At 41.8% G+C, this 57,671-nt stretch carries 63 protein-coding genes (2 of these 63 cut by a window edge); 9 read left to right on the top strand and 54 right to left on the bottom strand.

Going from position 1 to position 57,671, the window contains the following annotated elements:
• A protein-coding gene (locus tag CFS04_RS05195) for an ABC transporter substrate-binding protein (protein ID WP_088809566.1) crosses the window boundary here: on the top strand, window positions 1-1,478 show its 3' portion. 241 nt of this gene lie to the left of the window's left edge; only the last 1,478 of its 1,719 coding nucleotides appear in the window; the start codon falls outside the window, past its left edge; its stop codon occupies window positions 1,476-1,478.
• Here CFS04_RS05195 and CFS04_RS05190 read toward each other — a convergent pair.
• From CFS04_RS05190 to CFS04_RS05175, 4 genes are all read right to left on the bottom strand, one after another.
• Window positions 1,467-1,856: a DUF3397 domain-containing protein gene (locus CFS04_RS05190; protein WP_088809565.1), complete on the bottom strand. Its 390-nt coding sequence runs from the start codon at window positions 1,854-1,856 to the stop codon at window positions 1,467-1,469. The two genes, CFS04_RS05195 and CFS04_RS05190, sit on opposite strands and share 12 nt — an antisense overlap.
• Entirely contained in the window at window positions 1,849-2,730 is an 882-nt protein-coding gene (locus CFS04_RS05185; protein WP_088809564.1) for a 2-dehydropantoate 2-reductase, read from the bottom strand. The genes CFS04_RS05190 and CFS04_RS05185 overlap by 8 nt, the downstream gene beginning before the upstream one ends.
• Before the next feature lie 144 nt (window positions 2,731-2,874).
• Window positions 2,875-3,048, bottom strand: coding sequence for a 50S ribosomal protein L32 (gene rpmF / locus CFS04_RS05180; RefSeq protein ID WP_088809563.1), 174 nt, complete (start codon window positions 3,046-3,048; stop codon window positions 2,875-2,877).
• A 71-nt stretch (window positions 3,049-3,119) separates the two neighbouring features.
• Window positions 3,120-3,653 (bottom strand): DUF177 domain-containing protein, encoded by a 534-nt coding sequence (locus tag CFS04_RS05175; RefSeq protein WP_088809562.1) that lies wholly within the window; start codon window positions 3,651-3,653, stop codon window positions 3,120-3,122.
• A gap of 137 nt (window positions 3,654-3,790) precedes the next feature.
• Here CFS04_RS05175 and CFS04_RS05170 point away from each other — a divergent pair, with 137 nt between their 5' ends.
• On the top strand, window positions 3,791-4,951 hold the full coding sequence (locus CFS04_RS05170) for a nucleotidyltransferase (RefSeq protein WP_088809561.1): 1,161 nt from the start codon (window positions 3,791-3,793) through the stop codon (window positions 4,949-4,951).
• Here CFS04_RS05170 and CFS04_RS05165 read toward each other — a convergent pair.
• The gene (locus tag CFS04_RS05165) at window positions 4,925-6,328 is read right to left on the bottom strand and encodes a glycosyl hydrolase family 28-related protein (RefSeq protein ID WP_088809560.1); all 1,404 of its coding nucleotides are present in this window, start codon (window positions 6,326-6,328) and stop codon (window positions 4,925-4,927) included. The genes CFS04_RS05170 and CFS04_RS05165 overlap by 27 nt on opposite strands.
• Window positions 6,329-6,596: 268 nt before the next feature.
• On the opposite strand from CFS04_RS05165, the gene CFS04_RS05160 reads away from it, so the two are divergent.
• Complete coding sequence (locus tag CFS04_RS05160) at window positions 6,597-7,994, top strand: immunoglobulin-like domain-containing protein (RefSeq protein ID WP_088809559.1); 1,398 nt, start codon at window positions 6,597-6,599, stop codon at window positions 7,992-7,994.
• A gap of 101 nt (window positions 7,995-8,095) precedes the next feature.
• On the opposite strand, the gene CFS04_RS05155 is transcribed toward CFS04_RS05160, so the two are convergent.
• The 8 genes from CFS04_RS05155 to cyoE all read right to left on the bottom strand — a co-directional run bounded on the left by CFS04_RS05155 (window position 8,096) and on the right by cyoE (window position 14,739).
• The gene (locus tag CFS04_RS05155) at window positions 8,096-9,136 is read right to left on the bottom strand and encodes a SepM family pheromone-processing serine protease (RefSeq protein ID WP_088809558.1); all 1,041 of its coding nucleotides are present in this window, start codon (window positions 9,134-9,136) and stop codon (window positions 8,096-8,098) included.
• A gap of 15 nt (window positions 9,137-9,151) precedes the next feature.
• Window positions 9,152-9,637 (bottom strand): pantetheine-phosphate adenylyltransferase, encoded by a 486-nt coding sequence (coaD, locus tag CFS04_RS05150; RefSeq protein WP_088809557.1) that lies wholly within the window; start codon window positions 9,635-9,637, stop codon window positions 9,152-9,154.
• A gap of 5 nt (window positions 9,638-9,642) precedes the next feature.
• Window positions 9,643-10,263 (bottom strand): 16S rRNA (guanine(966)-N(2))-methyltransferase RsmD, encoded by a 621-nt coding sequence (gene rsmD / locus CFS04_RS05145; RefSeq protein WP_369821462.1) that lies wholly within the window; start codon window positions 10,261-10,263, stop codon window positions 9,643-9,645.
• Window positions 10,264-10,545, bottom strand: coding sequence for a YlbG family protein (locus CFS04_RS05140; RefSeq protein WP_088809555.1), 282 nt, complete (start codon window positions 10,543-10,545; stop codon window positions 10,264-10,266).
• Window positions 10,546-10,573: 28 nt separating this feature from the next.
• Complete coding sequence (locus CFS04_RS05135; RefSeq protein WP_088809554.1) at window positions 10,574-11,017, bottom strand: YlbF family regulator; 444 nt, start codon at window positions 11,015-11,017, stop codon at window positions 10,574-10,576.
• 61 nt (window positions 11,018-11,078) lie between these two features.
• Window positions 11,079-12,134 carry a CAP domain-containing protein gene (locus CFS04_RS05130; protein ID WP_088809553.1) on the bottom strand — a complete coding sequence of 352 codons (1,056 nt, stop codon included), beginning with the start codon at window positions 12,132-12,134 and terminating at the stop codon, window positions 11,079-11,081.
• 62 nt (window positions 12,135-12,196) lie between these two features.
• Window positions 12,197-13,639: a lipopolysaccharide assembly protein LapB gene (locus CFS04_RS05125; protein WP_088809552.1), complete on the bottom strand. Its 1,443-nt coding sequence runs from the start codon at window positions 13,637-13,639 to the stop codon at window positions 12,197-12,199.
• 185 nt (window positions 13,640-13,824) lie between these two features.
• Window positions 13,825-14,739 (bottom strand): heme o synthase, encoded by a 915-nt coding sequence (cyoE, locus tag CFS04_RS05120; RefSeq protein ID WP_088809551.1) that lies wholly within the window; start codon window positions 14,737-14,739, stop codon window positions 13,825-13,827.
• A gap of 272 nt (window positions 14,740-15,011) precedes the next feature.
• Here cyoE and CFS04_RS05115 point away from each other — a divergent pair, with 272 nt between their 5' ends.
• The 4 genes from CFS04_RS05115 (at window position 15,012) to CFS04_RS05100 (ending at window position 18,377) form a co-directional block, all read left to right on the top strand.
• Window positions 15,012-15,929, top strand: coding sequence for a heme A synthase (locus tag CFS04_RS05115; protein ID WP_088809550.1), 918 nt, complete (start codon window positions 15,012-15,014; stop codon window positions 15,927-15,929).
• Window positions 15,930-16,011: 82 nt separating this feature from the next.
• The gene (locus tag CFS04_RS05110; protein WP_088809549.1) at window positions 16,012-16,854 is read left to right on the top strand and encodes a Cof-type HAD-IIB family hydrolase; all 843 of its coding nucleotides are present in this window, start codon (window positions 16,012-16,014) and stop codon (window positions 16,852-16,854) included.
• A gap of 17 nt (window positions 16,855-16,871) precedes the next feature.
• Entirely contained in the window at window positions 16,872-17,582 is a 711-nt protein-coding gene (locus tag CFS04_RS05105) for a potassium channel family protein (RefSeq protein WP_088809548.1), read from the top strand.
• A gap of 63 nt (window positions 17,583-17,645) precedes the next feature.
• Window positions 17,646-18,377: a glucosamine-6-phosphate deaminase gene (locus CFS04_RS05100; RefSeq protein ID WP_088809547.1), complete on the top strand. Its 732-nt coding sequence runs from the start codon at window positions 17,646-17,648 to the stop codon at window positions 18,375-18,377.
• Between the two features lie 285 nt (window positions 18,378-18,662).
• Here the strand turns inward: CFS04_RS05100 and CFS04_RS05095 are convergent, their stop codons facing one another.
• From CFS04_RS05095 to CFS04_RS05075, 5 genes are all read right to left on the bottom strand, one after another.
• A complete protein-coding gene (locus tag CFS04_RS05095) occupies window positions 18,663-19,310 on the bottom strand; it encodes an MOSC domain-containing protein (protein WP_088809546.1) in 648 nt (215 codons plus the stop codon).
• A 22-nt stretch (window positions 19,311-19,332) separates the two neighbouring features.
• Window positions 19,333-19,932, bottom strand: a complete 600-nt coding sequence (locus tag CFS04_RS05090; RefSeq protein WP_088809545.1) for a YcnI family protein — start codon at window positions 19,930-19,932, stop codon at window positions 19,333-19,335.
• 3 nt (window positions 19,933-19,935) lie between these two features.
• Complete coding sequence (locus tag CFS04_RS05085; RefSeq protein ID WP_088809544.1) at window positions 19,936-21,537, bottom strand: copper resistance CopC/CopD family protein; 1,602 nt, start codon at window positions 21,535-21,537, stop codon at window positions 19,936-19,938.
• A gap of 121 nt (window positions 21,538-21,658) precedes the next feature.
• Window positions 21,659-22,489 carry a YgcG family protein gene (locus CFS04_RS05080; protein WP_088809543.1) on the bottom strand — a complete coding sequence of 277 codons (831 nt, stop codon included), beginning with the start codon at window positions 22,487-22,489 and terminating at the stop codon, window positions 21,659-21,661.
• A gap of 27 nt (window positions 22,490-22,516) precedes the next feature.
• Window positions 22,517-23,083 (bottom strand): LemA family protein, encoded by a 567-nt coding sequence (locus CFS04_RS05075; protein WP_088809542.1) that lies wholly within the window; start codon window positions 23,081-23,083, stop codon window positions 22,517-22,519.
• Between the two features lie 129 nt (window positions 23,084-23,212).
• Between CFS04_RS05075 and CFS04_RS12955 the strand changes: the two genes are divergently transcribed.
• Window positions 23,213-23,371: a hypothetical protein gene (locus CFS04_RS12955; protein ID WP_159457901.1), complete on the top strand. Its 159-nt coding sequence runs from the start codon at window positions 23,213-23,215 to the stop codon at window positions 23,369-23,371.
• A 39-nt stretch (window positions 23,372-23,410) separates the two neighbouring features.
• Here CFS04_RS12955 and CFS04_RS05070 read toward each other — a convergent pair whose 3' ends face one another.
• The 31 genes from CFS04_RS05070 to CFS04_RS04925 all read right to left on the bottom strand — a co-directional run bounded on the left by CFS04_RS05070 (window position 23,411) and on the right by CFS04_RS04925 (window position 54,269).
• On the bottom strand, window positions 23,411-23,806 hold the full coding sequence (locus CFS04_RS05070; RefSeq protein ID WP_088809541.1) for a hypothetical protein: 396 nt from the start codon (window positions 23,804-23,806) through the stop codon (window positions 23,411-23,413).
• A 110-nt stretch (window positions 23,807-23,916) separates the two neighbouring features.
• On the bottom strand, window positions 23,917-24,324 hold the full coding sequence (locus CFS04_RS05065) for an arsenate reductase ArsC (protein WP_088809540.1): 408 nt from the start codon (window positions 24,322-24,324) through the stop codon (window positions 23,917-23,919).
• A 126-nt stretch (window positions 24,325-24,450) separates the two neighbouring features.
• Window positions 24,451-25,029 (bottom strand): LysM peptidoglycan-binding domain-containing protein, encoded by a 579-nt coding sequence (locus tag CFS04_RS05060; protein WP_088809539.1) that lies wholly within the window; start codon window positions 25,027-25,029, stop codon window positions 24,451-24,453.
• A 279-nt stretch (window positions 25,030-25,308) separates the two neighbouring features.
• Window positions 25,309-25,434, bottom strand: coding sequence for a hypothetical protein (locus CFS04_RS13095; RefSeq protein WP_255377772.1), 126 nt, complete (start codon window positions 25,432-25,434; stop codon window positions 25,309-25,311).
• Window positions 25,435-25,640: 206 nt separating this feature from the next.
• Window positions 25,641-25,985 carry a 50S ribosomal protein L19 gene (rplS, locus tag CFS04_RS05055; protein ID WP_088809538.1) on the bottom strand — a complete coding sequence of 115 codons (345 nt, stop codon included), beginning with the start codon at window positions 25,983-25,985 and terminating at the stop codon, window positions 25,641-25,643.
• Between the two features lie 142 nt (window positions 25,986-26,127).
• Complete coding sequence (locus tag CFS04_RS05050) at window positions 26,128-27,486, bottom strand: SIR2 family protein (protein ID WP_088809537.1); 1,359 nt, start codon at window positions 27,484-27,486, stop codon at window positions 26,128-26,130.
• 118 nt (window positions 27,487-27,604) lie between these two features.
• A complete protein-coding gene (locus CFS04_RS05045; protein ID WP_179946380.1) occupies window positions 27,605-27,994 on the bottom strand; it encodes a hypothetical protein in 390 nt (129 codons plus the stop codon).
• Complete coding sequence (gene trmD / locus CFS04_RS05040; RefSeq protein WP_088809535.1) at window positions 27,978-28,724, bottom strand: tRNA (guanosine(37)-N1)-methyltransferase TrmD; 747 nt, start codon at window positions 28,722-28,724, stop codon at window positions 27,978-27,980. The genes CFS04_RS05045 and trmD overlap by 17 nt, the downstream gene beginning before the upstream one ends.
• Window positions 28,725-29,243, bottom strand: coding sequence for a ribosome maturation factor RimM (gene rimM, locus CFS04_RS05035; RefSeq protein WP_088809534.1), 519 nt, complete (start codon window positions 29,241-29,243; stop codon window positions 28,725-28,727).
• Between the two features lie 9 nt (window positions 29,244-29,252).
• Window positions 29,253-29,639, bottom strand: a complete 387-nt coding sequence (locus CFS04_RS05030; protein WP_088809533.1) for a YlqD family protein — start codon at window positions 29,637-29,639, stop codon at window positions 29,253-29,255.
• A 78-nt stretch (window positions 29,640-29,717) separates the two neighbouring features.
• Complete coding sequence (locus tag CFS04_RS05025) at window positions 29,718-30,443, bottom strand: gamma-glutamyl-gamma-aminobutyrate hydrolase family protein (RefSeq protein ID WP_088809532.1); 726 nt, start codon at window positions 30,441-30,443, stop codon at window positions 29,718-29,720.
• A gap of 113 nt (window positions 30,444-30,556) precedes the next feature.
• Window positions 30,557-31,792 carry a prolyl oligopeptidase family serine peptidase gene (locus CFS04_RS05020; protein WP_088809531.1) on the bottom strand — a complete coding sequence of 412 codons (1,236 nt, stop codon included), beginning with the start codon at window positions 31,790-31,792 and terminating at the stop codon, window positions 30,557-30,559.
• Window positions 31,793-32,146: 354 nt separating this feature from the next.
• Complete coding sequence (locus CFS04_RS05015) at window positions 32,147-32,377, bottom strand: KH domain-containing protein (protein WP_088809530.1); 231 nt, start codon at window positions 32,375-32,377, stop codon at window positions 32,147-32,149.
• A 15-nt stretch (window positions 32,378-32,392) separates the two neighbouring features.
• Window positions 32,393-32,665 (bottom strand): 30S ribosomal protein S16, encoded by a 273-nt coding sequence (gene rpsP, locus CFS04_RS05010; protein ID WP_088809529.1) that lies wholly within the window; start codon window positions 32,663-32,665, stop codon window positions 32,393-32,395.
• A gap of 78 nt (window positions 32,666-32,743) precedes the next feature.
• Window positions 32,744-34,381, bottom strand: coding sequence for a poly(glycerol-phosphate) alpha-glucosyltransferase (locus tag CFS04_RS05005; RefSeq protein WP_088809528.1), 1,638 nt, complete (start codon window positions 34,379-34,381; stop codon window positions 32,744-32,746).
• 54 nt (window positions 34,382-34,435) lie between these two features.
• A complete protein-coding gene (locus CFS04_RS05000) occupies window positions 34,436-36,814 on the bottom strand; it encodes an Lmo1799 family Asp-Ala repeat surface protein (RefSeq protein WP_369821514.1) in 2,379 nt (792 codons plus the stop codon).
• A gap of 746 nt (window positions 36,815-37,560) precedes the next feature.
• Complete coding sequence (ffh, locus tag CFS04_RS04995) at window positions 37,561-38,919, bottom strand: signal recognition particle protein (protein WP_088809526.1); 1,359 nt, start codon at window positions 38,917-38,919, stop codon at window positions 37,561-37,563.
• A gap of 11 nt (window positions 38,920-38,930) precedes the next feature.
• A complete protein-coding gene (locus CFS04_RS04990; protein ID WP_088809525.1) occupies window positions 38,931-39,263 on the bottom strand; it encodes a putative DNA-binding protein in 333 nt (110 codons plus the stop codon).
• Between the two features lie 99 nt (window positions 39,264-39,362).
• A complete protein-coding gene (gene ftsY, locus CFS04_RS04985; protein ID WP_208611162.1) occupies window positions 39,363-40,349 on the bottom strand; it encodes a signal recognition particle-docking protein FtsY in 987 nt (328 codons plus the stop codon).
• A gap of 14 nt (window positions 40,350-40,363) precedes the next feature.
• Window positions 40,364-43,924 carry a chromosome segregation protein SMC gene (gene smc, locus CFS04_RS04980; RefSeq protein WP_088809523.1) on the bottom strand — a complete coding sequence of 1,187 codons (3,561 nt, stop codon included), beginning with the start codon at window positions 43,922-43,924 and terminating at the stop codon, window positions 40,364-40,366.
• Window positions 43,925-43,940: 16 nt separating this feature from the next.
• A complete protein-coding gene (gene rnc, locus CFS04_RS04975) occupies window positions 43,941-44,633 on the bottom strand; it encodes a ribonuclease III (protein WP_088809522.1) in 693 nt (230 codons plus the stop codon).
• 214 nt (window positions 44,634-44,847) lie between these two features.
• Complete coding sequence (locus CFS04_RS04970; RefSeq protein WP_007476458.1) at window positions 44,848-45,081, bottom strand: acyl carrier protein; 234 nt, start codon at window positions 45,079-45,081, stop codon at window positions 44,848-44,850.
• Window positions 45,082-45,173: 92 nt separating this feature from the next.
• Complete coding sequence (fabG, locus tag CFS04_RS04965) at window positions 45,174-45,917, bottom strand: 3-oxoacyl-[acyl-carrier-protein] reductase (RefSeq protein ID WP_088809521.1); 744 nt, start codon at window positions 45,915-45,917, stop codon at window positions 45,174-45,176.
• On the bottom strand, window positions 45,914-46,852 hold the full coding sequence (fabD, locus tag CFS04_RS04960; protein ID WP_088809520.1) for an ACP S-malonyltransferase: 939 nt from the start codon (window positions 46,850-46,852) through the stop codon (window positions 45,914-45,916). Before fabD ends, fabG begins: the two co-directional genes overlap by 4 nt.
• A complete protein-coding gene (gene plsX / locus CFS04_RS04955) occupies window positions 46,849-47,856 on the bottom strand; it encodes a phosphate acyltransferase PlsX (protein ID WP_088809519.1) in 1,008 nt (335 codons plus the stop codon). The genes fabD and plsX overlap by 4 nt, the downstream gene beginning before the upstream one ends.
• A gap of 5 nt (window positions 47,857-47,861) precedes the next feature.
• Window positions 47,862-48,443, bottom strand: coding sequence for a transcription factor FapR (fapR, locus tag CFS04_RS04950; RefSeq protein ID WP_088809518.1), 582 nt, complete (start codon window positions 48,441-48,443; stop codon window positions 47,862-47,864).
• Between the two features lie 154 nt (window positions 48,444-48,597).
• Entirely contained in the window at window positions 48,598-50,646 is a 2,049-nt protein-coding gene (gene recG, locus CFS04_RS04945; RefSeq protein ID WP_088809517.1) for an ATP-dependent DNA helicase RecG, read from the bottom strand.
• Window positions 50,639-51,529, bottom strand: coding sequence for an L-serine ammonia-lyase, iron-sulfur-dependent, subunit alpha (sdaAA, locus tag CFS04_RS04940; protein ID WP_088809516.1), 891 nt, complete (start codon window positions 51,527-51,529; stop codon window positions 50,639-50,641). Before sdaAA ends, recG begins: the two co-directional genes overlap by 8 nt.
• A gap of 24 nt (window positions 51,530-51,553) precedes the next feature.
• Window positions 51,554-52,216 (bottom strand): L-serine ammonia-lyase, iron-sulfur-dependent subunit beta, encoded by a 663-nt coding sequence (gene sdaAB, locus CFS04_RS04935; RefSeq protein WP_088809515.1) that lies wholly within the window; start codon window positions 52,214-52,216, stop codon window positions 51,554-51,556.
• Between the two features lie 16 nt (window positions 52,217-52,232).
• Window positions 52,233-53,888 (bottom strand): DAK2 domain-containing protein, encoded by a 1,656-nt coding sequence (locus CFS04_RS04930; protein WP_088809514.1) that lies wholly within the window; start codon window positions 53,886-53,888, stop codon window positions 52,233-52,235.
• Window positions 53,889-53,903: 15 nt separating this feature from the next.
• A complete protein-coding gene (locus CFS04_RS04925; RefSeq protein WP_088809513.1) occupies window positions 53,904-54,269 on the bottom strand; it encodes an Asp23/Gls24 family envelope stress response protein in 366 nt (121 codons plus the stop codon).
• A 286-nt stretch (window positions 54,270-54,555) separates the two neighbouring features.
• On the opposite strand from CFS04_RS04925, the gene rpmB reads away from it, so the two are divergent.
• The gene (gene rpmB, locus CFS04_RS04920; protein ID WP_036096174.1) at window positions 54,556-54,744 is read left to right on the top strand and encodes a 50S ribosomal protein L28; all 189 of its coding nucleotides are present in this window, start codon (window positions 54,556-54,558) and stop codon (window positions 54,742-54,744) included.
• A 176-nt stretch (window positions 54,745-54,920) separates the two neighbouring features.
• On the opposite strand, the gene CFS04_RS04915 is transcribed toward rpmB, so the two are convergent.
• The 5 genes in view from CFS04_RS04915 to pknB are tightly spaced (at most 58 nt apart) and all read right to left on the bottom strand, a layout consistent with a single transcriptional unit that may run on beyond the window.
• The gene (locus tag CFS04_RS04915; RefSeq protein WP_088809512.1) at window positions 54,921-55,280 is read right to left on the bottom strand and encodes a hypothetical protein; all 360 of its coding nucleotides are present in this window, start codon (window positions 55,278-55,280) and stop codon (window positions 54,921-54,923) included.
• A 2-nt stretch (window positions 55,281-55,282) separates the two neighbouring features.
• Window positions 55,283-55,930, bottom strand: a complete 648-nt coding sequence (locus tag CFS04_RS04910) for a thiamine diphosphokinase (protein ID WP_088809511.1) — start codon at window positions 55,928-55,930, stop codon at window positions 55,283-55,285.
• Between the two features lie 58 nt (window positions 55,931-55,988).
• A complete protein-coding gene (gene rpe, locus CFS04_RS04905) occupies window positions 55,989-56,645 on the bottom strand; it encodes a ribulose-phosphate 3-epimerase (RefSeq protein ID WP_088809510.1) in 657 nt (218 codons plus the stop codon).
• A complete protein-coding gene (gene rsgA, locus CFS04_RS04900) occupies window positions 56,645-57,520 on the bottom strand; it encodes a ribosome small subunit-dependent GTPase A (protein ID WP_088809509.1) in 876 nt (291 codons plus the stop codon). The genes rpe and rsgA overlap by 1 nt, the downstream gene beginning before the upstream one ends.
• 14 nt (window positions 57,521-57,534) lie before the next feature.
• Window positions 57,535-57,671: the 3' portion of a Stk1 family PASTA domain-containing Ser/Thr kinase gene (gene pknB, locus CFS04_RS04895; RefSeq protein ID WP_088809508.1), read on the bottom strand. Its footprint extends 1,846 nt past the window's final position; only the last 137 of its 1,983 coding nucleotides appear in the window; its start codon lies beyond the right edge, outside the window — the gene reads right to left on this strand; its stop codon occupies window positions 57,535-57,537.

Genomic DNA, 57,671 nt, shown 5'->3' with positions numbered 1-57,671 from the left:
AAGAAGAACGACTTTCTTGCATTGCAACTTTTCTAGAAAGTGATTTGCCGCCTCATATTCTTTCCTTTATAACAGAAGAGTTTCGCCAATTATTTAATACGCAACTTCACGAGGGGAATACGGACGTTCTCCGAATGATGATGCGACGCAAGATTAGTACATTAGAGCCTAAACGGGTGTCCACTTCCATTGAGTCTTTCCTGCTGAAACATTTAAGCGACACATTGGTCATCTTTAATCGAGAAACACAAAAAATCGAACCGTGGCTTGCGCACCATTTTTCTTCTAACGCGACTAAAACAAGCTGGACTTTTTATTTACGTAAAGGGGTGTCTTTTCATAATGGACGTTATTTAACTAGTGAAGATGTCACCTATTCGCTTTACCGCGCAAAGGAGGCGGATTCTGTAGTGGCACATTTTTTGAAGGATATCCGGCATATTGAGCTTGTTTCTACTTACATTTTGCGGATTCATTTGGTTAAGCCAGATCCTTTCTTTATTCGTTATTTAACGTCTATTAATGTTCCCATTTTGCCTAAAAATACGATTTTTGATGAAATGAAATGGATTTCGACAGGGCCTTTTCGCCTGAGCGAACGTTCTGGGAATAAAATTACGTTGGAAGCGTTTGATGGCTATTTCATGCCGCGGGCTTTGCTAGATAAAATTGAGTTTTGGTATATTGAAGGTGCTGAAAAATTAAATGATGTGCGCTTTTCCTATGGTTTGGAAAAATCGGATGAGCATTACGTTAAAACGGCTAGTCAGTCTTCTGGTGTTTCGGCGGTTTGTTTTAATTTCCAAAAACAAGATTCGCTTATTCAAAATAAAGCGTTTCGCGAAGCGATTTATCATTTGTTTGATGGACAATTAATTGGAGTTTCTAAAGAGCGGCAGGCGGCGAGTTATTTTAAATCGGGAAGGAATCCTGGTATTCGGAAAGACGCAAAACAAATTCCCTCTTTGCTAGAAAAGTCGGGTTATGACGGGCGCATCATTTATTTAGGGATTTTTGACCGCCCCATTATTAAACAAAACGCTGAAATTTTCAGGCAACAGGCTTTGGCGTTTGGCCTTCAAATGGAATGGGTGCCCATCAATTTGGCGACTGATTATTATGACACAAGTTTTCAAAAATTAGATTTTATTTGGCTGGAGGATGAACCAGGCGCTGATATGGAACTTGGCTACATGGAGTTCTTCACTAACCCTCATTTATTCCCAAAAAGGTTTTTAAGTGAAAAAATCTTAGCTACTGTAGCTCCTTTTTTGGAAGATATGAAGTTTGGTGAGACTTTTTTAGAGCGAGAAAAAAGCCGCATGTCGCTTGACACATGGCTTACGGAAAATTTTTTCTTATTTTATGTGGCTTACGGCGATAAAACACATAACATTGACAGCCATATTCGCGGCGTAGAGGACATGATTTATGGTTATTTCAGTCTTTCTAAAGTTTGGGTGCCTTTATCCGAGTAGGTAAACGACGCTCATTACAAGACCCGTAAGGAACAATGCGATATAAAGCAAGCTGAAAACAAAGAAGCAAATGCGCCAATAAATACGAATTGTTCGATAAACATGAATTTCTCCATCACGTTTAGCAAACAGCGCGATGATAACGATCCCAATGATGAATAAGAAAAGGAATATGTATAGTAGGAAAGAATGATTAAATAGCAGTTTCATGAATAAGTGAACAGCAATAATAAGGAAAAGAGTTGTAAAATCGGCTGCGAGTTTTAACGCGCGACGTGGTTGTTTAAGTAAAAAGCGAACTGTCCAAAATACGATTAAAAAAACGATTACGGGTAGCACGATTAAAACAAAAGTCGTGTCGGTTAGCCAATTAAACATATTGTTGCTCCTTTCCTTTTATTAGTTTATATAGGGTGTCTAGACGAGTTGCAGGGTAATTGCCCTCTTCTAACAACCGGATCACGGGAAGTAAAATGCTATCGATTTCTGTGCGGCGATTCAATTTTACGTCGGTTGCCATGGAAGATAGATTTTCTTTTGTCGCGATTAACACCTGCTCCACTTTCTGTATGGCATCATCAATTTGTAGCGCGCGGTTCACTTCTTCGACGATTTCGTGAAGTAACTCGCGCCAGTTTTCGTTTTGGATTAAATCGCCATTTTTGGCTCCTAAAACCGCGGTAAGCGGGTTCACTGCTGCATTAATTAGGAGTTTCTCGTACATCGCTTTTTTGATGTCATTTGAAAATTCGAAGGAAAAATCGGCCAATTGTTGTAAGAAATTCAATTTTTCTGTAGCGACACTCCCTTTTAGTACGCCGAAAATTGTTTTCCCTTTGCCTTTTTGTTCAACAGAAAAGTCATTCAGGCGCTTCGCTCCGTAGGTCGTCGTGGCCGCCCAAATATTTGTCGCCGTGAGGTCTAAAATGAATTTCAAGTGCGCAATACCATTTTGAATGAACAAAAGCGGAATTTCTGACGGAATTTTATTTAAATCTGTCCAAATATGTTCAAGTTCATAACTTTTCACGGCAATTAAAATAATGCCATGCTGTTTCATTTTTTCAAAAGAAATGCCCTTGGTCGCCTGAACAGGCAGAGTTTCTCCGTTAAAATGCAAACCGTTCTTATTCAAACTTTCCAGCTGTTCCTCGCGCCTTACATAAAGTGTTACGTGCGCATATTTAGCAAGATGAGCAGCATAAAGCAGCCCCATCGCACCTGCTCCAATTATTCCAATACTCGGCTTCATCTTCTCACCTACTTTTTTAATATAGAAAACGCACTACATCTCATATTTTACACTATTTTGTTATTTATGTATGCAAAAAAACGACAAGATCCATGGCATCTTGTCGTTTTTTTAGTGAACAAGTGTACGTCTCACTTGTTAGAATTAGCTATTTACCACGTCTTTACCATCGTAATGACCACATTCAGGGCATACACGGTGAGAAAGTTTCATTTCACCACAGTTTGAACATTCGTTCATACCAGGTACTTGTAATTTGAAATGCGTGCGACGTTTGCGTTTTTTTGTTTTAGAAGTTCTTCTAAAAGGTACTGCCATTTCCATACACCTCCTTAGAGATTAAAACTATTCTTAAGGTTTCCCTTAGATATATTCCAGCTTTACTGAAACTAATCTTCTTTTTCGTTAAAAAAGTCGGCTAGTCCAGCAAGACGAGGATCCACTTTCGGTTCGTTTTTTGCTTTTTCAGAAGCAAATTTTTCTTCTGTTTGAAGTTCCCAGTCACGACCTTTAGGAAGTGCGTCTACATCAGCCGCTTCTTCACTAAAAACTTGCATGGGAATTTCAACTAGCAGAAGTTCGCTCACAACAGGAACTAAATCTACCGTATCTTGTTCCATTACATGCCAAGATTCATCATGAACTTGGTCACGATTTTTAACAAAGGTTTCCACCGCTTTAATTTCATACGGATAAAAAACGTCTGTAAGCGTCCTTGCACACGGCAACGTCCACTCGCCAGCAATTGTCAAATGAGCAATTACTTCGTCGCGCTTCATTTCGAATGTTCCGGTAACGTGAACAGGCGAAGCCTCTCTGACGTCATGATTATTTTCTTTTAAAAACTCGGTTAAGTCGATCGTTTCATTAATTTCAAACTCGCCATCGCGATATTTTTTTAGTTGACTTAAAGACCATTTCATCATTAATCACCTCGGGCGCAACAAAAATCATTATAGCTTTTCTAGGCGGGTTTGTCAATCCTTTTTAGGAAAAGAAACGGCACCACATCACGCAAATTTGTGCTAAAATAAAAAGAAAAAAGGAATAGGTGATTTTCATGCGTGCTACGGGAATTGTGGTTGAATATAATCCATTTCATAACGGACATCTCTATCATGTGAATAAAGCTAGAAAACAAACTAAGGCGGACTGTATTATCGCAGTTATGAGTGGCTCTTTTGTTCAGCGGGGGGAACCTGCTATGCTTGATAAGTGGACTCGAACAAAAATGGCGATTCTTGGCGGGGCTGACCTCGTCTTTGAACTGCCTGTTAGGTTTGTCATGCAGCAAGCTGATATTTTCGCAACTGAAGCCGTGCGAATACTTGCAGATTTAAAGGCTGAAACCATTTTTTTTGGAAGTGAAAATGGGGATAGCGAAGCCTTTGTTGAGGCGGCAAAACTAGCCAATCAAGAATCATTTGATGCGCTTATAAAAGAAAAATTAAGCGATAAGACATTAAGTTACGGTGCGGCACTAACAGAAGCTCTCCATGAACAAATTGGGGACCGACTTGATGTGACACTGCCAAATAATATCCTTGGCTTCCATTATGCGCTAGCCAATGAAAAAATGAATCGCCCGCTAAACATTCAAACTTTAACGCGCACAACAAATTACGCGGAATTAGCGCCCGCAAGACCAGCTGTCACAAGCGCAACCGCTGTTCGCAATATGCTTTTACAAGGACACTTTAACGAGGTAAAAAAATACATTCCTCCGTTTGTTTACTGGGAAATCATTGGGAGTTCAGCAAATTTGATGACATTTGCCGAGCTGTATCCGCTTTTGCGTTACCGTCTTATAACGGACGATCCGGGGACACTTTCGAAAATTAATAGCGTTACAGAAGGCATCGAAAACCGCTTTGTGAAAGCGGCCAGACATGATGAGGCGGAAGCCTTCTTAAATGAAATCGTAACAAAACGCTATAGCCGCGCACGTGTTCAGCGTACGGCCATGCAAATTTTAATGCGCTTTGAAAAACAAGACGAGGTGTCGCCTTACTTGCGCCTCCTAGGCATGAACCAAACTGGGCAGGCCTATTTATCCCAAGTAAAAAAAGACCTTGAACTTCCGCTCGTTACGACGGTTTCAAAGGCAAAAGAAAAACTTATTGCCTACGATGTTCGCGCGACAAAGCTCTACAGTCTGATGGAAGGCAGCCTCGTTGCGCCGGATAATGATTTTTCAAGGCGACCGCTCATCTACTGGTGAAACACGAACTGACTGTGTATCTTGGCTAATTTTAATGCGCGGAGCTACTCCTGAATGCGCGATATGTTGAAGATCCACAGCACGTGCGCGGTACTGAACCGCGATAACGGGCGCTTTGGTTTCGCTTACCGTACAAACATAGTTCAACGCCACTCTTTGATACGCCGAAACAACTAGAGCCCGAGGACGGCTTTCCGCATAAAGCGGCGTCTTGCGTGGCTCTTCTGCTACTAAAAAGGTGGCGCGAATGCCAATTGCCGTCAAACTATTCGCGTCACCTTCTTTGTGGTGCCCAATATGCCTAAAATTGTATGCCCGGTTATCCCCGCGCGAATAATGCCCAATAATTTGCGTGTCATACGCCGCAGAGCTCGTTTCATGCGCCTTAATTTCCACGCCACCAAAACAATTTTCCGTACGATTATTGTGTAACACCACATGCCGCGAACCATCGTCCACTTCAATTCCATTCGAGTTCGAGGCGCCTTTTTTGTGCGCTCTACCGCTCGGATTGTGCAAATAAGAATGCGTAATGTACACATAATCACTATGATGCGTCGTCACACCATCATCACCAAACCCATAAACCTCCACGTCATCAATCCACACGTAGCGACTCCTAAAACGCGAAGTCGTCCCGTCACCCCCATAACTATAATAAGCAGATGTCACATCAATCCCGTGCAGCCCCGGATTTTGCACACAAACATCCCGCACGAGCCCAAACATCACATTGCAAAACGCAATCCCACTCGAACGAATTCCTCGAGCCGCACTTTTTTCTTTTTCAGGAAAACGCTCCGCGCGCCAATCGAGCGTGAAGCCTTCTAGCCGAATGCTCTTGTTCCCTGTGAAGCGATTCCGATTTCGAATCCCCTGACGCGATTTCGCAGCAAAATCATGCATCCGCAAAATTGTTTTCCCCGAGCCCGCCCCAATCAGCTCCGTATGAGAAGGCACCTTAAGGCCAGTTATGATAAACTCCCCTTCTGGAATCCGAACGCTTCGCCCGCCTTGTCCCATCGCGCGTACAAATGCCCCCGTACAATCCGTTTTTCCGTCCGCTACCGCACCAAAATCCAATACCGAAACTTGAACCGCTTCACCTCGAAGCTTGCCTAGTTCAGCAAAAAGAAGCGGCTGCCAGTCCACTTCAAGTAGCGGCCGTTTTTTAATCAGCGCCGGTCGCATAAACGTATTATCAAGCTTTCCCGTCGTATGCCATTTCCACGTACGCACCTTTTCGATTTCCCGTGTAAAAGGCAAAGCTAAAAAAGCCCGTTCCGTCTCCAAAATTCCCGCATCAAGTCCTTCCGCGTCCACGTATGCCGGAAAGAAGTGACCAATTTTATTTTTCGTATCATTCTTAAATTTCATCGTCCCCACCTATTTCTTGTTCTTACCTAGTAATTTCCCGAATTTCAAACAAAAAAACAAGAACTTCGAATATAAGAAAAATGTCACAAAATTTACAAAAAAATTGATAGAAATTTGATTTTAATAGCCTCTGAATTTTTTCCTGAAATGTTACCATGACAATGTATGATTGACAAGGAGGTGGATTTGATTTGGAGAATAAATAAAGATTTTTTTCTGATTTTTCGTTATGTAGTACAGATTATTACTTAAAAAAGGAGAGTTTAGCATGTACATAAAAAAAGAACAATTAAGAAAATCAGCAGTTAGTATTTTAACAGGAGGACTTATCATTTCAACCATGTTTTCCCCACTGTTAGGTAACGACAAAGTGAGTGCATCTAGTGTTGAAACAAAAAAAAGCAGTCTAAAAAATTCAACCACAAACCAATATATTCTCACGCCAATCAGCATTAATTCTCTGACATCCGAATCTATAACAGTTCAAGGAACAGCTGAACCAAATGCTGTTATTTCAATAAGTTTGAATGGAATAATACTTGCAACCGGGAAAGCAGACTCAAATGGAAGATACAGTTTTTCGATTCCTAGGCAAGCTGCTGGTACGCTTATAGTAGCAACAGCATCTTTAAATGGAAAAACAACAAGTGCCAGTACAGTTGTCGCACAAGGCAATATTGCCCCAACAACTATCAACCCGTTAACTACAGACTCTACGAAAGTTGAAGGAACTGCTGAGCCAAATGCCTCTTTACTAATTAAAACTGGCGCAACAAGAATTGGAGTGGGGCAAGTGAGTTCAAGTGGTCATTATAGTATCACAATCCCTCAACTAGAAGCTGGTACCATTGTAACAGCAACCGCGACAGCTAGCGGACAAACAACAAGTGCCAGCGCAGTTGTCGCACAAGGCAATATTGCCCCAACAACTATCAACCCATTAACTACAGACTCTACGAAAGTTGAAGGAACTGCTGAGCCAAATGCTTCTTTACTAATTAAAACTGGCGCAACAAGAATTGGAGTGGGGCAAGTGAGTTCAAGTGGTCATTATAGTATCACAATCCCTCAACTAGAAGCTGGTACCATTGTAACAGCGACAGCTAGCGGACAAACAACAAATGCCAGTACAGTTGTGGCACAAGGGGCTTTTATTCAGCATAAGAATGAACTGAATGTCACACCTTATACACTCTCAACTGACTCCTATGTAAGAGGCACTTTTGAGGGAGATGTAAAATATATTTCATTAGTAGTAAATGGAACTGAGTATAGTAGAGTACGCGTTTTAGATGCTTCGAATTGGCAATACTATGCAAAGGGGAAAATTAGCCTTTCAGATACTGTAAGCATAAAAGCTTATAATTCAGCAGGTATAGTTATAAATCAAGAACGTGTAACAGTCAATCAAAGTGCAATTTTGAATCCAGATGAGTTTGTCCTGAACCAGGATAGTTATGTGAAAGGGACTTACACAGGAAACATAAAATATGTAGCGTTAAAAGTGAATGGAACCATTTTAAGTAGAGTAGGTGTCATGAATACAACAGATTTCCGATACTATGCAAAGAGCCGCGTATCGACTGTAACTGATCAAGTGAGTCTTCTAAGCTACAGCCATGAGGGAAATGTTATAGCAGAAACTCCAGTCAAAATAGCAAAATAAATAACAATAAGCGCTAAAGGTCAACGTTCGACCTCCTAGCGCTTATTGTTTCTTAACATATTAGAGCCTGATCAAATTCGAGTGAGGTAAGCTTTTATTCCTTACTTTAAATCCATCAAATAATCCACCGCGTCCTGAAACGTCTTAACAGGCACAATTTTCATATCTGTATCAATGTCTTTCGCCGTTTCAACCGCTTCTGCATAATTGGATTTTAGCGAGGCATCCTTTTTCTTCATTTCAGCCGTAATCTCATCATTTGGAGCAAAGAAAATTTCTGCACCGCTTTTATCTGCCGCCACAACTTTTTGATTAATGCCACCAATACGCCCGACATTGCCAGCTGGATCGATTGTTCCAGTCCCAGCAATTTGATAGCCTTTTGTTAAATCAGCCTCTTGAAAACGACTGTAAATTTCTAAACTAAACATTAATCCCGCAGACGGACCACCAATTTGTTCCGAATTAATTTTCACCGCTGGATCCGTCGTCACTTTTTCATCATCAACGAGCGTAATCCCGATGCCAACTGTGCCCTTATCATCAATCGTTGTCAGCTCAATTTCCGCCGACTCCGCTTTTTTCTTATGCACATAATCAATTTTCACAACGTCCCCAGCTTTTTTGCTCTTCACATATTTAATAAACTCCGCGCTAGAATCAAAAGCATGGCCATCAATTTTTGTGATTAAATCACCTGCGTGTAGATACTTTGCGGCCGGTACATTTTCCAGTACGCTCAAAACATAAATCCCGTCGTATTCCACTGTCACCTTTTGATGCGCCGCTTTATAGGCTACTTGAATCGCGTTGTTTTTCGATTCATTCATCATGTACATTTGACGGACGTTATATTCTTCATCCGTTTCGTTTTCATAGCGAACATCGCTTTCCTTTTCGATTTCCTGATAAGGCAAAAGTTTAGCCAATCCGTATGTATAAATGTTCGCATTGGCCATCGCAATGGTCACAAGACTTAACGAACCTTTCAATTCACTTTCATGCCCTGCAATTTCAACAAGCGGCTCAAGTTTTTCCGTCGAACCGGGTTTTGTAATGTAATAGGGCATTGGAATGAAAAAGCCCGCAATTACAACCACTAAAATGACAATAGCAACTATTTTTTTCCATTGCGTTCGCATCTGATTACTACACCTCTATTTTTTATATTTAGCAAGTAGCGCCTCGTTCACATTAGGCGGCACTAAATTTCCAACATCACCATTATAACTCGCCACTTCGCGAATCATGCTAGAACTCAAGAACGAATATTTTGGATTGGTCATCACAAAAAAAGTTTCCAATTCCGCATCAAGCGTTCGGTTCATTGCCGCAATTTGCAGCTCGTATTCAAAATCCGTCACAGCTCGCAAACCGCGAATCACGACTGTTGCCCGTTTTTTGCGCGCATAATCAACAAGGAGGCCTTCTGAACTTTCCACGCGGACGTTAGGCAAATGGTTTGTTGCGTCCTCGATTAGCTGAATTCGTTCCTCCAAACTAAATAGCGGTTTTTTGTTCGCATTTTTTAAAACCGAAATAAAAATCACATCAAAAGTTTTCGCCGCGCGTTCAATAATATCTAAATGACCATTCGTAATCGGATCAAACGTTCCCGGACAAACTGCAATTTTTTCTTTCAATGCGCTCACTCCTCAAATTTAAAAATGGATAGCACCGTAATGCCATAATTCACCTCGCGTGTCTTCGTAAAACGACCAATCGCATCCGGCAAAGCATCATCTTTCTCATACTCACAAACAACAAGCGCGCCATCAGACACTAAATTTGCTTCGTCCAAAAAGGTCAAAATTTTCGCAAGCTGCTGCTTTTTATAGGGTGGATCTAAAAACACCAAATCAAACACTTCTTCATTTTTTTGGAAAATTTTAAGTGCGCGCATTGCATCGTTCCGATAAACGACCGCCTGATTTTCCAAACGGCACGCCGTCAAATTTTCCTTCACCGTCTTAACCGCGAGAGACGCCTGATCAATAAAGACGGCTTCGCCTGCGCCACGACTTAGCGCCTCAATGCCAAGACCGCCACTTCCCGCGAATAAATCCAATACTTTTTCCCCATCAAAAAAAGGACCAATAATCGAAAAAAGTGACTCTTTAATTTTATCTGTCGTCGGGCGCGTCGTTTTCCCTGGAACGGCTTTTAGCGCGTGCCCTTTCTTACTTCCCGCAATAACTCTCATGTTAAACATCCTTTTCGCTTCGATTTGACACTTGAGGCAGTGCCCGTTTTGAGCACTGCCTCGCATTTAAATACTGATTTGAACATCTTCATTTTTGCGTTCATACATCATTTCTTTCTTCGATTCATATTCCGTTTTCAAAAACGGCCGAAAAGAAGGCTCGACACGCTTCACATAATTAAAACGCGCTATTTTCGTGGAAATTTCTTCTAGTTCATTCATGTTGCAATATAATACCGCATATTTAAGTTTTCGTGAAACATAATGAACATTTCCAAAACGTTTGAGCGAACGCACTTGCTTCAAATGATTCATCCAAACAATAATCGCTTGTCTATCATTTTCCATCTCTATTGCCCCTTTAGCACGCAAAGTCCTAGGCTGAACAACTACAACTCCCGCCGCTACCACAACCTGAACTGCATGCAGATTTTTGTTCAAAAAACGGATTCCCAGTTGGAACCTTTATATGACTGGATACGGCATTTGCTAGCATCAGACTGATTTCATCGAGCAGTGACTGAAAATCCATCTCCGCTTGCCGAAAAGCCGCAATATGCGCATCCATGTCTAATTCACGTTTTAAAGCACGCGTTTTCCGTGTCACTTCTTTATAATCGGGATGATACCGACCAAAGCGTTCCACTTCTTCAAACTGCGTTTTAATTTTCGTAAAAGCTTTAATTTTATTTTGCGTTTCCGCATTTTCTAGCGCACTCTTTTTCTCAACATACGCTTGTCTTTCTTCTGACTCTAAAATCATGGCAGATAGTTCATCCGACAAGTCAAGAAGCGCTAAACTTTCCATTGTTGCAAACAAACTTATTCCCCCTTAGTTTCATCGATATTTCATTATAACACGTAGAGCTAAAATTCGTCTTTTATTTTGTAATGAAATTTTGCGTATAATATTTTTGGAAAGTGCCCTCTCCCATATACGTAAAACTTTTATCGAGCAGATTTTTGCGATGCCCTGGCGAATTTAACCAGCCTTCAACCGTTGCGCCCGCATCTAAATAGTTATATGCAATGTTTTCGCCCGCCTTCGTGTACTTCACCATGCCCTTTGCTAAGCGGTCAGAAAGTGTTCCGACAGTTGGTGAGTCGTGATCAAAATAATTATTGTTCGCCATGTCCACACTATGACCGTAAGCTACGCGCGCAACATCTGGATCGAGCGCCACAGGTTCCGCCCCGTAACGTTCACGAAGCACATTTGTAATTTCGAGCACTTGCATATCGCTCGCTTTATCAATTTCGCTCCATAAAGCCGCCGAAACATCTTCCTCGTAAATATCACCTTGATAGTTAAGCTCGTAAGGATGCATTTTTATGAAGGAAAGTTTGTTCAAATAGCGCACGCTCACGAGCTTCCCGTCTACCTTGTCGAAATTTAGTTGGGCATAAACACCACTGCCTAAATTGGCAACTGGGCGCATGTTTAAATCGTTCTCGGATAGCTCAAAACGATAAAAATTATTTTCATAATTAAACGCGATTTCAGATTGCAATTTCGCATTTGTAAATACTTTTTCAACAGACATACCAATTTTATATGGGGTTAAATTTAAGTCTTGACCTAGCGCGTAAATGGTCTGCACTTTATTATTTAAAACGCCAACCAACATGTAGCTTGTATTCGGTTGGTTGTAGACATAATATTCAAAGCCATATGGCGTCTTATCAACTCGAATGGGATCGCCAAATTTTTCTTTTAATTGACTGACGTCTTGATTGACAAAACTTGCCATACTGTCCGTATTCGCTATGTCCTCAGTCGATTCATTCGTTTTTTTATCTTCAGGAAGGATTGTTCCTTGCTTCACTTTTTCAGAAGCCTCATTTTTTTCCGTCGGTGCTTGAAAAAATAAATCTGTGTTATAGAAAATAAAGAGGCTGATAACAAGAAGCACAATCACTCTTAAAATAAATTTCACACTTTAGCCTCCCGAATAACCTTTTCTCTATTGTAGCCGTTTTTCGAGTTAAATACTAGCCTTCACTCATAAATTTCCGTATATTTACCGTCCGCCACGATATGCGGCATCATACCTTCCATTGCAAGCTTTTCTTTTTTATCGGTCGTCCAAGAATCACCATAGACATGGCTAATTTTTCCGTCTTCCATAAGCACAATGACATCAAATTGATTATTTTCCTGCGTCAAATAGGCTTTTTCCGCTCCGTCCAGTGCAAACATTTGGTAAAACTTAAAATTCATAAACGCATGATAATTTTTAGCATCTGCTATTTTCTGTTTAAATGTTGGTAAATACGAACGTGCGACATATTCCAGAAGCTCAACATCATTTTGTTTTCCGTTTTCAAGCAATTTCCGAAGAGCTAACACACGGTCATAATCCGCGCTAAAAGTGGCATTTTCAGACGTATTCGCAACGCGCATCTTTTTTTCCGCATGCGACTGCACCATCATTTGCCTTTTTGGCACAGCCACTTCCTGTTTCACCGCATCAAGCGCCAAATGTACAACTTGAATCCCCGCCGGAATAAACAGGATTATCAGTGCGATAATCGCAATTGGTAAGCGCACATACCGGTTTTGCTTCGCTTGCATCGTTTCCTTTTGCCGGGTGCCAGTTTGCACTAAAATCGCGACAATTAAAATCCCTAGCGGAATAATCCACATGACAACCGCAAGATAGCCTACTGAATTTAATGCCCACATGAAAAGAAGCACATAGGCTAACACAATGAGTATAGTAACACTAATTGGCACACGATGCGTATATAGACGTACTTTTTCATACGTGCCAAAAAACGGATTTTGCGCAAGCTCCACTTCCTCATAAAGCTCACGCGAATCTTCTCTGTCTGGCGCAAGACACAAAGCACGCTCCGAGTATTGAAGCGCCTTTTTAAAATCACCGCGCGCATAATTCATTTTAGCAAAGCGATTTAAATTGTCTATGTCATCTGGTTTTGTCGCAAAAGCTAAGTTTTCCAGCTCAAGCGCACGCAGATTTCGTGGATTTTGGTTGAAAATAGCCTCGCTTAAAATGCCCATATAGCTCGTATTGTTGGGCGCATAAAATAGGGCTTTCTCGTACAAAGCGATTTTTTCTACCAATCCTCCACTCCCATTTTCTGCCAAAGCTTCGTAAAATTTCGCTTGCGAGTGATCAAGCGTTAGACCGAAGCGAGCGAGCTCTGTGACGCGTTTTGGTTTATGTAACTGTTCGTAGATGGCAATGCCGACGACGTAATTTTCAACAATATTTTGGTTATATGATAAAGCTTGTTCAATATAATTTGTTGCTAAATCGAGATTTTGATTCGTTTCTGCATAAACATAAGCAAGGCAAAGGTAACCCGCGTAATGCGAAGGATTCTCGGTAATCATATTTTGGCTTTCTTTTTCAGCCTCTTGTTCTTTTCCACTGATAAGCAGTTGTGTCATTCGCTCAAAACTTGCTATTTTCATAACAATCAACTCCGATTTCTTCGTTCTCCCCTTGACTATATCACCTGAAATGGAAAAAACGATAAGGAAAATTCAAAGATTTTTTAAAGAAAAAAGCCCGATTAAAATCGGACTTCAGCTTGTAGAAAACCTCTAAACTTAAGCCAAACAAAACGTACCACGCACAATCAGACTGATGACATCCCCTATAAGAAAATTGAAATTACAATCATGGAGACAAATAGAATGGTCATGTAGTTTAGTGAGTAGACGAACATTAGGCGGGACCATTTTAGGCTGTCTTTCATTTTGAAGCCGTAAAAGCTTAAAACGAGCCAGCCAATATTAAGTGCGGTTGCTAAAATAACATATACGATGCCGAGTTCGGTCATAAAAAATGGTAAGACACTTAAAAGTAGCACCCAAAAGACCATGCTTTTTCTCGTCCGCTCGATGCCTTTTACAACAGGCAACATAGGGATCCCAGCAGCGCGGTATTCTTCTTTTCGCTTAATCGCAATCGCATAAAAATGCGGTGGTTGCCAGCAAAACATCACAAGAAACAACATCACTGGGATTAAACTAAACGTCGGGTCAACTGCAAACCACCCAATTAGTGGCGGGACAGCGCCTGAAAAGCTACCGATAACCGTGTTGCTAACTAAATTTCGTTTTGCGTACATGGAATACACCACAACGTATAAAAACACGCCTAGTATGCCAAGCACACCAGCCTGCCAAGTTGTCATAAAGAGCATCGCTACACCAATGATTAGCAGCACAGAAGCTAAAACGAGTGCTTTTTTCCCCGAAATTTTCCCTGTCATCGTTGGTCGGCTTTTCGTTCGCTCCATTTTACCGTCGATATCACGGTCAATAACGTTATTAAAAGCGCCCGATGCGGCGACGATGAGCGCAGAACCAATAATCGTAAAGAACATCACATCAAGATTTTGCATAAATGAAATACCATTTAACTGGAATGCAAGCCACATTCCTGTAAATGCTGTAATTGTATTGGAATTAACGATTCCTATTTTAACCAGTTCCGTGAAATCCCGAACCGTAAATTTACTGGCAACTCCTGTTTTTAACTCGCCAGTATTCTCTATTCTGTTCAAAATCTCTCCCCCTTAAACGCGTAAATCACTCTACGTCTATTATGTGAAATTAGGACATGCTTTGTCAATCAATCGGCTTCACAAAACTCGGCTGGATAAAACTAATTCCAAGCAAGCATTATGTGAATTTGTTAGCAAAGATTTCGTTTTAGTTTGTGAAACAGCGCCAAATAACGAATTCTTTACTTCTGTTTTAAAATTCGCTACAATAAAATTAATGTGTAAAAGCACGTTTGATGACAGATTCATCTAAAAGGAGAGAATAAGAAATCATGAATAAGTTTCTTAAAATTTGGTCCGTCTTGACGATTATTTTCATGACATTTGTTGTTTTTGGTGGGGCTTTGGTGACCAAAACGGGTTCAGCAGATGGTTGTGGAAACACTTGGCCACTTTGCAACGGACAACTCGTTCGCCTGACAGACGTTACAACGGAAAAACTAATTGAAGTCGCGCACCGAATGACAACGGGACTCGCTTCCATTTTTGTTATTGTGTTGGCCATACTCGCTTGGCGAACAATTAAAGATCGCCGCGAAACAAAACCACTCGCTATTATCGCTGTTTTATTTTTAATTTTACAAGCTTTCATGGGTGCTGCCGCCGTCATGTGGGGCCAAAATCCATACATCATGGCGTTACATTTTGGCATTTCCATTATCTGTTATGCGGCAATCATTTTACTGGCGCTACTTATATTTGAGTTTGACCGCAAATTTGATGCCAGAAATTTAGTGATGGGCACGAAACTACGATTTAATCTTTACTTTTTAACCATCTATACATACTTAGCTGTCTATACCGGCGCACTGGTTCGACATGAGCGCGCAAGTCTCGCCGTTCCAGTTTGGCCATTCCAAGACGGGACATTCATTTGGCCAGATTCCATTCAAGATTATGTGCAATATGGGCACCGCATTGCCGCTTTCATTTTAGTCGTTTGGATTTTCTATGTGACATGGCTTGTTTTCCGTGATTACAGACATTACCGCGTGCTCACCTATGGCATGGTCCTCGCTGTTATTCTCGTAGCACTTCAGGCGCTCACAGGTATCCTGTCTGTTTACACCGAGGTTAATCTTTATGTGGCACTATTCCACAGTTTAATCATTACCATTTTATTCGCGCTCTTCTGCTACTTATGTATGCTCGGTGCGCGGAGCAAAAAAAATCGTTTACGTATTCGTTAAAACGAGCCCTTTCAGGCTCGTTTTTTTTGTTCAACATATGCTATGATAGCTAAGTGAGAATAGAACATTGAAGGAGTTTGACATGAACCAACAAATTATTTTCATTGATGTTGATGGTACACTTTGTAACGATTATGGCCGCGTTCCCGAGTCCGCTGGGGTGGCCATTCATAAAGCACGACAAAACGGGCATAAAGTTTATTTATGCACTGGCAGATCCAAAGCGGAAATCACGGACGAAATTAAAAATATTGAATTTGATGGCTTTATCGGCGCAGGCGGCGGCTACATTGAAGAGCAAGGCAAGCTCCTTCTGCATAAAAAATTCGATTTAGCAGATCTTTCAAGCATCGTTCGCTTTTTCAAAAAAGAAGGTATCGGCTACTATTTGGAATCAAACGACGGCCTTTTTGCAAGTGACACATGCATTCCAGAAATTCGCAAACAAATTTTTAAAGGGCTAAACAAAACGGACGCCGAATACCAAAAACGCGCCAGCGAATTGAGTTTCTTTTTTGACTTACTTTTACCTGAAAAGCCCGTTTCTGAACTGACTACGGTAAACAAAATTTCATTTATGAGCGAACACGTGCCTTTTGAAAAAGTTAAAAATACATATCAAGATAAATTTACAATTTTACATACTACTGTTCCACTTTTTGGAGAAAATAGCGGCGAAATTGTTTTACGTGGTATTAATAAAGAAGTCGCAATTCGCTACTTACTGACACATCTCAATGCGAGCCCTGCACAGACAATTGCAATTGGGGACGGTATGAATGATTTTGAGATGCTCCAATTTGTAAATTACGGTGTTGCAATGGGAAATGCAAAACAAGAATTAAAAAATATTGCCGATTTTGTCACAGGTACGCCAGATGAAGATGGCATTGCAAATTTCTTTAAGCAACACGGTCTCACTTGAATGAAAGGATGATGATTATGAAAATATCAAAAAGGACACTTATATACGAATTATTCATGCTTTTACTTGTTATATTATCCCTTGCGTTACTTCCCTATCATAATTTTTGGACAATCCTTTTAAATTGGGTGATTTGGGGAATCTTCACATTAGACTATTTTTCCCGCCTTGTTCGGGCAGAGGACAAAAAACGCTACATTAAAACACACCCGTTCCAACTAATTGCCATTATCCCATTATACGGCGGTTTTCGGGCAGCACGAATCGTGAGCCTATTCCATATTTTACGCCTTACCGCAATGGGAAATCGCTATTTAACACCTCTTTTTAATTTTTTAAAAACAAACGGTCTGAATCGCTTCATTTTAATTTTCTTACTACTTGTTATTTTCATTCCACTTCCAATGGTACTGATTGAGCCAGATATCCACGACTACCCCGATGCAATCTGGTGGGCAATTGTGACCGCTACAACTGTTGGTTACGGCGACATCATTCCCATTACACCAATTGGGCGCATTTTAGCCAGTATTATGATGCTTGTCGGTATCGGTTTTATCGGTATGATTACTAGTACGATTATGAGCTACGCGAGTAAGCAACGAAAAATTTCCACCAGTTCTGAAAAAATCTCGCATATTACGAAAGCAATCGACCAAGTGGAAGAGCTTGATGAAAAGGAAATTGCTGTTTTGGAAAGTTATCTTGATATGAAAAAGAAAAAATAGCTTGCTCTGAAATGCATTACAGAATGTATACTTCTTGTAGAACAAAAAAGGAGGAGCTATTTAATGAAACTAATTGTAGAAAAAGATTATGCGTCGATGAGCAGAGTTGCAGCGAATATTTTACTTGGAAAAATGTATCAAGTAAATCGGGTGAATTTAGCCATTACGGCCGGAAACACGCCAGTCAAAATGTATGAGTATTTAGTAGCAGAGGTAAAAGAGCGTCCTTATTTGGAAAATGTTCATTTTTATAACTTTGACGAAATTCCTTATGCTGGCGAAAGCGGTTTTGGTGTGACGATGACAAATTTAAATCGCCTTTTCTTTCATCCGGCAAAGATTTCGGAACGAAACATTCACGTTTTAGATACTGAAAACTATCAAAATCAAGATGCTCGTATTCAAGCAGACGGCGGCTTAGATTTAATTTTGCTCGGTATTGGTGAAGATGGGCACTTTTGTGGCAACCTTCCGGGAACAACAACCTTCGCAGATGAAACAACACTCGTGCGAACAGACTCTATTCCTGAAATGCGCGACATCTTAATTGCAGAAGTTGGCGGCGACGAATCCAAATGTCCTGACGTTTACGTAACGATGGGGCCAAAAAGCGTAATGGCAGCCAAATCAATTGTTTTGTTTGCAAATGGACGAAAAAAAGCAAGCATCATCAAAAAAGCCTTTTTTGGCCTGGTCGACAGCACTGTCCCCGCTTCCATTCTTCAGATGCATCCGAATTTAACCGTAATTTTAGATGCGGAAGCGGCTATGGAGTTAGATGTGGAGGAACAATAAATTCTTGATGAATCTAAAACAGGAGAGAAAATCAAAAAAGATTTTCTCTCCTGTTTTATTATTGAAAAATCAACCTTTACATTATCTAAAAATGATGTGGTCTACTCACTACAGCTTCAAATTAAAGAATCTTTTAAGTTCAGTTACTTTATTCAAGAATATAATCAATTATTGCCTTCGTATTAACACTCACATATTCATCTACATCTAGTTGAACAGCATCAACTAGATCATTATAAGTCGGTAGATTTAAAGCCCCTCTATGTTCGATCAAGTTTGGCGATGTCACCTACTTGAGTTTTGCAACTTTTTCTGCAAGGACTCATAGTAGCGTTCGGACAAAGCTTTGACGGCGGCAATCCTTTCGAAATCAGCTTTTGCTCCTTTTTTATGTAAAACCATCTCGTGACAATAAGCAACCGTAACTTGGTGCGCGTCCGCTTCGAGCAAAATCACTTCGTCCAATTGCTGAATCTTCCCTTCCTGAATCGTGCGGCACAAGTAGCCTGTAAAGCCGGTTTGCTGCACTTCTTTATAGAGTTCAGGCATATGATTATATTTTCCAATGGTGGAACACGGGTTACGCGCCTCTGTCACCTGAATGACCGCTTCACCAATTTGGAAAATATCGCCAATCGCAACATCTTTTTCAAGCATGCCAGAAACCATTAAATTTTCGCCAAATGCGCTTTTTGGTAACTTCTTTTGAAATTTCTCCTCAAAATACGCATAATGTTCAACTGGAAACACACATACCGTACGGTCAGGGCCGCCGTGATGCTTCATGTTAAACGGTCCATCGCCAACAAATCCTTGAAATGTGAGCTGGGCTTCTAACACACTTGTTTTTTCAATTCCTGTCATCATTTTCGACTTGCTCGAAAACGCCAGTTCCTTAGGTTTCCCAATCGCGACATGATGTACTTTTCTCATTTCTAGCACACTCCATTTTGTATTATTTTTTCTTCCGAAGTAAAGCAAACAAACTAACAATAATGGCTAAAAGGCTAATTCCAAGTGTCGTGTAAATGAGCCAAGCAGAGAATTCATTTTTTTCGTCCTGCTCTTTGCTCGTGGTATTTCCGTGCGCGTCCGTCTGCGGAACGCTCGATCTATTCACCGTCGTAACCGCATGCGGCGTATCCGAATTCGCATCCCCCGTCCATTCCACTATCGACCCGTCCGCATAGTATTGAAAAGCATCCCAATTAAGTTGAGCGGCTTTTTCCGGGTTGCTCGCGATGAAACTAAAACGCATAAACTGACCTGGCAAAATGCCCGCGCCTGTTGCCTCCCATGTTATCACATTTTTCGATTTATCAAAAGTCGTTTTAAATCCAGCCACTGGCTCATAAGAAACATACGTAGCCCCGGCAGGCATTTTAAGTACAATTTTCGTCGTGTTACTCTCTTTTTCAACAGGCACCTTCATCGTATACGTCTCGTACGCTCCCGTTTGCGATTCACTAGGCGAAACACTGACATGGGCGCTCACAAGAGCAGGAAATCCCCAAACTAACATCGCTACACTACACATTACAATCCATTTTTTCATCGCTTACTCCTTTATTTGCACAGTAAATGTTTGTTCTATCGTCTCAAAATTTTCCGTTAAACCGCGCACCGTAATTTCCCATTTTCCAATTTGATTTAAGTATAAACCGCTTGCGACATAATCGCCGCTTTCCGCGAGCTCGCCCTGAAACTCATGCGCACGGCCGCCCGCATGCTTAGCGCTAAATGTTACTTGTTGAAACGCTTCAAGCACAGCCCCTTCTTTGGTTAAAAAACGAGCTATAAATGTGTTATCTCCGACTTTGGCCGGCGTAATTTGCAGCCGAATTTTTGCTCGATCATTTTTGTCCGCCATCACCTCACTGAAAGGTTTGCTTGGCGCAGGGGGCGGTGTTTTCGTGTCAGATAAAATACTCGCGGCGCTTAAAATAAGCAAGCCCAGTAGCATTTCAATGAGAATCGTTTTAACCGGAATTTGTTTTTGCGTATTCTTCAAATAGAAGTAGTGGCCTAAACCGATTAGCGCCATTAAAATGACGAGGCCGATTTTGATGAGTAGCGTGATGCCATACGCGGTTTGGACGAGGTTTTTCATTTGCCCGATATTCATGACGGACATGAGAATGCCCGATAAAATGAGCAGACCAAACGCAGCCATCGCGTAAATCGCAAATCGGTTCCACATTGCTTTGGCTTCTTGTTTTGGGACAACGAAAAGCAAGGCAATAATGCCGCCTACCCAAAGGCTCGCCGAAATGAGATGCAAGAAGTCAGCGGTTGTCGCAACAATTCGGTCCGCCTGCGCCTGGCTGTGCCCACTAAGTGCTTTGGTCATAAAGATGGCAAGCAAAGTTAGGGCAGCAAGAAGCGGCATTAAAATCCGGCTTTTTCCTTTAAACAAAAAGAAAAACAAACTAGCGAGTATGAGCCACAAAATGAATTGCGTAAGCCAAAGTTTCCCAGTGCTCGTGCCGAAAAATGTGCGCATGAGTTCGGGCGTCAGGGCGGCGCCAAATGTCATGGTTTTGACTTGAACCGGTAGGAAAAGCGCTACCACGCTGCCCATCATCCCCATTCCAATAACTGTTAGGATTTTTGCTCGTTTCAGCATTTGCCGCGGAAATGCTTCTTTCTGCGGGAAAAGAACGAATAAAACGAACAACACACCGAAAACAATACTAAAGCTTATATAAAGAAAGTCTTTTAAAATGGTGTTCATTATTTCTGAGTTTGGCGTTTCAGCAATCGTTTTCGGGAGTTCTTTGTCCGTCTTACCGACTTTAAAAGAAATAACACCTGAAATCGGATGACCGTCCGCCGAAACGACACGCCATTCTGCCGCGTACACGTCTGGTTTTTCTTCTCCGTCCACATGCACCGAAACAACATGATCATTCTCCGCAGACACAAGCGTTTTTCCTGTCGAAATTCGCTCCCCTTTCGAGTTGGTCACTGTAATTAGCGGAAAATCAGATTTGATCGTTTCATTATATGTAAGAACAATTTCTGCCGGCATTTTAGCTACACTGCTACCATCTGCCGGTGTTGAATTTTGTAAATAGGCATGGGCATCTACGTGAGTTACCGGAAAAAGGATAAGTAAGAAAAAAATCAGGAACCCTTGCCAAAATCGATTAACAGCCATTTCTTCCTCCCTTTTCATAATCACTTTCCATTTTACGATACCTGAATTCTTTTTCTATTTAAAGCAATATGCATTCAAAAAAGCCACAGTATATAATACCGTGACTTTCATAAATAACCGTTTAGAAGCCTCTCCCAGCTCCGCCACCGCCAGAACTTCCGCCGCCACCAAAGCCGCCGAAACCTCCACCAGAGCCGCCTGAGCGTCCGCCTCCAAAACCGCCGCCGATAAATGGACCGCCACCACGCCCCCGTCCGCTATCAAACGGACCTCGTGAACCGCCGCGCGGGCCTCTGCCATTTATCATCGAAATAATAATAAATGTAACAACTACAAGAATAATGATGCCAATAACGCCCGGACTAAGCTTACCTGAAGCGCCTTTCTCTCCATTCGTTTTTGCCAGTTGCATCTCGTTAGTGTAGTTCTTAAAAATCGTTTCGTCTTTATAGTTATATTCTTGATTTACTTTTAAAGCCACTTCCGAAAAAATATTGCGCAACCCCGTGTTATAATCATCCGCCTTTAAGTAAGTCAGGTTATTGTCTAAAATTTCACCCGCCGTACCGTCCGTAATTGCGCCCTCAAGCCCGTAGCCGACTTCAATTTTAATTTCCCGCTCACCAGTTGAGAGCAAAATCAAAACGCCATTGTCGAGAGAATCACTACCAATTTTCCACTTATTAAAAAGTTGATGCGCGTATTCTTCTTTGGTTAAACCATCAAATGAATCCACCGTTGCCACCACAATTTGTGGCTTTTCCATCTGATTTTGATACGCATAGTTCACCGACATTATCATATTTTTCGTCGTTTCATCTAAAATATTCGCGCTATCCGTAACATAAAATTGCTCGGTTGGTTCAGGAAGTTTGACTGCCTGTGCATGATTGGGCAGAAATACAACAGCCAGAAATAAAATAAAAAATGTAAAAAAGGTTAGCCGTTTCAAAACGCGTCATCTCCCTTTCCTCTATAGTTAGTCGAAATTCACTTCCGGCGCTTTATCCGCCCCTTCTACAGCTTTAAAATACGGTTTCGTTTCAAAGCCTAGCATGCCAGAAACAAAGCTTGTTGGCGCGCTTGTCACTTTCGTATTGTAGGAACGGACGACATCATTATATTTATCTCGTTCAACTGAAATTCGATTTTCCGTTCCAGCTAACTCGTCCATTAAACGCGTCACATTCTCGCTTGATTTTAGTTCTGGGTAGTTTTCTACGGTTGCAATTAGGCGTGTGACAGCTTGGTCCATTTGGTTAGCCGCATTCATTTCTTCACTTTGCGTACTAGCTTTAGACACAGCAGTTCTTGCTTCGGCAATTTGACCGAAAACTTCTTTTTCCTGCTTCATGCTGCCTTGCACTGAATTTACTAAGTTGGGAATTAAATCATAGCGGCGTTGCAACTTACTTTCTACGTTTGCCCACTGCGCAGAAACTTCATTTTCTTTTTTATTTAAAGAATTATATGTAGCAATAAAGGGCACGCCTAAAACAATCAAAGCAATCGCTATCCCAATAATTACTTTCCAAGTATTTTTCATTCGTTTTCTCCTTTTAAATAAGATATTTTCATTATATCAATAACGCTGTATTTTTTCATACTTCCCTCGCATGATTTTTTGTAAAACACATTTATTCTGTGCTACACTAAGGTGAAGCGAGGTGATTAGATGCAGGAAGCACTCATTTTAACGAGTATTATCGTCCTCGGACTCATTGCACTTGTATTTGAATATCATTACACAGTGAAACGAGCCATTCGTTATATGAAAAAAAATAATCTTACCAAACAAGCGATTAAGGATAAAATAGAAATTTATGAGGATTGAAAACCCGTGCTGACACGCAGCACGGGCTCTTTTCATAATTTAAAATGAATCAAATTGATTTTTCTCACTAGAAAGTTTTGCTAGCGACATAATTCCTGAAATAAGGAATAAAACGCCCGTTACAAAACCATAACTAAAGAAACTGATTCCGCCAATCACAATTAAAACGATTGACCAGCCTTTTACACTAACACCATTTTTCAATTTAAAGGCAGCGATAAAACCAAACACGCAAGCTGCAATAGCAAGCAAGAGGCTAAGTGCAATAAATCCAATACCAAATGACATATCAATAAAATCATCACGTGTCACTACTGGATCAACCGATGCTGCAAATAGCATTATAATGCTAAACCCTCCCATAATAAAGACGCCTAGAGCTGCTAAACTGGCACCAATAATACTCATGATAAATTCTGCTTTTCTATTAATCATAATTGCCCTACTTTCTGTTTATTCTAAAGTACATTATACCTGAAAATAAAACATAATTAAATAGCGGATTACAATAAAAGAAGAACAGGCCTAGGTGAGCCTGCTATTTTTTATTTATCAAACTCTCCACCAAGTATTCTTGTTCGTAATTCTGAAACTTTCTTTTGTATCAAGTCCCTTGTTTCTCTAAACTTATCAATTGAGCTTCCACTTGGATCAACTAAGCCCCAATCTTCCTGATAACGGCTCGGCAAATTAGGGCAAGAAACGCCACACCCCATTGTAATCACTATATCTATTTCGCCAGGAATATCCGCCAATAATTTAGGATATTGCTCGGCTATATCTACTCCTGCTTCCCCCATAACCTCGACTGCTAACGGTTTTACTTCTGGATAGTTCTCCGTTCCTGCTGAATATATCTCTGCTATATCATTTAATAATACTTTCCCCCAGCCTTCAGCCATCTGAGAGCGACATGAATTATGAATACAAATAAAGGCAATTTTCCGCATAATAATCCTCCAAACATTTCTCCGTGTTTATTATATAGTATTAAAGCAAAAAAAGATAGAGGCAACAGAGTGCCTCTATCTTTCATACTAGCCAAACATAGTCATTCAAAGATTATAAAATCCTTCGTTTTAATACCAACCAGTTTGCAAGTGGTGTGCTTTCGCATTACTCCAAGAACCATAGCGGCTCTTCACATAGTTTTCAGCTACACGTTCTTGATTGGCAGCAGAATAGTCACCATTTAAGTACGAGTTCGTTAATTGGTAACGACCAATATATTTACCTGTTGCACTTACTGCACCGTAGTTACCACCAGATTCTTTTTGTGCAATCCATTCTTTCGCTTGTTGCTCTGTGGAACTTCCAGTTGATGCGCTCGCGCTTTGACGAGGTTGCGTTTGTTTTTGCGCTGGTTGTTGTTGTGTCGGTTGCTTGCTTTGTGCAGCTGGTGCAGGTGCAGCAGTAGCTACGCCATTTCCACCTTCTCCAACTTCAAGCGCTTGACCTATATAAATAAGATTAATATTCGAAATGTTGTTATCCTTGGCAATTTGATCGACAGTCGTATTGTTATTCTTGGCGATTTCGGATAGAGTGTCTCCCTTTGCTACATTGATTTGTTTAGCGTCTACGAATTGACCTCCAGCGATAATTACTGCTCCAATCACAAAAGATGATACGGCAATTCCTAATGCATTTTTTTTCATTCCTTAAAAACAACTCCTTAATTTTTCTACGGGATTCATCATAACATAGCAACATTTCAAAACAACTACTGTTCCATTTCATTTTGTTTCAAAACAAAGTCATAGGCACCAAACGTCAATAGGAAAATTTTACCAATTAAAATCTAACTTCCTGCTATACAGCCCTTCTTCTAAGTTTGAATTTTCAGACGTTTAGTGACATATCCCTTCATTAAAATTTATTTTTTTACTGAATTTATTAGTGAAATTGCTTGATTTCATTAAAAAACACGGCTAAACTTATTCATTTTCTCCCTGTATCGACAACCCTATATCCAAAATTTGTTCTATTTCTTCTATAATAAGAAGCCCACCTTTTTTGATAACTTCATCATTTAAAACAACAATTGGTAATTTTTCAGCCATGAATAAAGGCTCCTCACGAAAAAAGTTCCACCTTTTCTCCTTTTAACTTAAAATAAATGTTTTGAAATTCTTCACACACACACCAAACTTTGGAATATTTCTAGTTCCATATCGTAATTTTCCTTATTACTTCCACAAAAATATTCTAGTTTTATCATTTCTATCCAATAAAAAAAGCACCCTTTTGAAAGGGTGCTTCCTTTAAATTAACGAATTTCTTTAATACGAGCCGCTTTACCGCGTAAGTTACGCAAGTAGTAAAGTTTCGCACGACGAACTTTACCGCGACGAATAACTTCTAGCTTAGCGATACGAGGTGTATGTACTGGATACGTACGTTCAACACCAACGCCATAAGAAATTTTACGAACTGTGAAAGTTTCGCTAATACCAAAACCACGGCGTTTAATTACAACACCTTCGAAAAGTTGGATACGTTCGCGCGTACCTTCGACAACTTTTGCGTGAACACGTACAGTGTCACCAGGACGGAAATCCGGGTTGTCAGTTTTTAGCTGTTCTTTCGTAATTTCTTCGATAAGTTTATTCATCTTATTCTCTCCTTCATACAAATATTCATACGTATTAAGAACGAAGCGGAATATTGTTATCAAATCTGGAATAGCCCAGATACTTAATTAGATTAACACAAACTTCTTTGACTGTAAAGTTTTTTTCTTGATAGTTTATCTTTTAATAGACGCCCATCTCTTCTGTAAGCTTTCTATTCAGAAAGAGAAGTCTATATTTATTAGCATAACTTATAAGTTGAACTTTTGTGTCCTTGGGAATGCTATCTTTTCTTGTAAACCATGTTTTTGTAGCATCATACGCTGTCCCTTTCACCTTATCCTCAGCATAATCCCCTACGTACGGTAAAACACGATTAAGCCCCTCAGCCAATATTTGAAAAAGTCTGGGTGGCATTTTATGATAGTCATAATGAATCAAGATATCCAATAAAATATTGATATATTCATCATAATTGGAAAATGCATTTCGTTTTCTAGCTTTCTCCCATAACTCATTAATGCAAACTAATAGAAATTCGATATACGATGAAATCATATGATACTCAAATTGAGGAAGCATTTCTAAGAGCTGTAGTCTAAAATCTTGATTAGTAATAAATTCTTGAATTTCCTCATCTTCTTTATTATTCAAATTTTCTACAACAGCTTGTAGCTCTTCTAATTTATGAAGATACAAACCTTGAGATTTTTGTATATAGTCCGCTAATTCTTGTAGAAACTCTTCTATATTCGAAATTTCAATAATTAAATTTCCCATCTCATCTCTATATGGCAGCTCTTTTGGATTTTCTGACCAAAGAGCTTGAATAATTTCATAGGGATATTCATTTCCTCTTGTGTATAAATTCTTCGACCAATCTACTGCAGACAATACATTTACATCCCCAAGCCCATATCCAAGAACTAATGTTGTAGATTCTCGTATTGTCATTGCTAATTTTGATTGTCTATATTCAGTTGGTCTAAAAAGTGGGACATAATCTTCCTGAACAATGATAATCGATTCCGGATCATTCCGCACGCCATGTAAATGATAAATAGGAATAATACCTTTAGGAGCTGAAAGATAATCAAGTGGACCTAAGCTCTTACTTTTTCCCGTTAGAATTGTTTCTAGAACTAAATCATAGTTTGTCGTTACAATCCAAGAAGGCTTAATTTCATCAAATAATTTTTTTAAAAGTTCAATCTTATCTTCTTTTGGGAGCCAATTGGCCAGCAAGCAAATTTCTTCTTTAAAAGTATTTTTTGCCTCAGCGTAATCATCATAACTTTTCCTATCCGCCAATTGTTTGCACAATAATGTCGCAAGTTCTGGCATGGAAAGACCAATTAAATTTTCTCCCTCAGGCATATGCAATTCGTGTACTATACTTGCTTCTTTAATTAAATCATACCATCCCAGTGCTTCGTCAGCCATTGCTTTCGAAAATCCAGCACCTATAAACAAACCCAAGTTCCCATAACTATGTGCATTAAATAGTTTCTCAAAAACTTCTTCCCTTTTTATACTGCTCATCCCGTCTCCCCCATCTATGTATGCGTTTTCTTTCAGTTTAATGCTAAAACGTATAGATTTCAAATTATATACATTTATATACGTAAAAAAATCACTAGGCAATGCTAGTGATTTTCTTTTAAAATCTCGTAATCTTAATATTCACAGCTGTACCGTATGCGAGTTGATAGACGCGGTCGCCGACAAATTGTTCCGTGAAGTTACAGTGGATTATCCCGTTTCCCCCGACGTCAAGCGCTTTTTGTTGGAGCTCTTTAAGTAAGTTTTCAAAGCCGACTGTTTCTAAAATCGCTTCGTCGTCTGACTTCAATTTTTGGCGCACACTTTTTGCGAAAACGACCGTTAGAACATCGTGATTGACATTAATGCCACCCGTTGACACTTGCACATTCTCCCAAGTTTCACCAATTCGTTTCTGGTCATTTTGCTCAGATACATATTCTTCCCGATTTTTATCCCGAACAGCTCGGTCTTTCCCAAAAAAAGTCATATTAACGCTTCCTTTCATCACATTCTTCTTCTATTTCATGTAGCCATTCTTGCTCTTTTTTGGATAAATTGTATGTTTCAAGTAAGTCCTTGCGGCGTAAAAACGTTCTCCGAAGCGACTCTTTGTTTCGCCATTCCTCAATTTTCGCGTGGTTCCCACTTAAAAGCACATCTGGAACCTGCATGCCACGAAAGTCAGCGGGACGCGTATAGTGCGGATGTTCAAGCAAACCGCTTGAAAATGAATCGTGCACCGCAGAATCGGCATTGCCTAGAGCGCCTGGAAGCAGCCGAACAATGCTGTCCGTCATCGCCATTGCCCCGATTTCGCCGCCTGTCAAAATGTAGTCGCCAATTGAAACTTCGTCGGTTACAAGATGCTCGCGAATGCGTTCGTCGTAGCCCTCGTAGTGCCCACAAATAAAAATGAGTTGTTCTTCTTCTGCAAATTCTTCTGCCATTTTTTGATTAAACGGCTTACCAGCTGGATCCATCAAAATGATGCGCGGCTTTTTATGTTCGAGTTGTACATGTGACACGGCATCGAAAATGGGTTGCGCCTTGAGCAACATACCTGCGCCGCCGCCATATGGATAGTCGTCCACCACCTGATGCTTTCCTTCGGCGTATTGTCTAAAGTCTGTCACCGCAATGTCCACGATGCCTTTTTGAATCGCTTTGTTCATAATGGATTCAGATAGCATGCCGCTGAACATTTCCGGGAAGATGGATAAAATATCAATTTTCATTTAATCTAGCAACCCTTCAAGTGGCTCGATAACAATTTCCTTGCTCCCGATATCGATTTTTTTTACAACGTCAGCAATATACGGAATAAGCATTTCTTTTCCGCGCTCTGGTTTCACAACCCAAACATCATTCGCGCCTGGCGTCAAAATCTCAGTAATTTCGCCGAGCAAAAGGCCGTCTGAGGTGCGCACATGACAACCAATAATTTCATGAAAATAATACGCGTTTTCCTCTAATTCACCTAGCGCTTCTTCTGGCACTTTTAAAATGCCTTCCTTCATTTTTTCTACTTGATTAATCCCAGTGTAGCCTTCAAACGTTAGCAAGTCGAAATTTTTATGCACACGGTGTGAGCGTACCGTAAGTTCAATTGGCGTATTTTCATTTTTTAAATACAAAAAAAGTTTATTACCTGTGCGGTAGCGTTCGCTTGCGAAATCAGTTCTTGAAATGACGCGCACTTCGCCCATTAGTCCGTGTGTATTCACGATTTTTCCTACATTAAACATCTTTCCCATAAGTCACCTCTAGCGTATTTCTGTAATTACTCCGTCCGTTACAACAATCGTTTTACTAAGTGTGGCATCGCTCCACTCATCGCCAACTTGAACATCTACAATCGTTTCAAGCTCGCGTTCGCGAATTTCACTTCCAAGCGGTAGCGTTTCAAGTTGTTCCATTTGAAATTCCACCAACTTGATTTTCTCTTGGCGCAAGTTTAATTCATGTTCAAAATATTCATTAACACGCTCTGGCTGGTAACGGTTTTTATGTTCCACTTTTTTTTGTTCAAATAAAAGCTGTTCACTTTCTGTTTCTAAAAGGCGTTTTTGCTCTTTATAATACGTTAAAAGTTCAAGTTTGCTTTGTTCCGTCAAAACTTGCATAATGACTACTTTTTGAATGAGTTTCACTTTGCACCTCCAGACGCGTTACTACTATTTTTATTTTATCAGTTTGCCGCACACTTTCCAAAGGTTTTCTAAAAAAGCTTAGTTTTTCTTACTTGCTTTTACAAAAAGGGCGAATAAATCTTCGCTCTCTCTGTCCATTTGGAACATGAGTTCAGGGTGCCACTGGACGCCGATGAAAAAGCTTTCTAGTTCGTTTCCTTCCACAGCTTCAATCATACCGTCTTGTGTACGCGCTGTGACATGTAGACGACTAGCTACTTTTTTAACATACTGGTGGTGCAAGCTATTCACACGCTTTCTAGTGCCATGAACTGTTGCTAGTAAACTTCCTGGATCTATATCAATTAAATGGGAGCCGAGTTGTTCATCTACTTGCTGTAAGTGTTGCAAAAGCGAACCTTCTACGTACTTCCCGTCTTGATAAAGCGAACCGCCAAGCGCCACATTGACTACTTGCATACCACGGCATACTGCAAGAATTGGCGTTTTAGCTGCGAATGCTTGTTTCGTAAGTTCAATTTCAAATGCATCGCGAATGGGTGCATAATCGGCAATTTCAGGAAGCGGTTCTTCTCCGTAATAAAACGGCGTAATGTCTTGTCCTCCCGTCATTAATAAGCCATCTACTAACCCGATCATTTGCTTGGCGCTATCTGGGTCATCAATCGGGATAACAATTGGTAATCCCCCTACTTTATGAATCGCATCAACATAGCGTTGTTGCGTATATGTGACACGATGCCCGTAAAATTTATCAATACCTTTTGCGAGCCTATTTCCTGTAATCCCAATAATTGGTTTCATTTTCTCTACCTCCTGACCTCAATTTATTTTACCCCATTCAGAAGGATTTTACTCTGTTTTTGCAAAAAAGAAAAACTCGCCTGGATTTCTAGCGCCAGACGAGTCTACTTCGATTATTTTACATTTGACACAAGCCAAGTTAAAGCTTGTGAATCATTATACGCTTTTTCCCATGAGGCGTGTGGATTTGGTGCCACTAAACCAGACGGGTACTCTGTCATTTGAACTTTCTTACCTCCTGCATCTTGAATCGCTTTGACCGCTTGAAGCGAGCCTTGAACACTGTTGACAGGATCATCTTCTGCTTGGAATGTCCAAATCGGAATATCTTTAATTTTCGCAGCATCCGCTTTATCTGGCGCTAAATACCGTGCGGAACCAACTTGAATGAATTCCGAACCTTCATGATACATATAGCCAGCAATTGGCATCGCAGCCGCGAAGAAATTAGGATTCTCCGTTAACATTTTCCAAGTTCCTGTCGCTCCATTGGAAACACCTGAAATATAAATTCTTGATGTATCAATATCGTCATTTTCCGAAACTACTTTATCAATTAGTTTTTTCACTTGTTCCGTCTGCCCTTTACCGAACCAGCCTTCGCGTGCTTCGTCCCATGGAACTTGAGGTGCTAGAACGTAACTAGGCGTTGTTTGTTGGAATGACATTCCTGAAAAAGTTTGCGGTCCATCTGTACCGAGCAATTGCATTTCATTGTCCTCACCGCGTTCACCTGAACCGTGAAGATAGACAACAAGCGGTTTTTTCTCGCTACTATTCTCCCCTACTTCCGGAGAAAATAGACGATATTGCATTTTATTTTTGCCATCTTCAAATGTGCTCGCTTTAAACGCATCTAAAATAGGCGTTTTAATTTCACTAATTTTTAAAGCATCGGTTGCTGCATATTTCGTGCCTTTAGCCGATTCAATTTCGTCCGTTTGTGCAACTGTATAAGTTAAGTTTGCGCGTGTATTAATAAATTTCTCAATATCGAACACGAGTGTGCTCGCATTGGCATCATTTGGATTTAATTCTAGTACAACATATTTCCCTTTTTCACTAGGTGTGCCCGCTGTTTGCTCTTCGCTCGTATATACTGCTTGAATAGTACGACTCTTTGCTCCTGCAAAAACAGAAAAATCAGATGTCGCCAATTTATTGCCATTTATTTCTTCAGGATAAGTTAAGATGACGGCTGAGCCAACTTCTCCTTTATCCACAACTTCTGTCACTAGTTCCACTTTTTTAGCATCAATTTTCTTTGCGGCTTCTTCAGTTGATGAACAAGCTGCTAGGCTTAAGCTCGCAAAAACCAGAAACGCTAATGAGTACCATCTTTTTTTCATCCTTAAATCTCCTCTTTTCGCTCTCATTCTAAAATAGTCAACCGCAACAAAAAACAGGTAAAACCTCTTCACGATAGAAAACTACCGAAAAATTGGTTTTGCCTGCCGCACAGTAACAATCCACTATTTGATTATAGCTTAGCACAAATAGAAAGCGATTACAAAAGGCGTTTTTTCCTATTTCAAAAACTGATTTTCGCTCATTTACTAAAAATAATTATAATAAATTACATCGTATATATTTAAAAGTAATGAAATGCACAATATAAAAAGTAATTTTAAGTAAAAAGAGCTAGGCGTATTAACCCATCCAGAGAACATAAAAAGAACTCGGTTTCACCAACCGAGCTTCTTTTATTCGATGATTTCAAGGCGTACCTTTTTGGCATTTTTAGCGCCAGCTGCGTAAACGAGCGTCCGAATTGCTTTTGCGATTCGACCTTGTTTACCGATAACTCGTCCCATATCATCTTTCTTCACTGTCAATTTATAAAAAACAGTGGAATCTGTTTCTTCGATTTGAAGTAAAACATCTTCCGGATGGTCAACAAGTGGTTTTACGATGGCGATAATCAAATCTTCCATTCGCAGGCCCCTTCCTTATTTCCCTAATTTTTGGTTATGGAATTTCTCCATGATGCCTTCTTTAGACAAAATGTTACGAACAGTGTCAGAAGGTTTTGCACCATTATGCATCCATTTTAAAACTGCTTCTTCATTGATTTTAACTTCAGCAGGGTCTAGTAAAGGATTGTAAGTTCCTAGTGTTTCGATCGAACGACCGTCACGTGGGAAACGAGAATCCGCAACTACGATACGGTAGAAAGGTTTTTTATTAGAACCCATGCGTTTTAGACGAATTTTAACTGCCATGTTTATATACACCTCCATAAAGTCTTACACAAGTATATATATTACCAGTAAAGGATTTGTTTGTAAAGTGTTTTTTCTTTACAGAGTAATTTTTTCTCCATTTTCCTGGCAAATTAACGCATAAAATTTCGCATAACCCGAAATATTGTGCTCCACATCGTCAATCCGAACGCGAAACGAGTGATGCCGAATAAAAAAACTGTCCGTAATACGTGCCGGATTTTTAAAGTACATGGCTACTTCTGGATAAAACAATCCGTTTAATTGGTAGTCGGCACGCTTTTGAATGACTTCTCGCAAACGTTCTTTTGAAAACACACTTTCCAAAGGGCGATTCATTTCGAGTTTTCCGTATAGTTCATGGGCGGCAAGTGTCAGTTCGAGGAAGGTAGGAAAAGTCGTTTCACGGTGGTAAATAAAATCCAAGTTATCAAACGCATTTTGCATGCCGAACAAAACGTATTTTTCATCTGGAATGTAGGTTGCGATTTCATTTGCCGCATAGCTTAGCCAGTGATCGTGGTTGCGCCAATAGTTTTTTGCAATGAAGTTTTGAAATGCGCTCTCCGCACCTCTTAAATACGCCTCGTTTTTGCTCACGCCGTATAGACGTAGCAAGCCTAGCACGGCCTCGCCTTCGTAATAAATAATCCGAAACGGATCTTTCACTTCCATAGTTGGGGCATGCAAGACGTGTGTGAAACTGCCATCCTGTTCTTGTAGCCGTAAGATTCCCCAGGCGAGTTTTTCCGCAAGCGGAAGGTCTTCATGATTTTTCGTAAGTGTCATATATTTTGAAAAAGCAAGCAGTGCGGCAGCGTTCGCCCCAAGTTTTATTTCGCGCAGCTCCGGCTCGGTCACATACGCAAAATCTTCTTTTTCAAGGATAAAATTTTGTTTTAAATAAGTGAGGGCACGAATTGCGGCCGCTAAAATCGTTTGATTTCCTGATACTTCATACGCTTCCAGCATCGAATATGTCGTACTCGCATGGCGCAGCGTATTGTAGTGCTTAATCGTTTTATCGAAGCAAGCAAAATACCCATAATGGAATTCACCTGTTTTTTTCACTTGTTTAGCTAAATAAATCCCCGCATTTTCAACGATTTGCTTCACTCGCTGTTCAGTCAATTGTTCCTCTCGAACCCCGTGAGCTAATTCATCTGTATGTAACGTAAAAACGTCTTTCCCATCAAAAAACCAACTGTACGTGGAAAAGGTTGTCACATTCGTATAACCGTTAAGTTGCAACGGTTTTCCGTGTTTTCCCGCTTGAATCAAATAGCGATTTAAATTTTCCAGATTTAAACAAACGTCTTCTTTCCCGGCTTTTAAAACCGCATTCCCGTTTAATTCTTGCTCAAGTAAAGCTTGTTCAAATTTCTTATCAAAACAAATACCTTTGCGATAGTAATTTTTTTTCGTCTCTAAAACGTCTTTATTCCACACATGCAGAGGAAAATCTTCGTAATTAAATGCGACGTCAACTTTAAATGACACCAAATCATCTGTTTGATTTTTCTTAAGTGCTCTTAAAATATCGTCCATCAAACTTCGAAGTGACATACGACTAATATTGATTACTTTGGCGCGCTTGTTTTCATACCCGAGTGAAAGAAAACCATTCCATTTCATTTCGTAGGTCATGTTATCTTTTGAAAGCAACGTTTCCATAGCGCTATTTTCAATTTTTTTAAAAGCTGTTTCAAATGGCATCTTAAAAACTCCTTTAGAAATCTCCCCGCTCATTTCGAGCGGGAAGAATCATCATTATTTATTCGCTTTTCTACGTTTTCTACTAAACAACCCAGCTAAAGCAGCGAGCATTCCTGCACCAATCCACGGTGCTGCTGAACTTGCTTCATCTCCTGTTGAAGGAAGCGAAGAGTTCATTGCCATTCCACTACCAGATAACGTACCATCGCTATTCGAATACGTAATCGATGTTCCGCCACCAGATGATGTGTTGGAAACATTCGTTGGTAATGGAACACCTCCACCACCCGTCTCAACATCATTTGGTTGAACTACCGCTAGTAGTGTTTCACCTGTTTTCGTTTGGCCATCATAAACGGCTTTAATTGTAAAACCTAAAATATCGCCAGCTTTCAAATCTAAACCATTTGGAATGTTAAGAGTAAAATCTCCGTTCGCAGAAACCGGAATTTCAATCGTTGAACCATCCGGCAAGGTAACCACAATAAAGAATTCTGTGCCATCAGGTGCATCAGCAATGGCATCTTTTACCATAGATTTGATATCTTTATACGGAATTGTCCCTCTAACAATCTTATCCCCCGCATGAATCGGCTTAACAGACGGCCGATCAACCAAGAAATCCCTCCAGTCAATGTCAACATCGGCGTCGGCATCGGCGTCGGCATCGGCATCAGCGTCAGCATCAGCATCGGCATCAGCATCAGCATCGGCATCAGCATCAGCGTCGGCATCGGCATCAGCGTCGGCATCAGCGTCGGCGTCAGCATCGGCGTCAGCATCGGCATCAGCATCGGCGTCGGCATCAGCATCAGCATCAGCGTCGGCATCAGCGTCGGCATCGGCATCAGCATCAGCATCAGCATCGGCATCAGCATCAGCGTCGGCATCAGCATCGGCGTCAGCATCAGCATCAGCGTCAGCATCGGCGTCAGCATCGGCATCGGCATCAGCGTCAGCATCGGCATCAGCATCAGCATCAGCATCAGCGTCAGCATCAGCGTCGGCATCGGCATCAGCGTCAGCATCAGCGTCAGCATCGGCATCAGCGTCGGCATCGGCATCGGCATCAGCATCGGCATCAGCGTCAGCGTCAGCATCAGCATCAGCATCGGCATCAGCGTCAGCATCGGCATCAGCATCGGCGTCGGCATCAGCATCGGCATCAGCGTCAGCATCGGCGTCAGCATCAGCGTCAGCATCGGCATCAGCGTCAGCATCAGCATCAGCATCGGCGTCAGCATCGGCATCAGCGTCAGCATCGGCATCGGCATCAGCATCAGCGTCAGCATCGGCATCAGCATCAGCATCGGCATCAGCGTCAGCATCAGCGTCAGCGTCAGCATCAGCGTCAGCATCAGCATCGGCATCGGCGTCAGCATCGGCATCAGCATCAGCATCAGCATCAGCATCGGCATCAGCGTCAGCATCAGCATCGGCGTCAGCATCAGCGTCGGCGTCGGCGTCAGCATCAGCATCAGCATCGGCATCAGCATCGGCATCGGCATCGGCGTCGGCATCAGCATCGGCGTCAGCATCAGCATCAGCGTCAGCATCGGCATCAGCATCAGCATCGGCATCAGCATCAGCATCAGCATCAGCATCAGCGTCAGCATCAGCATCGGCGTCAGCATCAGCATCAGCGTCGGCATCAGCATCAGCATCGGCGTCAGCATCGGCATCAGCGTCAGCATCAGCGTCGGCGTCAGCGTCAGCATCGGCATCGGCATCGGCATCGGCATCAGCATCGGCGTCACCTACATCCGTAACCAATGTTCCACTCGCTGCTCCAGTTGTGAATAAGTCTACATCTAAAAAGTTATCCCCACTAATCGCTGCGAATTCTAATGTACCATCAGGTGAAGCTGGGAGTGCCATTATTCCTAAAGCTGCTAAATCAATTGTTAAAACAAATGTATTAGTTGCTGCTACACCAACAGAAGCCAATCCATGATCAATTTGCGCCCCTATTGCGTTGTGCGTAGTATCAAGTAATAAATCATTCCCCGTTACCGTTCCAGTATGTGGCGGAATTCCAATTGGTCCCACTTGAAGAAGTGGAATACTATAAGATAATGTTGTATTTGCTCGAATAGCTGGGTTAGTCAATAAACTACTTAATTCATCAGGGAGTTGAAAATACGTATAATAAGTATCTACTAGGCCTATCGATGCTAGTTGTGTCCCTGATAAAGTGAGTGTCAATTTACCATTTGCATAAACTGGATTTAGTTCTGCGTTCCCCAATAAATCAACAGTCGCTGCATCGGCTTTTATCCCCCCTAATTGAATGGTAGAATTTAGCCCATCCAAATTAAGCGAAACTGGAGAAACCATCATTGTTGTGGTTGTAACCAGTGCCGCTATTAATTTTGCTTTTCTCGCTCGCTCATCATTCAATCTTTTCTTATAGTTGACTTTATTTCTTCCCATCATTTTTCCCCCTATCGCCGTATCCCTTCGGCGAGTATTGAAAATCCATGAAAGGGCCCCCTATGTTTATCACAACTGTTCATAAAAATTTGCGTATGCTCCCCTTAACATCTACAAAGACCGAACAATCTCTTTGCCTAAAAACACGATATTAATTTTTCAGAATTATGCACCCCTCCTTCGCCTGACTACCAGATTCTCTAGTTGATTATCTATAATATAATGAGTAATGTGGAAAAAATAAAGTAAAAAGTAGCTTTCTGATAAAAATAGTTCTTTTGGTTCTTATTGAATAAAAAGTTGGATAAAATCAGGATTTTAAATACATTCGATAGTCTTTAGTCCCTTTAGCTCATAGTAACTTGGATACAACTAAAAAGAAGTAGATTGCACACCTACTTCAAATCAGTTAATTTTTTTCAAAAAAACAAGTTTCTTCATTCGTGAAATAATTCACGTATTAAGTTTCATAGCAAGCGAACAAAAAATGTATCAGCTTTAGAGCTAAAATTTTTTGTCGTTCGTATTAACTGCTCTAAGTGTTTTAGTACTCTCAAATTAACAAACTTACTAAATAATGTTACATTGCCAAATATCGGATTGGCTATTCCGCTTTACGAGCAAAAAAGAGTTAAGGAAAATAGACAAGCAAAAAATCCAGTAATTATGCCATTTTTAAAAATGGATTTCACTGGATTTTTGCTTGTTTTTATTTATGTCACAGACTCTTTTTTGCTTTAAGATTTTTAAAACGGCATTTTAAAATTACCAAATGGATTTTTCCCTTTTTTACCTTTTCCGCCCATGCCGCCGGACATTTGTTTCATCATTTTTTTCATTTCATTGAACTGTTTGAGGAGGCGGTTTATTTCCTGAATTGGACGGCCACTTCCTCTTGCAATTCGTTTTCTGCGACTTGCGTTAATGATATCTGGATTGTCTTTTTCCATTTTTGTCATGGATTTAATGATGGCTTCGATATGACCAAGTTGCTTATCATCCACTTGCATGTTATCTAGGCCTTTCATTTTGTTAGCGCCGGGTAGCATCTTCAGGAGTTCATCAAGCGGGCCCATTTGCTTCACTTGTCCTAGTTGTTCAAGGAAATCATCAAGCGTCATGGAGTTTTCTTTCATTTTCCGCTCCATTTCACGCATTTTTTCCTGATCCACGTCAACTTGAGCTTTTTCAATAAGAGAAAGAACGTCACCCATTCCTAAAATTCGTGAAGCCATTCGGTCCGGATGGAAGGTTTCTAGGGCTTCCATTTTTTCACCCATACCGACAAATTTGATTGGCTTGCCGGTTACGGCGCGAATCGAAAGCGCGGCACCACCGCGGGTATCGCCGTCTAGTTTGGTTAGGACAACGCCGGTTACGCCGAGTTGCTCGTTGAAGCTTTCAGCGACATTGACCGCATCTTGCCCCGTCATGGAATCCACAACGAGTAAAATTTCTGCAGGATTGGCTACTTCTTTGACGTCTTTTAGTTCGCCCATCAATTCGGCGTCGATATGAAGGCGGCCGGCTGTATCGATAATTACGTAGTCTAAATGTTCTTCTTTCGCTTTTTCAATAGCTTGTTTCGCAATTTCGACAGGGCTCACTTGGTCCCCTAGGGAGAAAACGGGGATGTTCAGTTGCTTGCCTAGTGTTTCAAGCTGTTTAATTGCCGCTGGACGATAGATGTCTGCTGCAACTAAAAGCGGTTTGCGATTTTGTTTTTTGCGGAGTAAATTTGCCAGTTTCCCTGTTGTCGTCGTTTTACCGGCACCTTGAAGACCGACCATCATCACAACTGTTGGCGACTTCTCAGCCACAGCGATTTTACTTTCCTCACCGCCCATTAAATTAGTTAATTCTTCTTGGACAATTTTAATGACTTGTTGGCCTGGTGTGAGGCTTTTCATTACGTCTTGACCAACTGAGCGTTCACTTACTGTTTTAATAAAGTTTTTGACCACTTTAAAGTTAACGTCTGCCTCAAGTAAGGCTAAACGGACTTCGCGCATCATTTCTTTTACATCTTGTTCGGAAACTTTTCCTTTTCCGCGGATTTTATTCATCGTTTCTTGGAGTCTGCCTGCTAATCCTTCAAAAGCCATCTTTTTTCCTCCTAATCGATTTCTTTCAATTCTGTTAACATTCGTTCGATATTTTTATCAAAAAAAGGTTCTTTTTCGAGTTGTTCGGAAAGTTTTTTAAGAAGTGCCTCACGGCGAATGTATTTTTCCAACATGCCTAGTTTTTTTTCGTAGTTTTCGAGTCCTTCTTCAGTTCGCTTGATATTGTCGTAAACGGCTTGACGACTTACTTCAAACTCTTCAGCGATTTCACCGAGAGAAAAATCATCTAAATAATAAAGTGAAATATACGCTTTTTGTTTTTCTGTGAGTAAACCTTGGTAGAAATCAAATAGTAAATTCATTCGAGTCGTTTTATCGAACAAGCGAAACACCTCTTTCTCCCTTTTAAGATTACGTGTTTAGTCAAAGAATGTCAACTAAACAGACGAAAAATGCGACCTCAGAATTAGGCCGCATTTCGTTTATTTTTCTGCATCGATAACATCGGCGAAAAGTCCGTAAACATATTCGTTTGCATCAAAAGTCTTGAGGTCGTGAATGCCTTCGCCGAGTCCGACAAATTTAACGGGAATCTCCAGTTCATTTCGAATGGCAATGACGATACCACCTTTCGCGGTGCCGTCAAGTTTCGTGAGCACGATTCCAGATACGTCGGTTGCTTCCTTAAATTGCTTGGCTTGCACGAATGCATTTTGTCCGGTTGTAGCATCTAAGACGAGCAATACTTCATGCGGCGCGTTTGGAATTTCACGCGTGATGACACGCTTTACTTTTTCGAGCTCATTCATTAGGTTGACCTTATTCTGAAGTCGGCCTGCCGTGTCGCAAAGTAAAATATCGGCATTTTTCGCCTTAGCAGATTGTACCGCATCAAAAATCACTGCCGCTGGATCTCCGCCTTCAGCGTGTTTAATTATATCTACGCCTGCGCGTTCGCTCCAAACTTCAAGTTGGTCAATCGCGCCAGCACGAAAAGTATCACCCGCAGCAAGCACGACTTTTTTGCCTTCTTCTTTGTATTTATGCGCCAGCTTGCCAATTGTAGTTGTTTTCCCTACACCGTTCACCCCGACAAATAAAATAACCGTTAAGCCGTCACTTTGCACATTGACACGTGCATCAAACTCTTCCTCGCCTTCGTAAATCGCAACAAGCTTCTCAACGATGACCTCTTGCACTTCTTTTGGATCGCTAATATTGCGCAGTTTTACCTCATGTTTCAGTTGATCAACAAGCTCCATCACCGTTTCAAAACCAACGTCAGCACCAATTAAAACTTCTTCAATGTCTTCGAAAAAGTCATCGTCCACTTTACGGTAGCGCGCCATGATTTCATTTAATCTTCCTGAAAAACTTTTACGCGTTTTGCTTAAACCTTCTTTATATTTCTCGGTCGTTTCCTCGTTTTGACCGCTCATTTTTTCTTTTAATTTTTTGAAAAAAGTCATCGCATTGTTCTCCTTTATTTGATTAATTCTGCGGTTTCCTCTAGACGAACAGAAACTAGTTTCGAGACACCCGATTCTTGCATCGTCACGCCATAAAGGACGTCAGCCTCTTCCATCGTTCCTTTGCGGTGTGTGATAACAATAAATTGTGTGTCTGCTTCAAAATTTTTCAGATAGCGACTAAAGCGCGTCACGTTCGCCTCATCTAGTGCCGCCTCCACCTCGTCCAGAATACAAAACGGTACTGGACGAACGCGAATAATCGCGAATAATAAGGCAATCGCCGTTAGCGCACGTTCTCCCCCAGAGCGGAGCGATAAATTTTGTAACTTCTTGCCAGGAGGTTGCGCCACGATATCAATCCCCGTTGTTAGCAAATCTTCCGGGTTAAGAAGCACAAGTTCCGCGCGACCGCCGCCGAAAAGTTCAGGAAATGTAATGGCAAATTCATGTTTAATCGCCTCAAAACTTTCACCAAAACGTTTTTTCACTTCCTCGTCCATTTCGTCCATCACTTGGAACAGTGTTTCTTTCGCGTTTAATAAGTCTTCTTGCTGGCCTGTCAAGAATGTGTGACGCTCATTAATGCGGTCAAATTCTTCAATCGCGCCAATATTCACCACACCAAGTTCATCAATCGAGCGTTTCAAAAGCCGCACTTTGCTTCTAAGCGTTTCTATATCAAATGCTTCGATGCGCTTTTCTCTGGCCGCTTCTGGAGTCAACATGTAAGCCTCTTGCAAGCGCTCCGTGCGATTTCTGACGTCCACTTCCGCTTTCCCAATTTGAATTTCAGCTTTATTTTTTTGCTCTAAATAAAAACTCGCCTGATTATTCTTCTCCGCGATACGCGCCTCCAAATCAGCAATTTCCGCCTGAAGTTCCGCTTTTTCGCTGCTCAGCGTTTCAATTTGCTTGGCTACCGCTTCTTTTTGCGACCTCGTACGTTCGATTTGCTCACTAGCTTCCGTTTCGCTCGATAAGACGTTTGTTAAATTATCTTTTAGTGTCAACAATTTATTTTCGAGTTCTTCTTTTTGCAAGTAATTTTCATGAAGCGTTTCCTCGACACGACTCACGTCCGTTTTGGCCTGCTCAAACTCCGATTTCTGCACCGCAATTTTTGCTTTCAAATTGGAGAGCGTTTCCTCATCGGATTTCAGTTTGCTTTCGGCAACTTTACTTGCCTCTATCATCGTGGCGATTTCGGCGTCCATTTCGGTAATTTTTGTTTCAATAGTAGCATTTTTCTGTTCTAATTCGGCTTTTTTCGCCTTTAAGCGCGTTTCTTCATCTGCCGATTCTTGCGTTTCTAAATCGTATAAGGAAAGTTGCTGATTCAGGCGTTCTAGCGCTTCTTGTTCGCGCGTTCGCTTGCCTAAAAGTTCTTGTTCGCGAAGTCGTAAGTTTTCTCCAACTAAACGCGTTTCTTCTAGCTCGTCTTGTTTTTTGTGCAAACTTTCCTTTAAATTTTTAACAACCGTTTCTTTTTCGCGTGTTTCGGTTTCGAGCTCGGCAATGGTTTTCATGAGCGTTTCAAGCTCACTCTTGCGCGTGATAATCGATGATTTCCCTTGTTTCGTCGCCCCACCGGTCATTGAACCACCAGCGTTTACGACGTCACCATCAAGCGTGACGACGCGGTAGCGATAATTAACGAGCTTTGCAAGTTGCCCAGCGCCTTTTAAATCCTTCGCGAGAATTGTCGTTCCGAGTGCATTTAAAATGACCGGTTCAATTTTCGTGTCATAACTCACCACATCGCTCGCTAACGCAACGAAAGATGGTTGATTTTTAATCATATTTCGCGTCGCATCAGGTAAATGGCGCGGCTGAATCGTGGATAGCGGCAAAAAGGTGGCGCGCCCAGCGTGCGTTTTCTTTAAAAAGCCAATTCCAGCACGCGCCGCCGCATCATCTTCCGTCACAATATTTTGCGCACTCGCGGAAAGCGCGATTTCAAGCGCCTTTTGGTATTTTTCTGGGATTTCAACAAGCTCAATTAATGCGCCAATAATCCCCGGAAGTTCATGTTTCGCTTTTAAAACTTCACGCACGCCTTGGTAAAAGCCAGCATAATCGTCCGCGAGCTCCTCTAGCGTTTCCTTACGGGACTTCATTTGTTGCACTTTTTCATAATGGCGGTACAGATCACGTTCGCTCGTTTCAAAACGAGCATTTTGTTTCGAAAGGGTCGCTTTCACTTCCTGATAAATTTCGAGTTGCTCGTTTAACGCCTCTTTCAGCTCATCAAGCGCTTTGGTCGTTTCTTCTTCTGCCGCATTTAAATCCGTGCGCCCCGTCAAATGCTTCTTATTTTCATTTTCGAGCTTTTCTAACCGTATCGCCATTTGCGCAAATTCGCGGTCGATGTAGCCTAAATCGTTACGAATCGTTGTCTGTTCATATTTTAATTCAAATAAATCACTCTTGCGGCTTTCAATCGCCTCTTCCGAAACATCCGCGTATTGCGCCATTTTTTTCGTGATTGCGGCCTCTTCTTCCGTCATAACGCGAAAAGCCGTTTCCTTCGCAAGCAGCGCGTCAAGCAGCACTTGTTTCTCTAACTCAAGCGTCTCGATTTTACTCTGAATAAGCTCGAGCGTTTCCGCGTGAGCCAGCTCATTTTCATTCCCGTGCTTTTTACGCTCTAAAAATAAATTCCGCTCGCCCTCAAGCTGCTCCAACCGCTCCGTGCTCGTTAACAGCTCCGCCCGAATCACTTCGAGCGTTTCCTCCATTTTGCGCAAAGCATCTTTTCGTTCAAAAGCGCTTGTTTCTAGTTCGCTTGTTTCTTCTCGAAGTGCAATAAGCGCCGTCTGATTTTCCTGAAAATTTGTGCGCCACGAACTAAGCGTTTCCGTAATCGTCTCAATTTCCGAACTTAAAAGCGTGACTTCGAACTTTTCGAGTTCCTCCACTTGATACAAATAATCCTTGGCAATGGAAGCTTGCATTTCAAGTGGTTCCAGCTGCCCATCTAATTCGTATAAAATATCTTGCACGCGATTTAAATTTTCTTCCGTTTCAAACAATTTATTTTCCGCTTGTTTTTTGCGGTTTTTATATTTCAAAACACCAGCTGCCTCTTCAAAAATTGAACGGCGCTCTTCCGGCTTACTATTTAAAATTTCATCGATTTTCCCTTGCGAAATAATCGACATCGATTCTCGCCCAAGCCCAGAATCCATAAATAAGTCGACAATATCTTTTAAACGACAACTTTGTTTGTTAATCAAAAATTCGCTATCACCGTTTCGGTAAATCCGCCGCGTCACATAAACTTCGCTATACTCAAGCGGCAAAAAATGATCGTTGTTGTCTAAAACGAGGGAAACTTCCGCAAAATTGATTGGCTTACGGGTATCGCTACCCGCAAAAATAACATCGCCCATTCGACCGCCGCGAAGACTCTTCGCAGATTGCTCACCAAGAACCCAGCGAATCGCTTCCGTAATATTACTTTTTCCACTTCCGTTTGGCCCGACAACCGCCGTCATACCCGGTACAAAATCAATCGCCACTTTGTCCGCAAATGATTTAAAGCCATTCATTTCAAGTCGTTTTAAAAGCACGCAAGAATCCCCCTTCCTAGTCTACGCGCAAAACTTGCCGTATCGCATACTCTGCCGCATTTTGCTCTGCCTGTTTTTTTGTTCGCCCCGTCCCTTTCCCGAGGACTTGCCCGTTCACAACAACTTGCGCTTCAAACGCTTTGTTATGAGCTGGCCCTGTTTCGCCTAAAATATCATATTGAATAAGGACGTCGCGGTCCCGCTGCACAATTTCCTGCAACTGCGTTTTAAAATCAACCGTTTGCATATAAATGCCTGTATCGATTTTCGGAAAGACAAGCCGTTCTAAAAAGCGAATGACCGCCTGAATGCCGTTATCCAAATAAAGTGCGCCAATAAAGGACTCAAAAACGTCAGCGAGGAGCGCTGGTCTTGTTCTGCCTCCCGCTTTTTCTTCTCCTTTTCCTAAGCGAATGTATTTCGAAAAATGGACCATCTCGGCAAATTCAACGAGCGACGGCTCACACACGATTGCAGCGCGCATTTTCGTCATTTGTCCTTCTGCCATATCAGGGTATTTTTTAAATAAATAATCAGAAACAGTAAGTTCTAGCACGGCATCGCCTAGAAACTCAAGTCGCTCGTTATCTTGTAATTCTTCATGTCTATGTTCGTTCACATAAGAAGAGTGTGTAAATGCGGTTTGCAAAAGCGCCACATTCGCGAAGTCAAACCCCACACTTTCTTGTAATTCTTCCCATCTATTCATCAACTTGCTCCTCTCCAAATCTTTCTAGCGTCGTGACAAATTGTCATTCGTCTAGCTGTTCGGCGTTAAATTCACAAGTTCATTTTCTAAACAGCCTAAATTTAGCTGCTTAGAAAATGAACCTCAGTCGAAAAAGAGGCTGCCTAAAATCGTTTTGCTCGCGCCGAGGCCTGAACAAAGCGACTAAGACACCCTCATTTATCTCGTCACATTATTATGCATTTGCCTCTATGTACTTCACTGCGTCACCAACTGTAGCAATTTCAGCAGCGTCGTCATCAGAGATTTCAACTCCAAATTCGTCTTCAAGTTCCATTACAAGTTCAACAACGTCTAGGGAATCAGCACCTAGATCATCTTTGAAGGAAGCTTCTAAAGTTACTTTGGATTCTTCGACACCTAAACGGTCAACGATGATTTTTGTAACTTTTTCCAATACTTCTGCCATTATTACTTCACCTCCCTCCAAGTATTATAAAGTATTTCACGCGTGGCGTAAACTATTATTTTATCAGACTCCTGACAAAGTCATTAAATCCCTTACATGCTCATGCCGCCGTCGATAGAAAGCACTTGACCTGTAATGTAGCTAGACTCATCACTCGCCAAAAATTTCACCGCATTTGCGATATCTTTCGTTTTACCATACGCCCCGAGCGGAATTTGCGCAAGCATAAGCTCTTTTGTGTTTTCATCTAGTTCGTCGGTCATTTCAGTTTCGATAAAACCAGGTGCGACAGCGTTGACGTTAATACCCCGTGGCGCTAGTTCACGCGCAGTCGTTTTCGTCAAACCGATCATGCCCGCTTTACTTGCCACGTAGTTCGCTTGACCAGCGTTACCGATAATCCCAACGACAGAAGTCATGTTGATGATTTTCCCAGCGCGCTGCTTCATCATCGTCCGCGCAACTGCCTTCGTGCAAAGAAATGTCCCTTTTAAGTTGATGTTGATGACATCGTCCCATTCGTCTTCTTTCATACGCATTAGTAAATTATCGCGTGTAATTCCAGCGTTGTTGACCAAAATGTCAATACGACCGAAACGATTCGTGACTTCTTTAAAGAAAGCTTGCACTTCTTCTTCACTCGAAACATCAGCCTTCATCGCTTCCGCTTCCACGCCGAATTCACTCACTAAATCAAGTGTTTCCTTAGCCGCATCAGCGCGGCCGCCGTAGTTGAAGAAAATATTTGCGCCTTCTTTTGCAAGCGCCAAAACGATTTCGCGACCAATGCCACGTGAGCCACCTGTTACAACCGCAACTTTTCCTTTTAATGTCATGCTAAATCCCCCTTTAGTGCTTGCGCAACTTCTTGAATGCTCGCCGCGTCACCTGCCGCAAGAACCGTTACATCGCGATTGATTTTTTTGATCAAGCCAGAAACCACTTTTCCAGCGCCAATTTCAACAAAAGTATCCACGCCTTTTTCGATAAGCGCTTCAATTGTTTGCTCCCATTTAACTGGTGAGTAAATTTGTGCAACCAATTTTTCGTGCAAGTCTGCTTCATTTGTCGTAAAGGCCACATCAACATTATTTACTACGGGAATAAAGCCAGTTTTAAATGTCACTTGATCAAGAACTGCGCCGAATTTTTCGGCTGCTGGTTTCATAAGCGCCGAATGAAACGGCCCGCTTACAGCAAGTGGCAAGACGCGTTTCGCACCGCGCTCTTTAAGACGAGTGGACGCTTCTTCAATGCCCGCTGCCGTACCAGAAATAACAATTTGTCCAGGGCAATTATAGTTGGCGATTTGAACCGGCTCACTAATTTCAGCAAGCTCAGCCGAAATTGCATCTGCATCAAGACCAAGTACAGCCGCCATCGCACCTGCTCCGTTTGGAACGGCCGCTTCCATCAATTTGCCACGTTCATGTACTAAAAATGCCGCATCCGCTTCATCTAAAAAGCCCGCCGCAACTAGTGCGCTATATTCGCCAAGGCTGTGCCCAGCAACAAAATCAGCTTTCACACCATACGTTTCAAGCGCACGTAAAATCGCAACACTTGTTGAAACTAAAGCAGGTTGTGCATTTTCTGATTTTGTTAAACGTTCGATAGGTCCTTCTTGAATGATGTCCGTTAACGAAAACCCTAATTTTGCGTCCGCCGCGTCGTACACGTGTTTTGCTTCAGGATACGCCTCTCTAACGTCCATTCCCATACCTACTTTTTGTGACCCTTGTCCCGGAAATACAAATGCAATTTTACTCATGACTCGCTTCCTCCTAATTTCCCTTTATCAATTTCGGCTTTAATCGTACCAACCATATCTTTTTGTACCATGTCGCGCGCTTGGCGAATCGTTGTGAAAATCCCGTGCGCATTAGACGAGCCGTGCGCCTTAATAACTGGTGCTGAAACGCCGAATAAACACGCACCGCCGTATTCGCTATAATCCATTTTCGCTTTCAATTCGAGCAAGTCCTTTTTAAGTACGCCCGCAGCGAGTTTATTTTTAAATCCGTTCATCAAACTCATTTTTAGCATCGAGAAGAAAGCCGCACCAGTGCCTTCGAGGCTTTTTAAAACCATGTTGCCCGTGAAGCCGTCTGTTACAACGACATCCGCCACGTCCATGAGCAAATCACGTGACTCAATGTTGCCGATAAAGTTGTACGCCGTTTGTTCTTTCATGAGGGCGAACGCTTTTTTCGTCAGCTCGTTCCCTTTCGTTTCTTCCGTACCAATGTTTAACAGCCCAATACGCGGTCGTTCGATTTTCCGCACTTTTTCCGCATAAACCGAACCCATCAGCCCAAACTGCAACAAATGCTCAGGCTTCGCCTCCGAGTTCGCGCCAAGGTCAAGCATCACAAACCCTTTCCCACTTATTGTAGGTAAAGTGGGGGCTAGTGCTGGCCGGTCGATTCCCTTGATTCGTCCAATGACGAAAAGCCCAGTGGACATGAGCGCGCCTGTGTTCCCAGCTGAAATGCAAGCATCCGCTTGACCATCTTTCACAGCTTGTGCCGCAAGCACCATCGAAGAATTCTTCTTACGTTTGACCGCCCGCACTGGTTCATCATCACTTTCAATTTTTTCATCTGTATGTATAATCTCTACGCGCGTTTTATCCGTTAAAAATTCTAAAATTTGTTTTTCATCACCAAAAAGCAGAAACTCAAGATCTTTAAACTGGGCTACTGCTTGCATAACACCAAGAACAATTTCTTTTGGTGCATTGTCACCGCCCATTGCATCGATTGCTATTTTCATTATCGTCAGTCCTTTTTATTTTTTTCAGTGGCGTGATACATTTCAAACTTTCCTTTTAAAATAATTTCATCACCCACATAGCTTTTCACATCTACAATTGTGATGGATCTTTCGTTTGTTTGCGGCCTGACAGTTGCCTTCGCAATCACTCGCTCACCTTGTTTCACTTGGCGAACAAACCTAACCGTTGCTTGCGTTGTGAGCGCTAAGTCATTTGGAATGACCGCTGTTGCGAGCGAATTGGCTTGCGCGAACAAATGATGACCACGCGCAATTTGATTTCGTTTAAACACGTGTTCCGAGCTTACATCAAACAATGAAATGGCACTTTTACTTGGTTTAATGTCAATAATTTCGCCGATAACTTCTTCAAGCGGGATACTTTTCACAGAATCTGAGTAGTTTTCGCTAGCAACATGCTTGATGCGCTCGCGAAGTTCTGGGATAGAGAGCGCCACGCGGTCAAGACGGATAGTTTGCACACTCACATCAAATTCCGTAGCAAGTTCCTCATCCGTAATAAACGGGTTGGACGCTAACACGTCTTGCAACTTTGTTTGTCGCTCTTTCTTTGAATATTTTTTCATTCAGGCTACACATCCCTTTATTTTGTGATACTAATACCTGCTACTAAATTTTGAATAGACGAACGCACATTTTTCCTTCTGCCACCTTTTGAAAAACTCGTACGCTAATATGTTATAAAAAAAGCGCCTTACTTGCAAGTTTTTTCTATAAAACCTAATCGAGCTTTTGCTCAGAAAAAACGCCAAGTTCGTCTAAAATTTCGTTTAGTTTCTGGTATTCCGGGTTTTCGAGCATATTTTTTTCGGTCATTAAAACGAGTGCATCTGTGCGCGCTACTTCTAAAACGCGATAGTCGTGCACCATGTCTGCGACTTTAAATTCCGGAATGCCGCTTTGTTTCTTGCCAAAAAAGTCGCCTGGTCCGCGCAGTTCTAAGTCACGTTCGCTAAGTACGAAGCCGTCGTTCGTTTCGGTCATGATGGTCATGCGTTCTTTCCCGACTTCGGTTTTAGGATCGGCAAGCAGGATACAATACGACTGACTGCTACCGCGGCCGACCCGTCCGCGCAATTGGTGGAGTTGTGACAAGCCAAACCGATCTGCGTCGTAAATGACCATCATTGTCGCGTTGGGCACGTTTACGCCGACTTCGACAACCGTGGTGGACACGAGGCAATCGATTTTTTTATCATAAAAAGCACGCATGAGCGTCTCTTTGTCGGCCGGCAGAAGCTTTCCGTGCATGAGTCCTGGCGTATGACGACCGCGCCATTTATTTTGCAGTAAATTATAAAAATCGACTGCATTTTGCACATCTAGTTTTTCCGATTCCTCGATGAGCGGACAAATGACGTAGGCTTGATGTCCTTTTTCGATTTCTTTTTCGATAAAACCGATGACGCGTTCTAACATGTCATGTTTGACCCAAAACGTTTCAATATTTTTGCGCCCTGCTGGCAGTTCATCAATAATCGAAACGTCCATTTCGCCAAAAGCCGTAATCGCTAGCGTCCGCGGAATTGGGGTTGCCGTCATAAAGAGCACATCTGGATACTCGCCTTTTTCGCGGAGAATGCGCCGCTGATCCACGCCAAAGCGGTGCTGTTCATCAGTAATGACAAGGCCTAGGCGATGATAAATCACTTCGTCTTGAATAAGCGCATGCGTCCCGACTAAAATATCAATTTCACCCGTTTCGAGTAAAGCTAAGAGTTCCTTGCGCTTTTTGCCTTTCACACTACTCGTCAAAAGTCCGACCGTAATATCGAATGGCTGAAGCAACTCGACAAGCGAATCCGCATGTTGTTCGGCTAAAATTTCTGTTGGTACCATGAGCGCGCTCTGAAAGCCGCTTTTTGCCGCCGCAAACATCGCAATGCTTGCCACTACCGTTTTTCCAGAACCAACGTCCCCTTGCAGGAGGCGATTCATATGCAGATGCGATTTTAAATCCCCGCAAATCTCATTGACAACGCGTTTTTGAGCGTCGGTCAGCGGAAATGGCAGCGCGTCAATGTATGCACGCAATTCTTCGACATTGTAGTCAATCTGAATGCCACCAGAACGCTCGCGCTCAATTTTACGGAAATACTGCATCTTCAATTGGAAAAGTAGAAACTCTTCGTACACCATTCGGCGACGCGCCTGCTTCAAGTCGTCATCGTTTGTTGGAAAATGGAGTTTGGCAACCGCCTCGTAGCGACCGATTAATTGGTACTTGTCGAGCAATTCTTGCGGCAAGATTTCTTCAATGCCCTGCCCAAATAGCTCAAACGCATTTTTCAAATGTTTTTGAATGGTCTTGTTGCGCATATTGCCCTTTAGACGGTAGACGCCCTCCAAACTCTCTTCGGTAGATTTTTGGCCGCTTTGAAATTTGCTAGCCGTAATTTGCGCGCGATTTTTGTCCCATTTACCGGAAATTGTGACCGCATCTCCAAGCGTCACCTTGCTTTTTAAATAGGGCTGGTTAAAAAAGTCGACTTTTAAAATTTGACCGTCTGCCGATAAACGAAACGATAGCTTTGATTTTTTTCGACCATAAAAAGCGACGGTTGGTTCGGTTAAAACTTCGCCATAAACGGTGATGCGGCTTCCGTTCTCTACGACGGACAAATCCCGCATGCGATAGTCTTCGTATCGATACGGGAAGTTCCAAAGCAAATCATATATCGTTTGGATACCGAGTTCGCGAAACGTTTTCGCGGTTTCTTCACCAATGCCTTTTAGTTCTGTGAGTGGAATGCGCGAAAGCTTACTCACCGATTCCTTCTGGCGACAGGCCGAAGATTTTCGCTTGAATCATTCGACCGGTTGGGGTTGCCGCCAATCCTCCTTCTGCTGTTTCTCTTAAGCTGCTAGGCATTTGAAGACCAACGCGGTGCATCGCTTCGATGACTTCATCACACGGAATTCGGCTTTCAATTCCAGCAAGCGCCATATCGGCTGAAATAATCGCTTGTGAGGAACCTAGCGCATTGCGTTTGACGCAAGGTACTTCTACAAGGCCAGCAACTGGGTCACAAACAAGGCCGAGCATGTTCTTCATCGTCATGGCCATCGCATGGGCGGACTGCTCGGGCGTACCGCCTGCTGCTTCAACTACGGCCGCTGATGCCATCGCACTTGCCGAACCTACTTCTGCTTGACAGCCACCTGCCGCGCCGCTTATAAACGCATTGTTGGCAACGACGAAACCGAATGCGCCAGCGGTAAACAAAAAGTTCACCATTTGGTCGTGCGTTAAATTTAGGCGCTCCTTTACCGCGAATAAAACGCCTGGAACAACACCTGCGCTGCCAGCTGTGGGCGTTGCGCAGATAACTCCCATCGCCGCGTTCACCTCATTCGTCGCAATCGCTTTTGCTACAGAATCCAAAAGAACTTCTCCGGATAAAAACTGTCCTTTTTGGATATACTCTTTCATTAAGACGGCGTCACCGCCAGTTAAGCCTGTAGTGGATTGAACGCCCTTTTCACCTTCTAAAATGGCGTCTTCCATCACTTGAAGATTTTTTGCCATCGCCGAAGTGACTTCCGCACGGCTTAAGCCGGAAACGTTCATTTCGCGCTCAATCATAATTTCAGAAATCGGTTTCGCTTCCCGATTTGCTATGTCCACGAGTTCTTTCACTGTCCGGAACATCTTATCTAACTCCTTCCAAAAGACCTACAAAACGATACTTGCCACTTGGAAAATGCCGTCTAGTTTGGCGATTTCAAGCGTAAGTGATTCATCCACTTGTTGGTCCACTTCAATGACCATGAGCGCGTCATCGCCTTTTATTTTGCGTGACACTTTCATTGCGCCAATATTGACTTCATAATCCGCAATAATTTTCGTAACCGAGGCAATAATGCCGAATTTATCTTCATGTAGCACGAGCAGTGCTGGCGCAGTACCCGTAAACTCCAGTTCAAACTCATTAAGGCGAATGATTTCTACTTTTCCGCCGCCAATAGAGGCGCCTACGAGCGTCATCTGCTTCATCCCATTTTTCAACACAAGTTTAACGGTGTTAGGGTGGGGTGCTTCTTCTGTTTCTTCAATGAATTGAATGTGCATGCCCCACTCTTCAGCGAGTTTTGGCGACTCTTTCATGCGCGGGTCGTCCGGCAAGAATCCGAGAAGTCCGCCGATGAGCGCAACATCTGTGCCGTGTCCTTTATATGTTTTAGCAAACGAACCATAAAGATGAATTTCAACTTGGGCGGGCTGTTCACTAAAGACGCTTCTTGCGATGGCGCCAATGCGGCTCGCGCCTGCTGTGTGGGAGCTTGACGGGCCAATCATCACTGGGCCAATGACATCAAATACACTATTAAATTTCACGAGGCACCTCTTTTCTTTATTCTACTGAAAAAATATACGGGTAAACGGGCTGTCCGCCTTCATGGATTTCAAATTCTACATCGCTAAACTCTTCTGTGATGCGCGTTTCAATTTTGGCTGCATCTTCTTCTGATACACCTTCGCCTAAAATAAGCGTCACAATTTCGCTATCTTCATCTAGCATTAAACGAAGCGTTTCAACGGCCGTATCTTCCAGTCCAGCTTGACTAATTTTAATCGCACCTTCTACCATGCCGATATAATCACCCTTTTTAATGTCCACGCCTGACACGCTTGTATCACGAACGGCTGTCGTCACTTGGCCACTGGCAACATCTTGGATCGCCTCTTTCATCTGCCCAACATTTGTGCTGAAATCCGCATCAGCTTGGAAAGCGAGCATACTTGCTAGACCTTGCGGAATCGTTTTCGTAGGAATCACTTGCACATGCTCTTCGCCTAGCAATGCCGCCGCCTGATCCGCCGCCATTAAAATATTTTTATTGTTTGGCAAAACAAAAACTTGTTCAGCATTCGCCGCTTTAATTGCAGCCACGATATCCTCTGTGCTAGGGTTCATCGTTTGACCGCCTGAAAGTACATTTGCTGCCCCAAGGCTTTCAAAAAGGGCTTTCATGCCGTCACCTGCTGAAACCGTCACAATTCCAAACGGCGTTTTCGGTTTCACATCTTCATTTTTTCCGACAATCGCATCATGCTGCTCGCGCATATTCTCCACTTTCATTTTAATCAAGCTACCGAACTCTTGACCGTAATTAAACACATCGCCCGGATGCTCAGTGTGCACATGAACTTTTGCCACTTCATCATCTGAAACGACTAAAAGTGAATCGCCCATCGTACTCAAATGATTGCGGAATTCCTCTTCATTGAATGCTTTTTGTCCGGGTTTATTTTCATTAATGCGCACCATAATTTCCGTGCAATACCCGTAAGTAATATCCTCAGTGGACATGAAATCTTGCACGTGTTTATGGTGTTCAGCATTGACGAGTTCATTCATGGAAGCCATATAATTTGGCACCTCCATTTTTCCAGTTAGCGCACCGTAGAATCCTTCATAAATAATCATAAGCCCTTGGCCGCCGCTATCTACAACGCCTACTTCTTTTAAAACTGGCAATAAATTTGGCGTATTATCCAGTGCAATTTTGCCTTTTGCAATAATTTCCGCCAAGACCACTTCAATCGTAGCCTTTTCCTCCAAAGAAGCTTGTAAGCCAGCTTTTGCCGCCTCGCGCGCGACAGTTAAAATCGTTCCTTCGACCGGTTTCATAACAGCTTTATATGCGGTTTCAACGCCTTTTGCGAAGCCTCTTGCAAAGTCTTCTGGCGATAATGTTTCTTTATTTTCAACAGCTTTTGAAAACCCTCTAAAAAGTTGGGATAAAATAACGCCAGAATTTCCTCGCGCGCCCATCAAGAGTCCCTTCGCTAAATTAGCACTGACGGCTCCGGCATTAGTTTTGTCATTCGCCGAAACTTCCACTGCGCCACTTGTCATCGATAAATTCATATTGGTTCCAGTATCGCCGTCTGGGACAGGAAAAACATTTAAAGAATCAACAAAATCAGCATTTTTTGATAAATTTTCCGCTCCCATCGCAATCATTGTTGCCCATTTTTCTCCATCTAACTGATAAGTATTCAAGTTAAATAATCCTCCTTAGTCCTCATTTAGCACTTTAACACCCTGCACATAAATATTAACTGAATCAACAATTAAACCGAGTGTTTTTTCTAAAGTATATTTGACGCGATCTTGCACGTTATAGGCTACTTCTGAAATTTTCGTTCCAAAACGAACAATGATGTACATATCAATATGAAGGCTATCTTCTTCTTTTCTAACGATGACGCCTTTTGTATAGTTTTCTCTTCCTAAAATGTCTGTTAAGCCGTCGCGAATTTGGTGTCTGCTTGCCATGCCGACAATCCCAAAGTTTTCTTCTGCCGCCCCACCAGCAATTGTTGCAATAACTTCATCTGTAATATCTACTTTGCCGAGTTTTGTTTCTATTTCAAGTGACATTTTAACTCCTCCTCACACATTCTTTCACTTTCGTTCTACGTTTTTATCCGTTCGCATCTATTTTACTATAATCCATGAGTGATTGAAAGTATCTGTTTTTTCACCTTATTAATTTCAAGTCCTCCTGCTGTCAAGTAAAAAAACTTAGCACTAATTTCGCGCAAACACTTGCAAGAAACATCTAGGTATGATAAATTATTCTAGTGTATGAAATTAACAAAAGATGTTTTCTGTCTGTCTTGATATAAACGTCTTATGAGAACTTCTGGTAAGGAGGGGTTAAGTTATGGCAAAAGAATGCGTAATTACAGGTCGTAAATCTCGTTCTGGTAACCGTCGCTCGCATGCGATGAATTCAAGCAAACGTACTTGGAAAGCTAATCTTCAAAAGGTTCGTATCCTCGTAAATGGTAAACCGAAAAAAGTTTGGGTTTCTACTCGTGCGCTTAAATCTGGTAAAGTAGAACGCGTTTAATTGAAGCAAGATAAATGCAGCGATTCCATTCGGTGCATTTTTTCTTTTCTTTTTGTAAAACGCTTACAAAAAAAACACTGGTACATACATAAAAAATAAGCCTAAATTCAGTGAAACCCATTTTTAAAGATGGCGTTATGACTAAATTTCGACTTATTTCTTTTACAGAACAAATGTTAACTATGCCCAGACTCTTTTGGCAGATTATCACTTACTGATTTTGCGAGCACTCCGCAAATAATCATAAACATACCTGAAAAAATATGTAGGAAAATGAAGGCGGGAACGCCGCTTACAAACAAAATCGGAATGGCGATTTTGTATTTTTTTTGCCATAAAAAGCTGTATCCAACAACGAAACTCGCAAAAAAGATGATGCTTGCGATAAACATAAGCATGATTGGCACTTTTAAATCAGCCGAATAGTTTCCTGAGAAAACATTTTTTGCGGAGACGACTTCAATGTAAAAGCTAAACAAAATCGCGAGTCCTCCGAAAATAAGTGCTAAATTTCTTTTATTTTTCCAAAATGGCATTTTTACTCATCCTTACTTTGTGTCATTAATATCAAGCCGGTTTGAAACGAAAAAGCGGCTTTGGATTGGCTAAATTCATTGCTCGACAGCGCCCTACCAAACGGGAAATCGGCATTTTCTAACGGATATTTAAACCCTTTTAAAGTTAAACCGCTGACGTTTGACATGGTCGTAAAGGCTACATATTTTTTGTCCGCCTGTTTGACAAGCGTATACTCGCCAGGCGCATACATTTTCATGTAATTGTAGCGGTCAATCATTTCAACGAGCGGAATCGCATCAAAAAATTTTGGTTGTGCGAGCATCATTAAATTCGCCAGTAAATGGTCCATTCGGCCACCTGTCGCGCCGAAAATACGAATTAAGTTGGGCTCCATTGCAATTGCGGCTTCTAATCCGATTTCCGTATCGGTTTGATCTTTTTCAGCTGGAAAAACGCGTACGTCTGCTACTTTTGTTTTTAAGTCGGCAAGTTCCGCTTTCGTTAGCGAGTCGAAATCTCCTAAAGCTATTTCAAAGGGGATATTTAAATCGAGCAGGCGTTTTGCCCCACCATCGACGCCTAGCCAAGTGCTTTTTTCGTTCGTATAGGGTTTTAAATCGGGCAGTTCAGACGCAGGACCGCCGACCATAATGTTGACAATTTTCATCGTTTTCTTCCTTTCCAAAAAAGAAGCAATAGGTGTACTTAAGCCTATTGCTCCCCTTCTAGTTTCCAACGACAACGCGGAGATTATCCATTGGAATTTTACGATCTTTATTTCCATAAATGTAGCTTCCAGCAACGAAAACATTAGCGCCAGCATCTAAGCATGCTTTAGCTGTTTCACGATTAACGCCACCGTCCACTTCGATTTCAATATCGAGTCCTTTTTCATCAATCAACGCTTTAAACGCCGCGATTTTTTCTAGCACTTCTGGAATAAAGCTTTGCCCACCAAATCCCGGGTTGACGGTCATAAAGAGAACCATATCAAGCTCATTTAACACGTGGAAAAGCGTGTCAATGGGTGTTGCGGGATTCAGTACGGCAGCCGCTTTCACGTCGAATGAGCGAATGTGTTGGAGCGTGCGGTGCAAGTGCGTGCATGCTTCAACGTGGACAGAAATGTAATCGGCGCCAGCTTTTGCAAATTGCGGAATGTAGTTATCTGGGTTTTCAATCATTAAATGGACGTCAAGCGGCAATTTGGTGCGCGGTCTAATTGCTTTTACGACATCTGGACCAAACGTAATATTAGGAACAAAATGGCCGTCCATCACATCAATATGCAAATAATCGGCGCCTAAGCGTTCTACTTCGGCAATATCTTTTTCCAAATTCGCAAAGTCTGCGCTTAAAATTGAAGGTGCAATTTTTCCCATCATGAATACCTCGGCTTTCTATTTTTTAATTCCGTTAAAATTTGTAAGTAATGCTCATAACGAAAATCGGCAATTTCATCTTCTAAAACAGCTGTTTTCACCGCACAATTGGGTTCATTTTCATGTAAACAACCGCGAAATTTACAGCCAGAGCGCCGATCTTCAATTTCTGGAAAACAAAATTGTAAGTTTTCAGGCTCTAAATTATCCCATTCAATGGAACTAAATCCGGGTGTATCGGCGATAAAACCATCACCAATTGGCAAAAGCTCTACATGTCGTGTCGTATGCCGACCGCGGCCGAGAGAAGTTGAAATTTCCTCCGTCTGCAAAGTCAAATCAGGATTTAATTGATTTAAAAAGGTCGACTTACCAACACCCGATTGCCCCGCAATAACCGCGGTTTTTCCGTGAATCAAGTCCAAAATAGCAGCTTTATCAACATCGCTCCCAGTCAAAAATACCTCGTATCCAGCATTTTCATAAATATCGCGGTAGTTTTCAATGGCTTTTCTTTCTTCTTCTGTGGCTAAATCCATCTTACTGATGCCAATCACCGGACGAATATCTTCTTTTTCAATCGCAACTAGAAAGCGGTCGGTTAAATTGGTGGAGAAGTCCGGTTCCACTGCTGAGAAAATGAGGATAGCAATATCAATATTCGCAACAGGCGGACGAACTAATTCATTTTCACGAGGTAAAATATCTAAAATATAACCGTCCGTCTGATTATCCGCTTGAAAAGTGACGTCATCACCAACAAGAGGCGTTAGTTTTCGTTTTCGAAAGTTTCCTCTTGCTCTCGTTTGATAGACCGTACCTTCATGAAACACGTAGTAAAAACCACTTAACGCTTTAATAATTTGTCCTTCCAGTTTTACGACCTCCTTTAATTCGGATAATCTACCGTACCTTCATCAATAGTTTCATCATCACGCAAAATTTTATAGCTTCCTTTTGAACCTTCTTCAATTTCAAACGTAATCGTAACACTTGTATTTTCGGTAATATCTAGTTCGCGATACG

This window comes from Listeria sp. ILCC796, from assembly GCF_900186175.1.
In the GTDB taxonomy this organism is placed as follows: Bacteria; Bacillota; Bacilli; order Lactobacillales; family Listeriaceae; genus Listeria; species Listeria goaensis.
Note: the sequence above shows the minus strand (reverse complement) of the source record. Positions and strands in the feature narration are given on the sequence as shown.

Bases quoted from the DNA above. Each gene is read 5' to 3' on its own strand.
- CFS04_RS05155 (WP_088809558.1), bottom strand. From the start codon at position 9,136: ATGCGAACGCAATGGAAAAAAATAGTTGCTATTGTCATTTTAGTGGTT.
- CFS04_RS13095 (WP_255377772.1), bottom strand. From the start codon at position 25,434: ATGGCTGAAAAATTACCAATTGTTGTTTTAAATGATGAAGTTATCAAA.
- CFS04_RS05105 (WP_088809548.1), top strand. From the start codon at position 16,872: ATGAAAATATCAAAAAGGACACTTATATACGAATTATTCATGCTTTTA.
- fapR (WP_088809518.1), bottom strand. From the start codon at position 48,443: ATGAAAAAATATTCAAAGAAAGAGCGACAAACAAAGTTGCAAGACGTG.
- CFS04_RS04925 (WP_088809513.1), bottom strand. From the start codon at position 54,269: ATGTCACTTGAAATAGAAACAAAACTCGGCAAAGTAGATATTACAGAT.
- CFS04_RS05045 (WP_179946380.1), bottom strand. From the start codon at position 27,994: ATGAAAGGAAGCGTTAATATGACTTTTTTTGGGAAAGACCGAGCTGTT.
- CFS04_RS05125 (WP_088809552.1), bottom strand. From the start codon at position 13,639: ATGAAAATAGCAAGTTTTGAGCGAATGACACAACTGCTTATCAGTGGA.
- rpmB (WP_036096174.1), top strand. From the start codon at position 54,556: ATGGCAAAAGAATGCGTAATTACAGGTCGTAAATCTCGTTCTGGTAAC.
- CFS04_RS04970 (WP_007476458.1), bottom strand. From the start codon at position 45,081: ATGGCAGAAGTATTGGAAAAAGTTACAAAAATCATCGTTGACCGTTTA.
- CFS04_RS05005 (WP_088809528.1), bottom strand. From the start codon at position 34,381: ATGCCATTTGAAACAGCTTTTAAAAAAATTGAAAATAGCGCTATGGAA.
- CFS04_RS12955 (WP_159457901.1), top strand. From the start codon at position 23,213: ATGCAGGAAGCACTCATTTTAACGAGTATTATCGTCCTCGGACTCATT.
- rnc (WP_088809522.1), bottom strand. From the start codon at position 44,633: ATGAATAGATGGGAAGAATTACAAGAAAGTGTGGGGTTTGACTTCGCG.
- CFS04_RS05095 (WP_088809546.1), bottom strand. From the start codon at position 19,310: ATGAGAAAAGTACATCATGTCGCGATTGGGAAACCTAAGGAACTGGCG.
- CFS04_RS05015 (WP_088809530.1), bottom strand. From the start codon at position 32,377: ATGGAAGATTTGATTATCGCCATCGTAAAACCACTTGTTGACCATCCG.
- CFS04_RS05190 (WP_088809565.1), bottom strand. From the start codon at position 1,856: ATGTTTAATTGGCTAACCGACACGACTTTTGTTTTAATCGTGCTACCC.
- CFS04_RS05160 (WP_088809559.1), top strand. From the start codon at position 6,597: ATGTACATAAAAAAAGAACAATTAAGAAAATCAGCAGTTAGTATTTTA.
- CFS04_RS05115 (WP_088809550.1), top strand. From the start codon at position 15,012: ATGAATAAGTTTCTTAAAATTTGGTCCGTCTTGACGATTATTTTCATG.
- CFS04_RS05075 (WP_088809542.1), bottom strand. From the start codon at position 23,083: ATGAAAAATACTTGGAAAGTAATTATTGGGATAGCGATTGCTTTGATT.
- CFS04_RS05175 (WP_088809562.1), bottom strand. From the start codon at position 3,653: ATGAAATGGTCTTTAAGTCAACTAAAAAAATATCGCGATGGCGAGTTT.
- CFS04_RS05025 (WP_088809532.1), bottom strand. From the start codon at position 30,443: ATGAAACCAATTATTGGGATTACAGGAAATAGGCTCGCAAAAGGTATT.
- CFS04_RS05165 (WP_088809560.1), bottom strand. From the start codon at position 6,328: ATGAAATTTAAGAATGATACGAAAAATAAAATTGGTCACTTCTTTCCG.
- CFS04_RS04910 (WP_088809511.1), bottom strand. From the start codon at position 55,930: ATGAAAATTGTCAACATTATGGTCGGCGGTCCTGCGTCTGAACTGCCC.
- plsX (WP_088809519.1), bottom strand. From the start codon at position 47,856: ATGAAAATAGCAATCGATGCAATGGGCGGTGACAATGCACCAAAAGAA.
- ftsY (WP_208611162.1), bottom strand. From the start codon at position 40,349: ATGACTTTTTTCAAAAAATTAAAAGAAAAAATGAGCGGTCAAAACGAG.
- rpmF (WP_088809563.1), bottom strand. From the start codon at position 3,048: ATGGCAGTACCTTTTAGAAGAACTTCTAAAACAAAAAAACGCAAACGT.
- CFS04_RS05140 (WP_088809555.1), bottom strand. From the start codon at position 10,545: ATGGAAAATGATAGACAAGCGATTATTGTTTGGATGAATCATTTGAAG.
- ffh (WP_088809526.1), bottom strand. From the start codon at position 38,919: ATGGCTTTTGAAGGATTAGCAGGCAGACTCCAAGAAACGATGAATAAA.
- sdaAA (WP_088809516.1), bottom strand. From the start codon at position 51,529: ATGTTCCGGACAGTGAAAGAACTCGTGGACATAGCAAATCGGGAAGCG.
- CFS04_RS05050 (WP_088809537.1), bottom strand. From the start codon at position 27,486: ATGAGCAGTATAAAAAGGGAAGAAGTTTTTGAGAAACTATTTAATGCA.
- rsmD (WP_369821462.1), bottom strand. From the start codon at position 10,263: ATGCGAGGCAGTGCTCAAAACGGGCACTGCCTCAAGTGTCAAATCGAA.
- fabD (WP_088809520.1), bottom strand. From the start codon at position 46,852: ATGAGTAAAATTGCATTTGTATTTCCGGGACAAGGGTCACAAAAAGTA.
- CFS04_RS05100 (WP_088809547.1), top strand. From the start codon at position 17,646: ATGAAACTAATTGTAGAAAAAGATTATGCGTCGATGAGCAGAGTTGCA.
- CFS04_RS05185 (WP_088809564.1), bottom strand. From the start codon at position 2,730: ATGAAGCCGAGTATTGGAATAATTGGAGCAGGTGCGATGGGGCTGCTT.
- rplS (WP_088809538.1), bottom strand. From the start codon at position 25,985: ATGAATAAACTTATCGAAGAAATTACGAAAGAACAGCTAAAAACTGAC.
- CFS04_RS05070 (WP_088809541.1), bottom strand. From the start codon at position 23,806: ATGATTAATAGAAAAGCAGAATTTATCATGAGTATTATTGGTGCCAGT.
- CFS04_RS04915 (WP_088809512.1), bottom strand. From the start codon at position 55,280: ATGCCATTTTGGAAAAATAAAAGAAATTTAGCACTTATTTTCGGAGGA.
- CFS04_RS05170 (WP_088809561.1), top strand. From the start codon at position 3,791: ATGCGTGCTACGGGAATTGTGGTTGAATATAATCCATTTCATAACGGA.
- CFS04_RS05110 (WP_088809549.1), top strand. From the start codon at position 16,012: ATGAACCAACAAATTATTTTCATTGATGTTGATGGTACACTTTGTAAC.
- CFS04_RS05000 (WP_369821514.1), bottom strand. From the start codon at position 36,814: ATGGGAAGAAATAAAGTCAACTATAAGAAAAGATTGAATGATGAGCGA.
- CFS04_RS05060 (WP_088809539.1), bottom strand. From the start codon at position 25,029: ATGAAAAAAAATGCATTAGGAATTGCCGTATCATCTTTTGTGATTGGA.
- CFS04_RS05020 (WP_088809531.1), bottom strand. From the start codon at position 31,792: ATGAAAAAAAGATGGTACTCATTAGCGTTTCTGGTTTTTGCGAGCTTA.
- rpsP (WP_088809529.1), bottom strand. From the start codon at position 32,665: ATGGCAGTTAAAATTCGTCTAAAACGCATGGGTTCTAATAAAAAACCT.
- rpe (WP_088809510.1), bottom strand. From the start codon at position 56,645: ATGGGAAAAATTGCACCTTCAATTTTAAGCGCAGACTTTGCGAATTTG.
- CFS04_RS05085 (WP_088809544.1), bottom strand. From the start codon at position 21,537: ATGGCTGTTAATCGATTTTGGCAAGGGTTCCTGATTTTTTTCTTACTT.
- trmD (WP_088809535.1), bottom strand. From the start codon at position 28,724: ATGAAAATTGATATTTTATCCATCTTCCCGGAAATGTTCAGCGGCATG.
- rimM (WP_088809534.1), bottom strand. From the start codon at position 29,243: ATGGGAAAGATGTTTAATGTAGGAAAAATCGTGAATACACACGGACTA.
- CFS04_RS05090 (WP_088809545.1), bottom strand. From the start codon at position 19,932: ATGAAAAAATGGATTGTAATGTGTAGTGTAGCGATGTTAGTTTGGGGA.
- fabG (WP_088809521.1), bottom strand. From the start codon at position 45,917: ATGACATTAAAAGGAAAAGTTGCGGTTGTAACAGGTGGCTCACGTGGC.